This window comes from Streptomyces sp. NPDC056600, from assembly GCF_042792855.1.
Taxonomy (GTDB): domain Bacteria; phylum Actinomycetota; class Actinomycetes; order Streptomycetales; family Streptomycetaceae; genus Streptomyces.
Genome location: NZ_JBHTVQ010000030.1, coordinates 46,813 through 87,196, shown reverse-complemented (window position 1 = coordinate 87,196; position 40,384 = coordinate 46,813). Strand labels below are relative to the sequence as shown.

33 protein-coding genes are annotated in these 40,384 nt (G+C 74.5%); 3 read left to right on the top strand and 30 right to left on the bottom strand.

Going from position 1 to position 40,384, the window contains the following annotated elements:
- Positions 1-38: 38 nt before the first annotated feature.
- The 6 genes from ACFRAV_RS17090 to ACFRAV_RS17065 form a co-directional block, all read right to left on the bottom strand.
- Positions 39-1,280 carry a vanadium-dependent haloperoxidase gene (locus ACFRAV_RS17090; RefSeq protein ID WP_382556218.1) on the bottom strand — a complete coding sequence of 414 codons (1,242 nt, stop codon included), beginning with the start codon at positions 1,278-1,280 and terminating at the stop codon, positions 39-41.
- A complete protein-coding gene (locus tag ACFRAV_RS17085; protein ID WP_382556216.1) occupies positions 1,277-2,752 on the bottom strand; it encodes an LLM class flavin-dependent oxidoreductase in 1,476 nt (491 codons plus the stop codon). The genes ACFRAV_RS17090 and ACFRAV_RS17085 overlap by 4 nt, the downstream gene beginning before the upstream one ends.
- Positions 2,749-3,600: an ABC transporter ATP-binding protein gene (locus tag ACFRAV_RS17080; RefSeq protein WP_382556214.1), complete on the bottom strand. Its 852-nt coding sequence runs from the start codon at positions 3,598-3,600 to the stop codon at positions 2,749-2,751. Before ACFRAV_RS17080 ends, ACFRAV_RS17085 begins: the two co-directional genes overlap by 4 nt.
- Entirely contained in the window at positions 3,576-4,451 is an 876-nt protein-coding gene (locus ACFRAV_RS17075; protein ID WP_382556211.1) for an ABC transporter permease, read from the bottom strand. The genes ACFRAV_RS17080 and ACFRAV_RS17075 overlap by 25 nt, the downstream gene beginning before the upstream one ends.
- Complete coding sequence (locus ACFRAV_RS17070; protein ID WP_382556208.1) at positions 4,448-5,539, bottom strand: ABC transporter substrate-binding protein; 1,092 nt, start codon at positions 5,537-5,539, stop codon at positions 4,448-4,450. Before ACFRAV_RS17070 ends, ACFRAV_RS17075 begins: the two co-directional genes overlap by 4 nt.
- 776 nt (positions 5,540-6,315) lie before the next feature.
- Positions 6,316-6,390 carry a putative leader peptide gene (locus ACFRAV_RS17065; RefSeq protein ID WP_351115898.1) on the bottom strand — a complete coding sequence of 25 codons (75 nt, stop codon included), beginning with the start codon at positions 6,388-6,390 and terminating at the stop codon, positions 6,316-6,318.
- 230 nt (positions 6,391-6,620) lie between these two features.
- Between ACFRAV_RS17065 and ACFRAV_RS17060 the strand changes: the two genes are divergently transcribed.
- Complete coding sequence (locus ACFRAV_RS17060; RefSeq protein WP_382556232.1) at positions 6,621-7,427, top strand: class I SAM-dependent methyltransferase; 807 nt, start codon at positions 6,621-6,623, stop codon at positions 7,425-7,427.
- Between the two features lie 172 nt (positions 7,428-7,599).
- Positions 7,600-8,271, top strand: coding sequence for a DUF2278 family protein (locus ACFRAV_RS17055; protein WP_382556207.1), 672 nt, complete (start codon positions 7,600-7,602; stop codon positions 8,269-8,271).
- 118 nt (positions 8,272-8,389) lie between these two features.
- Here the strand turns inward: ACFRAV_RS17055 and ACFRAV_RS17050 are convergent, their stop codons facing one another.
- The 24 genes from ACFRAV_RS17050 to ACFRAV_RS16935 all read right to left on the bottom strand — a co-directional run bounded on the left by ACFRAV_RS17050 (position 8,390) and on the right by ACFRAV_RS16935 (position 39,115).
- Complete coding sequence (locus ACFRAV_RS17050) at positions 8,390-9,508, bottom strand: endonuclease/exonuclease/phosphatase family protein (RefSeq protein ID WP_382556205.1); 1,119 nt, start codon at positions 9,506-9,508, stop codon at positions 8,390-8,392.
- Positions 9,509-9,700: 192 nt separating this feature from the next.
- Positions 9,701-10,423 carry a glycoside hydrolase family 11 protein gene (locus tag ACFRAV_RS17045; RefSeq protein WP_382556204.1) on the bottom strand — a complete coding sequence of 241 codons (723 nt, stop codon included), beginning with the start codon at positions 10,421-10,423 and terminating at the stop codon, positions 9,701-9,703.
- Between the two features lie 406 nt (positions 10,424-10,829).
- Entirely contained in the window at positions 10,830-11,825 is a 996-nt protein-coding gene (locus ACFRAV_RS17040; protein ID WP_382556202.1) for a GNAT family N-acetyltransferase, read from the bottom strand.
- Positions 11,826-11,930: 105 nt separating this feature from the next.
- Positions 11,931-12,767: a hypothetical protein gene (locus ACFRAV_RS17035; RefSeq protein ID WP_382556200.1), complete on the bottom strand. Its 837-nt coding sequence runs from the start codon at positions 12,765-12,767 to the stop codon at positions 11,931-11,933.
- Positions 12,752-13,627, bottom strand: coding sequence for a 4'-phosphopantetheinyl transferase family protein (locus ACFRAV_RS17030; protein WP_382556197.1), 876 nt, complete (start codon positions 13,625-13,627; stop codon positions 12,752-12,754). The genes ACFRAV_RS17035 and ACFRAV_RS17030 overlap by 16 nt, the downstream gene beginning before the upstream one ends.
- Before the next feature lie 27 nt (positions 13,628-13,654).
- On the bottom strand, positions 13,655-14,818 hold the full coding sequence (locus ACFRAV_RS17025; protein ID WP_382556195.1) for a C45 family autoproteolytic acyltransferase/hydolase: 1,164 nt from the start codon (positions 14,816-14,818) through the stop codon (positions 13,655-13,657).
- Positions 14,815-15,429 carry a GNAT family N-acetyltransferase gene (locus tag ACFRAV_RS17020; protein WP_382556193.1) on the bottom strand — a complete coding sequence of 205 codons (615 nt, stop codon included), beginning with the start codon at positions 15,427-15,429 and terminating at the stop codon, positions 14,815-14,817. The genes ACFRAV_RS17025 and ACFRAV_RS17020 overlap by 4 nt, the downstream gene beginning before the upstream one ends.
- A gap of 1 nt (position 15,430) precedes the next feature.
- Positions 15,431-15,694, bottom strand: a complete 264-nt coding sequence (locus ACFRAV_RS17015; protein ID WP_382556191.1) for an acyl carrier protein — start codon at positions 15,692-15,694, stop codon at positions 15,431-15,433.
- Complete coding sequence (locus tag ACFRAV_RS17010; protein ID WP_382556188.1) at positions 15,684-17,243, bottom strand: AMP-binding protein; 1,560 nt, start codon at positions 17,241-17,243, stop codon at positions 15,684-15,686. The genes ACFRAV_RS17015 and ACFRAV_RS17010 overlap by 11 nt, the downstream gene beginning before the upstream one ends.
- On the bottom strand, positions 17,240-20,620 hold the full coding sequence (locus tag ACFRAV_RS17005; RefSeq protein ID WP_382556187.1) for an amino acid adenylation domain-containing protein: 3,381 nt from the start codon (positions 20,618-20,620) through the stop codon (positions 17,240-17,242). The genes ACFRAV_RS17010 and ACFRAV_RS17005 overlap by 4 nt, the downstream gene beginning before the upstream one ends.
- Positions 20,617-22,968 (bottom strand): class I tRNA ligase family protein, encoded by a 2,352-nt coding sequence (locus tag ACFRAV_RS17000; RefSeq protein ID WP_382556185.1) that lies wholly within the window; start codon positions 22,966-22,968, stop codon positions 20,617-20,619. The genes ACFRAV_RS17005 and ACFRAV_RS17000 overlap by 4 nt, the downstream gene beginning before the upstream one ends.
- Entirely contained in the window at positions 22,965-24,032 is a 1,068-nt protein-coding gene (locus tag ACFRAV_RS16995; RefSeq protein ID WP_382556182.1) for an NAD(P)/FAD-dependent oxidoreductase, read from the bottom strand. Before ACFRAV_RS16995 ends, ACFRAV_RS17000 begins: the two co-directional genes overlap by 4 nt.
- Before the next feature lie 2 nt (positions 24,033-24,034).
- Complete coding sequence (locus tag ACFRAV_RS16990) at positions 24,035-25,357, bottom strand: lysine N(6)-hydroxylase/L-ornithine N(5)-oxygenase family protein (protein WP_382556181.1); 1,323 nt, start codon at positions 25,355-25,357, stop codon at positions 24,035-24,037.
- Positions 25,358-25,836: 479 nt separating this feature from the next.
- A complete protein-coding gene (locus tag ACFRAV_RS16985) occupies positions 25,837-27,141 on the bottom strand; it encodes an MFS transporter (RefSeq protein ID WP_382556179.1) in 1,305 nt (434 codons plus the stop codon).
- Positions 27,131-28,462: an acetyl-CoA carboxylase biotin carboxylase subunit family protein gene (locus ACFRAV_RS16980; protein ID WP_382556177.1), complete on the bottom strand. Its 1,332-nt coding sequence runs from the start codon at positions 28,460-28,462 to the stop codon at positions 27,131-27,133. Before ACFRAV_RS16980 ends, ACFRAV_RS16985 begins: the two co-directional genes overlap by 11 nt.
- A complete protein-coding gene (locus ACFRAV_RS16975; protein WP_382556176.1) occupies positions 28,459-29,691 on the bottom strand; it encodes a saccharopine dehydrogenase family protein in 1,233 nt (410 codons plus the stop codon). The genes ACFRAV_RS16980 and ACFRAV_RS16975 overlap by 4 nt, the downstream gene beginning before the upstream one ends.
- Positions 29,681-30,766, bottom strand: coding sequence for a saccharopine dehydrogenase (locus tag ACFRAV_RS16970; protein WP_382556174.1), 1,086 nt, complete (start codon positions 30,764-30,766; stop codon positions 29,681-29,683). Before ACFRAV_RS16970 ends, ACFRAV_RS16975 begins: the two co-directional genes overlap by 11 nt.
- 74 nt (positions 30,767-30,840) lie before the next feature.
- Positions 30,841-31,971, bottom strand: a complete 1,131-nt coding sequence (locus ACFRAV_RS16965) for a cytochrome P450 (protein ID WP_382556172.1) — start codon at positions 31,969-31,971, stop codon at positions 30,841-30,843.
- 434 nt (positions 31,972-32,405) lie between these two features.
- A complete protein-coding gene (locus tag ACFRAV_RS16960) occupies positions 32,406-33,614 on the bottom strand; it encodes an acyl-CoA dehydrogenase family protein (RefSeq protein ID WP_382556170.1) in 1,209 nt (402 codons plus the stop codon).
- Between the two features lie 61 nt (positions 33,615-33,675).
- A complete protein-coding gene (locus tag ACFRAV_RS16955) occupies positions 33,676-35,886 on the bottom strand; it encodes an iron-containing redox enzyme family protein (RefSeq protein ID WP_382556168.1) in 2,211 nt (736 codons plus the stop codon).
- Complete coding sequence (locus ACFRAV_RS16950; protein WP_382556165.1) at positions 35,883-37,070, bottom strand: 3-oxoacyl-ACP synthase; 1,188 nt, start codon at positions 37,068-37,070, stop codon at positions 35,883-35,885. Before ACFRAV_RS16950 ends, ACFRAV_RS16955 begins: the two co-directional genes overlap by 4 nt.
- Complete coding sequence (locus tag ACFRAV_RS16945; RefSeq protein ID WP_382556164.1) at positions 37,067-37,942, bottom strand: isocitrate lyase/phosphoenolpyruvate mutase family protein; 876 nt, start codon at positions 37,940-37,942, stop codon at positions 37,067-37,069. Before ACFRAV_RS16945 ends, ACFRAV_RS16950 begins: the two co-directional genes overlap by 4 nt.
- 52 nt (positions 37,943-37,994) lie before the next feature.
- Complete coding sequence (locus ACFRAV_RS16940; protein WP_382556161.1) at positions 37,995-38,777, bottom strand: thioesterase II family protein; 783 nt, start codon at positions 38,775-38,777, stop codon at positions 37,995-37,997.
- 44 nt (positions 38,778-38,821) lie between these two features.
- Entirely contained in the window at positions 38,822-39,115 is a 294-nt protein-coding gene (locus ACFRAV_RS16935) for a hypothetical protein (protein WP_382556158.1), read from the bottom strand.
- A gap of 425 nt (positions 39,116-39,540) precedes the next feature.
- On the opposite strand from ACFRAV_RS16935, the gene ACFRAV_RS16930 reads away from it, so the two are divergent.
- On the top strand, positions 39,541-40,203 hold the full coding sequence (locus ACFRAV_RS16930) for a LuxR C-terminal-related transcriptional regulator (RefSeq protein WP_382556156.1): 663 nt from the start codon (positions 39,541-39,543) through the stop codon (positions 40,201-40,203).
- Positions 40,204-40,384 lie beyond the last annotated feature (181 nt).

Genomic DNA, 40,384 nt, shown 5'->3' with positions numbered 1-40,384 from the left:
CGGGGAACCGGTGCGCCGGGACCCCCTCACAGGTCCCGTCAGCGCGCCGCCAGCAGCTCTCCCTGCCGCTGGAGCACGTATCCCGCCACGGACCTGCCGAGGGTGATCCCCGCCTCGTCCGCGGAGCGCGTGTGGATCCCCGACCAGACGCGGGCGTCCACGTTCTCCCGCGACAGCCGCCGCCAGTCGGTGTACGTCCGGGTGACGCCCGGCGCGGTGGGGCTGGTCAGCTCGAACGGCGCGGTGCGCGCCCCGCTCAGCGCGGTCAGCACCCCCTCCGCCGAACCGGCGTAGGTGCCGTGCCCGCTCGGGTAGTCGGGGTGGGCCGGCGTGGCGTGCAGCGGCGACCAGGCCGGGTCGGGGGCGATCGCCCCGGTGCGGATCGCGGTCACCGGACGCCAGCGGGTGTAGGCGTACTTGCTGTCCGAGGTGGCGATCTGGGTGTCCACCGACGCGACGTGGAACAGGGCCACCAGCCGCGCCTGGCCCGCCAGGCCCTGCGGGGAGCGGGCGAGCGCCACCCGCAGCGGCTCGGTGTACAGGGTGAACGAGGACCCGAACCAGAACTGCGCGGTCTCCGTCTGCGCGGCCGTGCGCACGGTGCTGTCGGCCGCCCCGTAGGCGCGTACCTCGGCCAGGTCCGCGGCGTAGCGCGCGGAGTCCAGGGCGGGCGGAGGCGGCAGCCGGAACTGGCTCTGCGAGCGCAGCGCGAACGGCCGGGCGACGCGGTTGCCGTACTGGGTGGCCGGGGCGTAGGCGGGCGGCGTCGGCTGCCAGACGCCCGGCGCGGCGGCCGGCTGCGCGAAGGGCGCGTTGACCGAGGCCGGGTCCAGACCGTCCGCCGCCCGCTCGGCGAGCAGCAGTGCCGCCTGCCGCTCGCCGGCCGCGACGCCGCGGTCCTCGGACCGGCCGTCGGGTATCGCGTCCAGTGTGGCGGCGTACGCCTCGTCGACCTCTGTGGCCTGGGCGGGCGCCAGCTCGGTCAGCGCCCGGTGCACGGCGGAGGCGAGGGCGGCCCGCTGGTACTCGGCGCGGTCCACGCCGGCCGGCACGGCCCGGGTGGCGCGGGCGGCGGCCAGCCAGCCGATCGCCCAGGTCCGGCTGTTGGTGACCTGGGCGGCGGGGGCGGCGGCCACCGCCCGCGCGGTGACGTCGAACCACTCGACGGCGGTGGTGTCCGCGGCGCGGTGCTCGGCCGCGGCCTGCGGGGCGGCGAGACCGCCGGTGAGGACGGCCGCGGCGAGGACGGCCAGGGCGGTGCGGGATCTGCGGGTGCTCATGAGGGGACGTGCTCCTTCTGCCGGGCGGGGACCTCGGCGGGGGTGGGGACGGGGGTGGTGGGGACGGGGGCGGGGGCTGCGGCGGCGGCTCCGCTCGTTCCGGCGGCGGCGGGGGCTCCGGCGGCTCCGGTGGGTCCGGCGGCTCCCGTGGCGTAGACGCTCTCCGGGCGCGTCAGCCCGTAGTGGTCGCGCAGGGTGGCGCCCCGGTAGGCCTCGCGGAACAGGCCGCGGCGCCGCAGCAGCGGCACGACCTCGTCGGCGAAGACGTCGAACCCGCCGGGCAGCCAGGGCGGCATCACGTTGAAGCCGTCCGCGGCGCCCTGCTCGAACCAGAGCTGGAGGGTGTCGGCGACCTGCTCCGGCGTGCCGGCGACGACCCGGTGGCCGCGCGCCCCGGCGAGGCGGTGCAGCAGCTGCCGGACGGTGGGCTGCTCCCGCTCGACGATGTCGAGGACCAGCCGGAAGCGGCTGCCGTTGCCGCGTTCCCCGCCGGTCTCGATCAGGTGGCGCGGCACCGGCCCGTCGAGCTCCTCCTCGCTCAGCTCCAGGCCCAGCAGCCTGCGCAGCAGGTCCAGCGAGTACCCGGGCTGGGTAAGCTCGTTGAACTCCTCCTGCAGGGCCCGCGCCTCGGCCTCGGTGGAGCCGATGAACGGGCTGATGCCGGGCAGCACCAGCAGCCGCCCCGGGTCCCGGCCGAGCGCGGCGGCCCGGGCCTTGACGTCGGCGTAGTACTCCTGGGCGCTCGCCAGGGTCTGGTGCGCGGTGAACACGGCCTCCGCGTACCGGGCGGCGAAGGCCCGGCCGTCCTCGGAGGAGCCGGCCTGCACGTACACCGGGCGTCCCTGCGGGGTGCGTGGGGTGTTCAGCGGCCCGCGCACCTTCAGATGGCGTCCCTCGTGGTCGACGCGGTGCACCCGGCCGGTGTCCGCGAAGACGCCGGTGGCCGGGTCGGCGACCAGCGCCTCGTCCTCCCAGCTGTCCCACAGCTTCCCGACGACGTCCACGAACTCCCGTGCGCGTGCGTAGCGTTCGGCGTGCACGGGGTGCGCGTCCAGGCCGAAGTTGGCGGCCGCGTCGGGCGCCCCGGTGGTGACGATGTTCCAGCCGGCCCGCCCGTGGCTGAGGTGGTCGAGGGAGGCGAACAGCCGGGCGAGGTTGTAGGGCTCGCTGTAGGTGGTGGAGGCGGTGGCGATCAGGCCGATCCGCTCGGTGGCCGCCGCGATCGCGGACAGCCAGGTGAACGGCTCCAGCCGGAAACGGCTGGCGTAGCGGACGTTGTCCGGCAGCGACGGGCCGTCGGCGAAGAACACCGCGTCGAAGGTGGCCGCCTCGGCCCGGCGGGCCAGGTCCTGGTAGAAGCCGATGTCCAGCAGCCGGGCGGGGTCGGAGCCGTGGTACCGCCAGGCGGCCTCGTGGTGGCCGCCGGGGTAGACGAACAGGTTGAGGTGCAGCTGCCGCCGCGGGTCGCTCATGCGGGGATCTCCTCGGTGGCGCGTACGCGGTCGTGCGCGGACGCGGGCTCGGACGCGGACTCCTGCCCGGGGGCCTGTTCGCGGGGCTGCCCGGAGGCCTGCTCGTGGGCCTCCTCGTGGCCGGTGAGGTCCACGCCCAGGTGGGCGAGGAGCCGGCCGCGCAGGCGGGCGTGCCCCGGGCCGCCGGTCCGCTGGGACTCGGGCAGGTCCACCGTCAGGTCGGCGGCGATCCGGCCCTCCTCCAGCACCACCACCCGGTCGGCGAGCGCGATCGCCTCGTCGACGTCGTGGGTGACCAGCAGGACGGCGGGCCGGTGCCGGGCGCACAGGGTGCGCAGCAGGGCGTGCATCCGGATGCGGGTCAGGGCGTCCAGCGCCCCGAACGGCTCGTCCGCCAGCAGCAGGCGCGGCTCGCGCACCAGGGAGCGGGCCAGCGAGACGCGTTGCTGCTCGCCGCCGGACAGCTCCACCGGCCAGGCCCGCTCCCGCCCGGCGAGGCCCACCTCGGCGAGGGCGGCCCGGCCGCGTTCCTGGGCGTCCGGGGTACCGAGGCCGAGGACGACGTTCTCCAGCAGCCTCTTCCAGGGCAGCAGGCGGGCGTCCTGGAAGACCACCGACACGTTGTCGGGCGCGGTCAGCAGGCCGTCGCCCGTGACGTCGTGGTCGAGCCGGGCCAGCGCCCGCAGCAGGGTGCTCTTGCCGGAGCCGCTGCGGCCCAGCAGGGCGACGAACTCGCCGTCGTGGACGGTCAGGTGGAGTCCGTCGAGGACGCGGCGCCCGTCGAAGGAGCGGACCAGGTCCTCGATCCGGACGACGGCCGGGCTCAGCCGGCCAGGGTGCGACGCCATGTCAGCGTCCTCCTCTCGACGAGCCGCACCAGGCCGTCGGAGACCAGCCCCAGCAGGCCGTACACGACCAGGCCGACGAGGATCACGTCGGTCTGTCCGTACGTCCGGGCGAGTTCCATCATGTAGCCGATGCCGCTGGTGGCGTTGACCTGTTCGACGACGGCGAGCGCGAGCCAGGCCGCCGTCACCGCGAAGCGCATGCCGAGCAGGAAGCCCGGCAGGGCCCCCGGCAGCACGACCTGGCGGACGAAGGCGGTGCGGCCGAGGCGGACCGTCTCCGCGAGTTCGACGTAGCGGTTGTCGATGGCGCGCAGGCCGTTGTGGGTGTGGATGTAGACCGGCACGAAGACGCCGAGCGCGATGGTGATCACCTTCATGCTCTCGCCGATGCCGAACCAGAGGATCAGCAGCGGGATCAGCGCCAGGGACGGGATGGCCCGCTTGATCTGCACCGGACCGTCCACCAAAGCCTCGCCGACGCGGCTGAGGCCTGACACCAGGGCGAACAGCAGGCCGGCCGCGACGCCGAACAGCAGTCCGAGCAGGGCGCGTTGCGCCGAGGTCAGCAGGTGGTCCTGGAGGCGTCCGTCGGCGATCAGGTCGCCCGCCGTCGCGGCCACCGTCCAGGGCGCGGGCAGCGCCCGCGGGTCGAGCAGCCCGGCCGCGGACCCCGCCGCCCACAGGGCGAACAGGAGCACAGGGCCGATGGCCCAGCCGTGGCGCACCGGGCGGCCGGGACCGAGCCTGCGGCGGCCGGTGGCGCGCAGCGGCCTGGGCGGGGCGACGGGCCGGTCCTTCGTCAGGGCCGGCGGGGCCGCGACGGCGCTGCGGGCGGGGAGGTCGACGCTCATGACGCGCCCCCGGCCTCGGCCGCCGCCCGCGCGCCGACCTTCTCGAAACGCCGGTCGAAGAGGATCTTCACGTCGAACTTGTCGTGCTTCTGCTCCTTGGCGAGCAGGTCGACGGTCTGCTGCTGGCGGGCGATCGCCTTCGTCCAGTCGGCCGGGATGACCGGGTGGCCCGCCCGCTTCACCAGGTACTCGCCGTCCTCCTTGCTGAGGCCCTGGTCCTTGACGTACCAGCCCTCGACCCACTCGTCGGGGTGCCGGTCGATCCACACCTGCGCGCGGGCCCAGTACTTCACCAGTTCCCGGATGGCGGCGGCCTTCTCGGGGTCGGCGACGGAGTCGGTGAGCACCCACAGGTGCGCCGGGTCGTCGCGCAGGCCGTGCTTGAGGGTGGTGGCGCCCTGCTCGCCGTAGTTCTTCAGGTAGCGCTTGATGTTGACGTCGGCGATGGGCGCGGCGTCGACCTGCTTGTTGCCGAGCGCGGTCGGGTAGACGTCGCCGGTGCTGGCCAGCTCGACCAGTTCGACGTCGTCCTGGCTCAGGCCGGCCTTGTCGAGGATGCGCAGGACCAGTGCGCCCTGGGCCTGGCCGGGGCTGTAGGCGATCTTCTTGCCGCGCAGGTCGGCCAGGGACTTGATGCCGGCGCCCGGCGCGATGCCCAGCTCGTAGATCGGGTTGGCGTAGGGGTCCTTGCGGAACGCGGCGGCCACCAGCTTGGTGTCCAGACCGGTCCAGTGCGCGTTGATGGACGGGATGTCCGCGGAGGAGCAGACGTCGAGCGCGCCGGCCCGGAACGCCTCCGAGCACTGCGGGCCGCCGCTGATGTTCGCCCACTCGACCTTGAAGGGCAGCTTGTCGAGCTGTCCGGACAGCTGCAGCGCGACCTTGAGCGAGGGGTTGCCGACGACCAGTTCGGTGTCCGGGGACACCTCGGCCGGGATCTTCGTGTCGGCGAGGTCCTTGCCGCTCGCGGTGGTCTGCGCGTCCAGCGCGCAGGAGGCCAGCAGCAACGGCAGCGCGAGGGCCGCGGCCGGGAGCGCGAGGCGGCGCCGGCCGGACGGCGGACGGGGTATGCGGGTACGGAGGTTCATCGGACAGCCTTTGCGGAGGCGGCCACCCGCACGCGGATGCGGCGGCGGGGCGACCGGGAAGCGGAGTGAGCGGGACGAGGAGGGCGGGGCGCCCGGCCGGTCCTGCGGGGCCCGGCGCCGACCCGGCCTGCCCTGGCCCGGGGCGGCCTGGGCCTGGGCTGAGCCGGCCTGAGCGGGCCCGTCGGTACCGGCCGGGTCGGCCGATCCACCGGGTGAGCCAGGACGACCGGACCGGCGTTCCGGCGACCGACCCGGGCTCTCCACGCCGGCCATGCCGGCTGAACCAGCCGGGGTGCCCGCGCAGCCAGGCCGGCCGGGTTCGCCGGGTCGACCACGTCGGCAGGAGCAGCCGGGTCGGCCTGAACGGTTCGGCTGAGCAGGCACGTCGGGCCGGCGAGGCCGGGCGGTCCGGTCGGACTGCCCCGGTGACACGGGGCAACGGATCGACCGGACCTGCCGGCTCGGCAGCGCCGTTCGCCAGGTCGGCGGACCAGCCGGGCCGACCGGCCCGCCCAGGTGACCCCGGTCAACCGGAGCACCGGGTGAGCCGGACCAGCCGGGTCGGCCGGGTCGGCTGGAGCGCAAGGTCCAACCGCCGGACGAGGGCGCCGTGTGGTCCGTTGTCCCGGGCCGGGAGCGGTTGCCCTCCGGGCCGGGAGCCGGTGCCGTTCAGCCGAGGCCGCCCGAGCCGGAGGGCCGTGCCGTCCGGGCCGTGGGCCGCCAGGCCGAACGGCCGTGCCGTGGGCCAAGGGGCCGGGGGGGCCGGGGCGTCGGGCTCAGCGACAGACGGCGGTGGCGACGCGCATCAGGTCGACGGCGCGCCTCTTGGTGAGCCGCAGGTGTTTCCGCATGACCCCGACCCTAGGGAGCACGCCCGGAGCCCAGCAAGGTCTCCGGGCGGCCCGTAGCGCGACCGCCACGCCGTCTTCGTGTTCCGGCAACACGCGCGACAAGCGCGACAGACGGGGACGAGCGCCGCGTGCGCGAGCGTGCGCGTCAGCACGGTGCCACCGGTTCACCTGCCGGACACCCCGTCAGACGCCCATTTCACGCCGCGGGTTCGTAACATGCCCCGATGAACATGACTGCATTCGACGAAGCCGAGCGACGCATCTGGGACGGGCGCGCCGCCGCATACGCGCGCAGCTTCGCCGGTCTGTGCGCGCGGACCGTCCCCGCGCTGATCGACGCCGCGAAGGTCGGGCCCGGCGCACGTGTGCTGGACGTCGGCACCGGCACCGGCGCGGTGGCCGCGGCCGCCTGCCGGGCCCGGGCGATCGTGAGCGCCGTCGACGCGGAGCCGGACATGACCCAGTGGGCCGCCGAGGCGGTGCCCGAGGCCGACGTCCGGGTGGCCGCGCTGCCGGAACTGCCGTTCGTGGACGGTACGTTCGACGCGGTCCTGGCCAACTTCGTGCTGAACCACGTGGGCCGGCCGCGGACCGCGGCGGCGGAGCTGCGCCGGGTCACCGCGGACGGCGGCCGGGTCGCCCTCGCCCTGTGGGGCGAGGAGCGGGGCGCGGGCCAGAGCCTGGCGTACAAGGCCGTCGTCGCGGCGGGCCTGGACCTGCCCCCGGCGCTGCCGCCCCTCGCGCCGGAGGAGGACTTCCCGCGTACCGAGGAAGGCCTCGCCGCGCTGCTGGCCGAGGCCGGGTTCACCGGCGTGGTCTGCGAGACGGTGCGCTTCGACCATCGGGTGGACCCGGAGCACTGGTGGGCCGGGACGGCCGGGGGCGTCGCCCCGACCGGCGCGCTGATCGCCGCGCAGCCGCAGGACGTGATCGACGCGGTCCGCAAGGAGTTCGACGCCCTCACCCAGCCGTTCCTCGGCGACGACGGCATCCTCACGCTCCCGCACGTGGCGCTGCTGGCCTCCGGCTCGGCCTGACCGCCCCGCTCCCCTGCCCGCGCCCCACGACCGTCCGGGTGGCGCGGGCCGCGGCGCACCGGAACGCCCCGACGGCGAACGGCTCGGCGAACGGCTCGGCGCTCCAGGACGTCGATGCTCCGAACGGCGGACGGTCCCGGCCGCAGGCCCGGACGGCTGCTTGACTGACCGCATGCCTTTCGTCCACTACGGCGTGCTCCGCGGCACCTTGCACAGCCATCACCGCGACCGGCCCGACCACCAGGGGCGCTGGTTCCACGTGAACCTGGAGGTGGACGCCCCGGCCGGACGCCACCACTGCGCCGTCGACGTCGACAGCCACGCCTCCGCCGTGGGCGTGCGGTGGAAGACCTTCACGCTGCCCCCCGAGGCGCTCGGCCCGGTCCAGGACCTGCCGCCCGGCTACCACGAACTGGCCCGCATCCCGGGCTCGGGCGCCCTGGACCTCCTGCGTCACCCGGCTCTGGCGGACCGTTCCGGCATCCTGTTCCTGCGCCGCCCGCCGTCCTGGCTGGAGGACCTCCTCGACCTGGTCGGCTCCCACCCCTGGCAGGCGGGCTCCAACACCGACGCGGCGGAGGCCCTGGAGTCGGTGCTGGCGCCGGGCCGTGAGGTCCTGCTCTTCGGCGAGCCCTTCGACGACGACCCCGAGGGCGACCTGGGCATGCACAACATCCACCAGAACCAGGGCGACCCGGCGGGCTCCCAGTGGTGGGCGGAGAACGGGGCCTGGCAGGACGGAGCCGTCCTCACCCTGCGCCCGGACGGCGACCTCGACGTCTTCCTCGCCAAGTTCTCCACCCAGTCCGACCACACCGACGACGCCGGCCACCCCCTGAACTAAGCCCCGGACCGCCCCCTGCTGTGGATGCACCGTGAAGGTGAGCCCCAAATTGCTGCTCCCGCGCCAATTCCTGGGCTCACCCGCGGGCCGCACCCACCCGGCGGAGGGGGCGCCGCGGTCACCAGGTGAGGCGGGCGGCGACCGGCAGGTGGTCGCTGCCGGTGGCCGGGAGGACCCAGGAGTCCACCGGCCGCACGCCCTTCACCAGCACCTGGTCGATCCGCGCCACCGGGAACGCCGCCGGCCAGGTGAAGCCGAAGCCGTCGCCGGCCTCCTCCTGCGCCGACGTCAGGCCGGTGGTGACGCCCTCCAGCGCGCGGTCGTCGACCGTGCCGTTCAGGTCGCCGAGCAGCACCAGCCGCTCGCTCCGCTCCGCGGCGAGGGCCTCGGCGAGCGCCTGCGCGTTGCGGTCCCGGCTGTCCGTCCAGAAGCCGCCGCGCGGCATCAGGCGCACGGACCCCAGGTGGGCGACGTAGACCGTCAGCGGCCCCTGGTCGGTGGCCACCGTGGTGCGCAGGGCGCGGTTGTAGGCCAGCTTCTCGGCGGCGGGCTTGGCGGCGCCCAGCTGTCCGGCGTCCATCGCGATGTCGACCGCCCGGGTGTCCGACAGCGGCAGCCGGCTCCACAGCCCGACCGTTCCCTGCACCGAATGGTACGGGTAGGCCTCCGCCAGCTCCTTCTCGTACGTGCCCCGCGCCTTCGCGGCCAGCTCCACCAGCGCCAGCACGTCCGCGCCGGAGCCGGCCAGCTCACGGGCGGTGCCGGCCGGGTCGGGGTTGGCCTCGCCCACGTTGTGCTGGACCACGGTGAGGTCGCCGCCGGCCTGTGACCTGTCGGTGAGCAGGGGGCCGAACTGGCCGAGCCACGCCGTGACCGGCAGCAGCAGGGCGAGGACGGCGGAGGGGGAGCGCCGCCGCAGCGCGAGGAGCAGCAGCACCGGCACGAGGAGGCCGAACCAGGGGAGGAAGGTCTCCACCAGGCTGCCGAGGCCGCCGGCGTCGGTGATCCACGGGTGCAGCAGCAGGACCAGGCCGAGCAGCAGCGCCAGCGCGGTGAGCACCGGGCCGCGCCGCCACGTCCGCGGCCGGGAGGCGGCGCGGACCGTCCGCCGCAGCACCGCACGCGGGCCGCGCGCGGCGTCCGGTCCGGTGCCGTGGCCGCCCGAGCCGTCGGCGCCGCCCGCGCCGTCCTGCCCGGCCTCGGCCGCCGCCGGGTCCGCCGTCTTCGCCTGTGCCATCGTCCGTCCGTCGTTCGTGCTCGTGCCGTCGCTCGTGCTGGTGGCGGGGTCCGCCGCCGGCGGCGGACCCACGCCGCCTCCAGTCAAGCAGGCCCGGTGTCGCCGCCGCGTAAGCGGTGGCCGGCCGCACGACCGCGGCCGCGGGCCCCGTCACCTGGACGGGACCCGCAGCCGGTGGTGCACCGACGGGCGTCAGCCGCTGACGCTGATGGTCGAGCTGCCGCTGCTCTGGTAGCCCTCGGTCGCCATGATCATGTAGTACTTGAACTGGCCCATGTTCATGCCCACGCGGGCCCAGGCGTCGAAGTGGTTGCCCGTGGTGATGGTGCCCGAGCCGCTGGTCACCTTGGACTGCCGGACGCTCCAGTACTGCGTGAAGGTCTTGGTGCCCTCCACGGACGGGGCGTTGGTCCGCGTGGTCTTGTAGATGTCGTAGGTGCCGCCGTCGCTGGAGACGGTGCCCATGAAGGTGCCGGTGGGGCGGTAGCTGCCCCAGTTGTCGACGATGTAGTACTCGACCAGCGGGTTCGAGGTCCAGCCGTAGAGGCAGCCGTAGCCGTTGCCGGACGGGTTGAAGTAGCCGGTGTAGCGGACCGTCCGGCGTCCGCCGGTGCTCCAGCCCTTGCCGGCAACGAAGTTGCCGCAGTTGGTCCACTTGGTGCTGTAGCTGCCGCCGCCGTTGAGCGTCATGGACACCGAGCCGCCGCCGTCGGTCCAGAACGAGTAGTACAGGCCGTCGGTGCCGGTCTGGTTGGTGGTGATGGTGGTGGCGGCGTGGGCGGTGCCGGGCAGCACCAGCCCGGACGCGGTGGCGAGCGCGGCGGCGCCGGCGCCGCCGAGGAAGCCCCGGCGGCTCAGGCCGAAGGGGGCGGGGTTGTACGGGAGCTGGTCCTGCTGCGTGCCGTCCTGCTGCATGCTGCTTCCTTCCGATGAAGGCTGGCGGGGGGTCCGGGCGGCAGCTGCTGCCCGGCGGCCTTGCATGGAACACGGACATGGACGGGGTCGCCCGTGTCCGTGCGGTACCGACCCTGCGTCCGTCACGGTGCGTGGGGGGACGCAGGTTTCCTGTCGTTCGACGAGGCCGAAGTTTTCCGTAGCGCCCCATGATCCTGTCAACGCTTTCGACGTTCTTTCGGAAACATTTCCTTGCGCCGCGCGGCACTTGACTGCTCGTTAAGCACTGCTCACACTGCTGCCTGTACGGGCCAACGAGAGGGGTGGGACGGAATCGCGGGCATCCTGCGCGCAAGTCGGCGCGACTCCAGCGAAACTTTCGAAGGTTTTCGCACCGCTCCTGTCGGCACCGCACCGCACCGCCGCCCTACCTGACGGGCGGCGTGAGCTCGAGGGTGTGCACGACCTCGGTGCGGGCGACGGTGAAGCCGGCGCGCGCGAACAGGGCGTTCGCCGCGGTCGGCGCGTCGGTCTCGGCGTCGAGGCTGACCCGGTCGAAGCCGGCGTCCCGCGCGGCGCGCAGGGCGTGGCCGAGCAGCGCGGAGGCGACGCCGCGGCCGCGGTGGCCGGGGCGGGTGCCGATCCGCAGGACCTGGGCGTCGCGCACACCGGTCGCCTCGGTGTCCGCGTCCCAGGAGAAGACCAGCAGCATGCCGGCGGCCGCGCCCGCGGGGTCCCGCAGGAGGAAGCTGAGGTCCGGGCGGAAGGCCTGCCAGCCGAGCAGCTCGCGCCAGCGCTCCGGAGGCATCGGGACCCCGCCGCCCCGGCCTTCGAGGAAGGCCTCGTCGTTGGCCAGGGAGAAGTCGGCGTCGTTGCCGGCCGTGTAGGCCTCCACGGTGTACCCCTCGGGGACCGGGACGTCCGCGACGGCGGCGCCGAGCGGGTGCCGCAGGTGCGAGGAGGAACTGGACCGCGTCATGCCCGCGGCCCGGTAGCAGGCGAGGGCGCCGGCGTTGCGCGCGTTGTTCCGGACGTCGACGGCCAGCGGCAGGCCGGGGTGGTGGAGCGCGTGGAGCGTCTTCGCGCACGCGATCCCGGCGGCGAGCAGCCCTGTGCCGAGGCCGCGGCGCCGGTGGTCCGGGTGCACGCCGCCGCTCAGGGTCACCCGGTGCACGCCCTCGGCGAGCGGCTTGTGCGCGGCGGAGGAGTAGCCGACCATCAGGTCGCCGTCGAAGAGGCCGACCGTGCCGCGTTCGAGGTCGAGGAGCGGGGCGTTGATCTGCTCGGCCGCGTCCTCCTCGGAGTAGTACTCGCCGAACACGTCGACGGCCTCGATGGCGTTCAGCAGGGCGGACAGGGCCGCGGCGTCCGTCGGGACGATCGGGCGGGACGTGAGGTGCGCGAAGGCGGGGGTTGAGGACATGGGGCGACGGTAGGCGCGCCCTGACGTGGCGTCACCCGGATTTGTGGAGGCCTGCCCGCCCGCCTGCCGCGGCGAGCAGGCGGGCGGGCGGGCGGGCGGGCGGGCTCAGAGTGGGCCCAGGTCGCCGAACGACGGCAGGACCGGTGAGGGTGTGCCCGGCGGCAGCGGGCGGTCGCCGGGCGGACGGGCGGCCAGGGCCGCCCAGGCGCGGCGGAGGGCCGCGGCCCGGTCCCGTTCCTCCGGGCGGGCGGAGTACACGTGGGGCACCGGTCCGTCCTGCCCCGGACGCAGGGAGAAGTGGTGCAGGCCCGCCTGGTGGGCGGACCAGGAGTGCAGCAGCCAACCCGGCGGCATCGGCGGCGGACCGACGTGGTCGTGGACGAGGACCGGATCCCGCCCGCAGGTGGTGCGGAGGACGCCGGGGGCGACGACCTCGGCACACGTCCGGGGCGGGAGCCCGCAGAGCTCCGCGAGCTCCCGCCAGGCCCGGTACCAGGTGGTCCGGCGGCCGTCGGGCACCGGGAGGGAGGACGCGGCGGCCGTGCCGTCACGGTCCGCCTCCCCCAACCCCTCGTCCGGCGCGCGACCGGAGGGGCCGGACGGGCCGGCGATCCTCGTCAGCAGGGAGCCGTCCAGCTCCGGGCCCGTCGCCCCACCCGGCCGGGTGAGCGTGAGGACGGGGCCGTCCCAGCCTCCGGTCAGCCGGGCCGTCACCCCTGGGGCGGTCAGCTCCCGCACGCCGCCCCTGCGGGTCCAGGACCCCAGCGGCGTCCGCTCCCCCGTGAGGGCCTCGGCCACCGAGCGGGCCAGCGAGGCCCCGTCGGCCGCCGGCACCCCCACCCGCAGCTCGCACCGTCCGGCACGCTCCCGGACGGCCGCCGGGGCGTCGGCCGTCCCCGCGGCAGCGTGCACCGCCGCGGCCGGTGTCAGATCGTCAGGCATGTGACCGCCTCCTCGTCATGGCTCCAGCCGTTCCACGCCCCGGCGGCGCCCGGCGATCCGGGCACCACGAACGGTTCGGGCACCGTGAACGACTCGGGCACCACGAACGGTTCGGGCGCGCCCGGCGGCCAGGGCAGCAGGTCGGAGGCCGGGAAGCGGACGACGGAGAGGCGCGCCGGGAGCAGCCGGTCGGTCACCACGGCGGCGACCGCGGCCGGCCGGCCGTCGGTGGCGGGCCACCGCAGGGTCCTCCCGTGCCACCGGTCGGGCGGATGCCCCCCGACCCGGCCGAGGCGGACGTCCTCCCCGTCGCCCGGCAGGAGTTCCACGTCCTTCCCGCCGCACGCCAGCCCCACCCCCGTCGCCTTGACGGCCGCCTCCAGCATCGTCCAGGCGGGCCAGAAGCCCGCGTCGGACAGGGGACGGGGGAAGGTGTCGCACACGGTCTCCAGCACGTCCTCGGGCGTGGGCAGGAAGCGCGGGCTCTCCACGTCCACGCCGATCGGCCCCCGGTCGTCCACGCCGACCAGCAGCAGTCCGTCCGACCGCGACCAGCTGACGTGGACCCCCGGATGTTCCGGCAGGTAGGGCTTGCCCCCGGGCAGGCGGGCCAGTCGCGGCCCGTCCGCTCCGGTCGCGAGGCGCCGGCCCAGCAGGGCCCGGATCGCGAGCCGGGAGTGCAGGAACCGGCGGGCGGTGAGCGGACTCCTGAACGCCGCCGCGCGCCGTCGTTCCTCCTCGGTCGCCAGGCCCCGGCAGGCGTCGGCCGGGTGGTCGGCGGCCGGGTCCGGGCCGGTCCTGGCCGGCTCCGCCGTGTCGAGGTCGACGAGCCAGAACTGCGCCGCCGCGTCCCCGTTCATCTCCGTGCTCCCTCCACGTCGCCCTCCTCATGTGCGCCCCTCTCCCCCGGCCGTCGACACCGCCGCACCCGCCGCGGCCGACCCGACCGCGACACCCGCCGCCCCGCCCACCGCCGCGCCGACGGGCGCCGGAGGCGGCTCGTCCTGGAGGCGGAAGACCTGGGTCGCGGTCAGCGCGGGGTCCCCGCGACGGACGTGCAGCTCGCCCCGGCCGGGGAAGGCCACCACGGCGGCCACGGTGCGTTCGGCCCTGATGTCGCCCCGGTCGGGCACCCGGATCGGGGGCCGGGAGAGCAGGGAGAAGTACTCCTCGGCCCCGGCGCCGGCCGGGATGCTCCCGAGCCCGGTCCGGGCCGCGTCGAGCCTGCGGACCGAGGAGTTGCGGGCGAAGACGTTGATCTCGTCCCGCGGGGCGAAGTCGGGGTGCAGGAAGTGGTTGGCGTGCGCCACCTCCGTCCCGCCGACGACCCGTGTCTCGTTCTCCAGGATCTCGACGTACACGGTCCGCCGCCGGTCGCACAGCACCAGGGTCCGGGAGCTGGCGAGCGGCAGGCCGGCCAGCACCTCCAGCGCCTCGGTGACGCTGCCCGCGGTGTCCAGCAGGTGGCGGATGGCCAGGTACGGCGGGACGCCCGGGCGCCACTCGCCGCCCAGCACGAGGTTGAGCCCGACCGCGAGACCGCGGCTGTTGAGCCCCAGGTAGCCGAGCAGCCCCGCGAAGCTGAGCACCAGGGAGCGGTGCCCTCCGGCGGGTGGGGAGAGGTCGAGGACCGCGAGGTGGTCGTCCAGGTCGCCGTTGAGGTCGACGGTCTGGGCCAGCACCGGGCGGGTGCCGTCGGTGCGCGCGAAGGTGGTGCAGTCGCCGGCGGGCCGGATCTTCCGGTACCCCATGATCTCCCTGCGCAGCTGCAGCAGCCAGGCGTCCTCCTCGGTGATCCCGGCGCCCGCCGCCAGCCCGGCCACCTCCTCCGCCAGGTCCGGCAAGGCCGCCGCGACCGCCGCCCGGTGGGCGGCGATGCGCGGCCGCAGGTCCTCCCGGGTGACCGGCTCGGGCATCACCTTGCCGAGGCGGCACACCGAGTCGTCGAGGAAGGAGCGCAGGGGGCCGGCGAGGGCCTCGCCGTGGGCGTGTCCGAGGTCGAAGGGCGAACCCGACGCCCGGACGAGGGGGATGCCCCCGCCGGGGGTCATCCGACGGTGTCCAGCCGGGAGACCTTCGGCCGCGCGGCGAGCTGCGCCTTCACGCCGGGCCACTCGCCGCCGAGCACGCTGTAGTAGACGGCGTCACGGCGGCGCCCTCCCGGCATGTAGTTGAAGCTCCGCAGCACCCCTTCCTCCACCGCCCCGATGTTGCGCAGGCCCCGGCGGGCCTGCTCGTTCAGCACGTCGGTCTTGAACTCGACCCGCTGTGCGCCGAGTCGCTCGAAGGCGTGCTCGAGCAGCAGGTACTTGGCCCACCGGTTGACGCCGCGTCCGCGGAAGTCGCGTCCCAGCCAGGACCAGCCGATCTCCAGCCGGGCGTCGGCCTCGGCCATGTTCCCGTAGCTCATGCTGCCGGCGACGCGGCCGCTCTCCTTGTCGACGATGACGAACACGACGCGCCGTCCGGCCGCCTGGTCGGCGAGGCAGGCCGCGAAGAACGTCTCGAAGTCGGCGTCGGTCTCCACCAGGGAGACGAAGTACCGCCAGATGTCCTGGTCCATGGCGACGGCCCGCACGCCCTCGCGGTCCGCCTCGGTGACGGGCCTCAGCAGCACGTGCTCGTTCTCCAGGACCGCGGGCGCCACAGCGCTCCAGCTCATGTCAGACCGCCTTTCCGCTGTGCAGGGTGAGCGACTCGGCGACGACGCGCAGGGTGCGCATGTCGGCGAGGTCGTCCTCGGTGAAATGGCCGAGGTCCACGTCAGCGGCCTCGCACACCTCGGTGAGGAAGAGGACCTTGTTGAGCGAGGTGAGCCCGTAGACGCCGGCCAGGTCGGCGTCGGGGTCGATCGCCTCGGGGGCGACGGGCGGGTTGAGCACGGCGGAGAGGTGGTCCCTGGCCGTCAGCTCGATGTCAGAGCGCATGGATGCCTTCTTTCGGGTCGTGGACGCGTGCCCGGTAGGCGTCGAGGATGTGACTCCTGCGGGGCTTGAACTGGGAGGTGAGCAGGCCGTTTCCCTCGCTGAACGGCTCGTCGGCGACGATCGCCCGGCCGATGCGTTCGTCGGGGGCGGCCGCGGCGTTGACGCGGGCGAGCTGCTCGGCGACGGCGGCGTGGTCGGCCGGCAGCGAGGCCGGGGACACCACGGCGACCAGTTCGGTCTGGGTGGGGCAGAACAGCACGCACTCGGCGACGGCCGCGCCCGAGCGCATGCTCTCCTCGATCGGCCTGACCACGATCTTCTTGCCGTTGTCGAGGACGATCACGTCGTCGGCCCGGCCCCTGACGAACAGGAAGCCGTCCTCGTCGAGGTACCCGACGTCCCCGGTCCGCACGGTCCCTCCGGGGCCGAACACGCGATCGCTGTCGCCGGGAGCGGCGTAGGCGTAGGCGCGGTTGACGGGGTGGTCGCTGCGGACGGAGATGACCCCGTCCTCGTCGAACAGGACCTCCTTGCCGGGGAGCACCCGGCCGACGCTGCCCTCCCGTTCGGCGCCGGGATGGTTCTTGGCGACGATGCAGGTCTCGTTGAGCCCGTACCCCTCGTAGATCGGCAGGCCCGCCTCGCCGAAGAAGCGCAGCATCGCCGGGGCGGCCGGGGCGGATCCGGTCCACAGGTAGCGGATCCGGTCGCCGAAGACCCGGCGGGCCGCGGCCTGGAGGGTGTCCTCGCCGCCCGGCCTGCGCAGCCGGGCCTCGATCTGGCGTTTCGCCGTCTCGAAGAAGGCCGGCACGCCCATCACCACGGTCGGCCGGGTGCGGCGCAGGGCCGCGAAGGCGGCCTCGTAGGTGCTGACGGTGACGTCGTGTCCGTGGGCCAGAGCCGAGTACACCCAGTAGCGCTGCTGGAGCAGCGAGAGGGACAGGAAGACGAACAGGTCGTCGCCGGGCTTGTGCTCGAAGATGCCCTGCACGGCGGCGAGGGAGGCGTCGACGCTGCCCGCGGTCGCGCCCAGGCCCTTGGGCGCGCCGGTGCTGCCGGAGGTGAACTTGACCGTGGTCACGTCGTCGGGCTCCCACACCACCCGGGGCAGGGGCGGCTCGTCCGGGTCGTCCTCCTCGGCGAGGAGTTCGCCCACCAGGGTGAGCGGAACGGTCCGGGGGGCCCGGGCCGGCCGGTCGGTGAACAGGAGGGTGAGGTCGTAGCGTCCGGCGAGGTCGTCGTCGGGGTCGAACTTGCCGGGGTCGAAGCCCGCCGTCTCGGCCTTCAGCCGCAGCGCCGCGAGATCCAGGAGCACCCACTCGGGGCAGTTGGCGGCGAGGACGCCGATCCGGTCGCCGGCCCCGATGCCGCGGGCGCGCAGCCTCCTGGCCAGGCGGCCGGAGAGTTCGTACAGCTCGCTCAGCGGCATGCTGCGGGCGCCGTCGAGGCGGGCGAAGGTGATCGTCCCGCCGTTCGGCGGGAGGGAGACGACGTCGTTGAGGACGGAGCCGCCGGGCGACGGCAGGACGCGGGGCCGGTCGGCGGTCATGAGGCGCCGTCCTCGGAAGCAGCGGGGGCCTCGGGGGCCTCGGGGGCCTCGGGGGCGAGGGTGGCGGCCATGGCGCGGACGGTGTCCATCTCGGCGAACATGTCGAGCGGGATGGTGACCCCGAACCGCTTGCGGACCGCGGTGAGGATCCGCGCGGCGGCGATGGAGTCGCCGCCCAGGTCGGCCAGCCGGTCGTTCACGCCGACCGCGGCCTGCCGCAGCACCGAACTCCAGATCTCCGTGAGGACCTTCTCCGTAGCGGTCACGGGCGTGCCGTCGTCCTGGCCTGCGGCCGGGGCGGTGGCGCGGTCCGGCTCCTCCACGGGCAGGGCGGCCAGGCGCGCGCGGTCGACCTTGCGGTTGCGGGTGAGCGGGAGTTCGTCGTGCCAGACCACCATGGCGGGGACCATGTAGTCGGGCAGCGTCCGGCGCAGGGGTTCGCGCAGGTCGGCCGCCGAGGGCCGCGCGTCGCCGGCGGGGACCAGGTGGGCGACCAGCCTGCTGCCCCGTGCCCCCTCGCCGGGGGTGACCACGGCCTGCGCCACCGCGTCCAGGGCGACCAGGCGGGTCTCGACCTCGCCTGCCTCGATGCGGTAGCCGTTGACCTTGATCTGGAAGTCGCCGCGGCCCATGATCGCGATCTCGCCGTTCGGCAGGTACCGGCCGAGGTCTCCGGTGCGGTAGAGCCGCTCGCGGCGGTCCGCGTCGTGGAAGAACCGCTGGGCGGTGCGTTCCTCGTCCCTCCAGTAGCCGCGGGCCAGGCCGGTTCCGGCGGCGCAGATCTCGCCGGTCACCCAGTCGGGGCAGTCCAGGCCGTCCCTGTCGAGGACGTAGGCCCGGTTGTTGGAGTTGGGCCGGCCGTACGGGATGGACTCGCTGCCGTCCTCGTGCGGGAGGACCGGGTGCAGGATGTTCCAGATGGTGGTCTCGGTGGGTCCGCCGAGCGAGACGACGTCCAGATCCGGCTTGAGGCGGCGCAGCGCGGCCGGCAGGGCCGGCGGGACGCGGTCGCCGCTCATCATCACCAGGCGCAGGGCGGGCGGCACGGTGTTCTCGGCGAGGGCCTGTTCGTGCAGCAGGCCGACGATGGCCGGCACCGAGTTCCACACCGTCACTCCGGCGTCGGCGCACAGCTCCAGCCAGTGGGAGGGGTCGGCGGCCCGGTCGCGGTCCGGCAGGACCAGGGCGGCTCCGGCGGTCAGCGCGCCGAAGACGTCCCACACCGAGAGGTCGAAGTTGAAGGCGCTGATCGCGAAGAACCGGTCGTCGGCCGTGATGCCGAACCGCTCCCGGCAGTCCTCCACCACGTTGACGACACTGCGGTGGCTGACCATGACGCCCTTGGGGGCCCCGGTGGTGCCGGAGGTGTAGAGGACGTAGGCGAGGTCGTCGGGGCCGGCTCCGGGCAGCGGCGCCGGCAACGCGCCGGTGGGGCCCGCGGGTTCGGTCAGGTCCAGGTGTCGCGTGCGGATCCGGCCGGTCGGGTCCTGCCATCCGGTGCCGGTCAGGACGTGGGTGACCCTGCCGTCCCGCAGCATGTACTCCCGCCGTTCGGCCGGCAGCACGGCGTCGATCGGCAGGTAGGCCGCTCCGGCGAGCACGGTGGCGAGGATGCCCACGATCTGCTCGGGTCCCCGGTGCGTCACCAGGCCGACCAGTTCGTCGCGGCCGACGCCGCCCGCGCGCAGCCAGCGCGCGGCGTCCGCGGCGCGGGCCAGGAGCTCGCCGTAGGACAGGCTCCCGCCGGCGGTGACGACGGCCGGGGCGTCGGGCGTGCGGGCGGCCCGGGCGGCGATCGCCTCGCCCGGCATGGTCCAGGCGCGTGCGACGGCGGTGTCGTTGGCCCGGCGGCGGCGCTCGCGCTGGGCGGCGGGCAGCAGGTCGAAGGTCCTGCGCCGCCAGGCCTCCTCGTCGGCGAGGGTGGTCAGCAGTGTCCGGTAGCCGTCGGCGAGGTCGTCGAGGAAGCCCTCGTGGAACAGCTCGTCGACGCCGTCGAGCTGGACGACGAGACCGCCGTGCTGCTCCATCGCGAAGGCGTTGAGCCACACCTGGGGCGTCTGGCTGACGGTGAAGGTCTCGCGGCCGAACAGCTCCAGGGTGGAGCCGTCGACGCCGTCGGCGTGCCCGATGGCGCTGTTGAAGGTGAACGGCATCCTGGCGGCGCCCACCGAGCCGCGGTGGCGGGCGATCTCCTGCATGACGTCGGCGCCGGAGAAGTGGTGGTGGTCCAGGTCGCGCCGGAGCCTGGTCTGCAGGGCGCGGGCGCGCTTCTCGAAGGAGACGCCGCGGTCGATCTCGACCTCGACCAGCAGGGTGTCGGAGAACTGGCCGACGGCCTGGAAGATCCGCGGGTGCACGGGCGGCCGGACGGCCACCGTGGTGTTGAGGGTGAAGGCCGGCCCGGCGCCCCAGACGGAGAGCGTCTCGGCATAGGCGCTCAGCAGCAGGGCCGACGGCGTCAGCCCGGCCTCCGAGGCCCGTTCCTTGACCCGTGCCCAGGTCGCCGCGTCGAGGCACACCTGCCGCTGGGAGAAGCGCGACCGGCTCAGTGCCGAGGGGCTGGTGCGCAGCGGGAGGTCCGGGTGCGGGGCGAGGTTCTCGGCCCGGTCGAGCCAGTACGCGCGGGAGCGGTGGGCCGGGGCCCGGTCGCGTCCGGAGCGCAGGGCGGCCAGGTAGTCCTCGTAGACCAGTTCGTCGGGGCCGCCGGCCGCCGCGGCGCCGCCGTCCCGCTGCGCCTGGTAGGCCTCGTGCCAGGCGCGGAAGAACAGGAACATGCTGATGCCGTCCATGACGAGGCCGTCGTGGCTGACGTGGAGCACCATCCGGTCGTCGGCGAGCAGGGTCACGTCGACGGCCAGCAGGGGCGTGCGGTCGGCCGGCAGGACCCGGTGCGAGCGCTGCTCGCGCAGGTCGGCGAGGATCCGGTCCTGTTCCTCGGCGCTCTCGCGCCGCAGGTCGAGGCGGCCGATCTCCGGCCCGTTCCCGCGGGCCTGCGTGGTCTGCCGGTCGTCGCCGGGGAAGCGGGAGCGCAGCGCGCTGTGCGCGTCCACCACGCCGCGCAGCGCCGTCTGGAGACGGTCGACGTCCCAGCAGCCCTCGATCTCGTGGTAGACGTGGCTGGCCACGTCCCCGATCTGGAAGATGCCGTCGCGGCCGAGCAGGTAGGAGCGCTGGAGGCTGGTGAGGGGGAAGCCGGGGCCGCCGCTCCTCGCCTCCTGGGAGAGGTGGGCGACCAGTTCCTGCTTGGCGTTCCTGACGCGGGAGATGAACCCGGGGTCCATCCGTTCACGCCCGCCCTGGAGCCTGAGGTCGTCACCGTCCACGGTGACGGAGAGCCCCCGGCTCTCGATCTCGCGGAGGACCTCGAAGAGGCTCATCGGTTTCCTCCGGCGGCGAGGCGGGCGGGCTCCTGGGATCCGGCGCGTCCCTCGACGGTCCGGGCGAGGTCGTCCAGGCTCGTCGAGCCGAGCAGCTCGTCGAGGGTGAGGTCGACGTCGAACTCGTCGAGGATCTGGTACTGGAGGGTCACGGCCTGCAGGGAGCTGAGTCCCGCGCCGACCAGGTCCGCGTCGCCGGAGAGCTCGGTCCCGGAAGGCTGGAGCAGGTCGCGGACGGCGCCGGCGAGCCACTCCCGCACGACCGGCGAGCCGCCTGCGGCCGCGGGGACCGCGGCTGCCCCGGCCTCGGCCTCGGGTGCCCCGGCCGTCTCCTCGGCCGGCGTCCGCGCGCCGGTGACGGCGGTGCCGGCGGCGGTGGGCCGGAAGAACACCGCGTCGGTGAGGGTGATCTTCGAGCCGGGGGTGACGAGTTCGACGGTGTCGGGCCAGGCGGAGGGTTCCGGCAGGCCGAGCGCCTCGGCCAGTCGCGCGGCGAAGCGGGGCATGACGGGGGCGGCGGCGTGCGCGAGGAGCCGGGCGGCGGCCAGTTCCAGGGCGAGGGCGGTGCGGGCCTCGCTGTGCCATGCGGTGTCGCGGGCGAGGAGTTCCTCCTGGCGGGAGAAGCGCAGGGTGTCGGCGACGATGCCGTCGAGTTCCGCGGCGGCCTGGCTCAGGGAGAACCCGTCGGACGCCAGGGCGCCGGTCGCGGCGGCGAGCCGGCTGCCGAGCCTGGCCAGGAACGCCGACTGCTCGGGCGTCCAGGTGCCGGCATCGGGGGCCAGACCGTCGTGGCGTTCCCCGACGCGGGAGCCGAGGTCGTTGAGCCAGCCCTGCCAGGAGCCGATGAGCGTGCCGTTCAGGGTCGCCTCGTAGGCCGCGCGCCGGAAGTCGGTGCGGGAGCCCTCCGGGCGGGTGGCGGAGAGGAAGTAGCGGACGGCGTCGACGGTGTCGGGGTTGAGGATCTCCTTGCCCCAGATGGCGTGGCGCCGGCTGGTGGAGAACTTGGCGCCCTCGAGCAGGTAGAACTCGTTGACGTGGTAGTCGATGTCGGGCGTCCACTCCGGGAACGCCAGCCGGTACAGGGCCGGGTAGAGGACGGCGTGGTAGAAGCTGTTGTCGTAGCCGAAGAAGTGGACGATCTTCCAGTCCTGCTCCGGCCGGGCGGCGCGCCAGTCCTCCCCGAGGCGCCGGCCGAGTTCCTGGATGCCGTGCAGGAAGCCGTACGACATCTCCGGCCACACCCAGATGACCTGGCCGTCCACGTCGGTCTGGGCCGGCGGCACGCCCCAGGTGGAGGGGTGGCTGACCGGGATGTCGAGGGAGGGGCGGGCGAACAGGCGGGCGGCGAGTTCGCGCAGCCGGGCCGGGACCCGTCCCAGGCGGTGGTGGGCGGCGGTCGCGTCGGCGAACTCGTGCAGGGGCAGCGTCCAGCGGGCGACCGTGCCGCGCCGGGGCGGGCGGGTGGAGCCGGCGGAGACGGGGTCGACCAGGTCGGTGACCACGTTGGGCTCGCCGCACTCCTCGCAGATGTTGCCGCCGGTGCCCGAACCGCAGGCGGGGCAGCGGCCCTTGACGTCGACCTCGTACAGGTACTGCCCGCTGTCCGCGTCGAGGAGGGCGTCGGACTCCGTGACCTTCACGGTGCCGTCGGCGACCACGCGGCCGAAGAAGTCCCGCAGGCCCTCGCGGTAGGCGGGGTCCGCGTCGGTGACCGTGTACTGGTCCGGCCGGATGTCCATCAGGGCCAGGGTCGCGGCGATCTCGGCGCTGTAGTGCGCCGCCGTCACGGCGGGCTCGTTCCCCTCGGCGCGGGCGGCGGCCACCACGTAGCTCTGGTAGTCGTCGCTGCCGGTCAGGTGCCAGGCGTTGGTCCCCTGCATCCGCTGGGCGCGGACGAAGACGTCCGCTCCCAGGTAGGGGCCGGAGAGGTGGCCGAGGTGGAGGTCGCCGTTGGGGGTGGGCGGGGTGGAGAAGACGAACACCGGACGCTCGCCGAAGTTCTTGCGCTCCGTGTTCCCGGCGGACTCCAGGGCGCGGCGGGAGTCGCGCCAGTACTGGGTGAGGAAGACCAGGTCGCCGTCGCCGGTGTTGCGCAGCACGTGCGACTCGAAGGGGTCGAAGACCACGACCGTGCCCGGCTCGACCGGGTGCGGTCGTCCGTCGACGACGATCTCGCCGTGGCCGGCGACGATGACGAACATCTCCGTCTCGTCGTGCTGGTGGCTGTCCGAGGCGGCGCCGGGGACGACGCGGCCCCAGCCGGCGCCGGTGCCCAGCCCCTCGACGTCGCTCATGTCGATGCCGAATGCCTCGCAGAGCACGTTCTCGTCGTACCTGTGGATGATCACGACATGACCTTTCGGGGGGAGGGAAGCGGAAGGAGATCGGCGGTGAGCGCCGCCAGCGCGGGGGCCAGCCGGTAGCCGGAGCCGTTCGCGGCGCCGGCGAAGACGACCCGGCCGTCCTCGGTGAGCGGCCGCACCACCGGCTCCCGCGCCGGGGAGTAGGCGTCGCAGAAGACCCGGCCGGAGCGGCAGTCCTGGACCAGGCCGGGCGCGTACCGGCCGAGGATCTCCAGGGCCTCGCGCCGGTTCTCCGGGGAGAGCGTGGAGGGGACGGTGTCGGGGTCGACGTCCCATTCCTGGCAGGTGTAGCTGAACAGCCAGTGGCCGCGGTCGTGGTACGGCAGCAGGAAGGCGTCCTCCTCGTGGAGGACCACCGCTCCGTCGCCGGGGGCGGGGGGCCGCTCGATGTGCAGGGCGACGATCTTCTTCACCCTGACGCCGAGCGGCCCGGTCAGCTCCCGCCAGGCGGGGGCGGCCACCCAGGGGCCGGGGGCGAGGACCACGTGTCCCGCCTCGATCACGTCGCCCGTGCTGAGCCGCAGCCGTACCTCGCCGGCGGCCGGTTCCAGCGCGTCGACCCGAACGCCCTCGCGGAACCGGACCGCGGGACGCAGCCCGGCCGCCAGCGCCTGGGTGAGGGAATGGACGTCCGCGTACTGGCAGCCGTCGGCCTCCCAGACGTCCATGCCCTCGGGGACGCCGCCGAGGATCGCGGGGGCCGCCGTCGCCGGCCGCAGCCCGGCGTCCGGCACGTACACCTCGCGCAGTTCCGCCTCCCGGCCGGGCGGGGCGATCACCGTCATGGGCAGGCTGTGGATGGGCAGGCCGGGCTGTTCCGCCCTCAGCCGCGCGTACCGCCGCTGGCTGTCGTCGGCCATGGCCCGTACCCGGGGCGTCCCGCCCCGGGGGAAGTGCAGGCCGGCCGAGCGGCGGCTCGCGCCGCCCGCGACCGCCTCGCGCTCCAGCACGGTCACCGTGGCGTACGCGTCACGCCGGACGATCTCCCGGGCGATCAGGCAGCCCAGCACCCCGGCGCCGACGACGGCGTAGTCGGTCCTCTCCGTCATGGTCAGGCCTCCCACTGGCCGACGGCGGCCGCCTTGGTCGACCACTCGACGAAGGAGGGCAGCTGTTCGTCGGCGCGGACGCCGCACAGCCGGTCGGCGATGCGCCGGCTGCGCCAGGCGTTGAGGCTCAGGTTGGGGTCGGCGAGGCCGCGCTGGCCGCGCACGGCGTTCTGCACGAAGAGGCTGCGGTCGGCGGGCCCGTCCCAGTGGACGGCGTAGTCCTCGTCGACCCGCAGTTCCTCCCCCGACCGCTCGAGGCGGTGGGCGATCGGCGCGAGGAACTCCGTCGCGGCCGGCCGGAACCCGGTGGCCCAGACGACCACGTCCGCCTCGAAGTGGTCGGCGGCGCCGGGCTCGTCGGCGTGCCGGACGGTGAGGTCCCAGCCGCCGCCCGGGGCGCGGCTGACCTCGGTGACCTCCCGGCAGGGGTGCAGACCGATCAGGTCCTGCCGGCCGTCGATGAAGCGGTGGACGTAGATGCGCTGGTAGATCTCCCGCAGTGTCGACCCGGAGATGCCGTCGCTGGTGAGGATGTGCTCGACGTTGAGCTTGAGCCGGGTCTCCTGCTGCAGCCGGTAGAAGTGGTCGGCGTAGTCCGGCATGTAGTAGTCGTTGGTGAACGGCGTGTCGTCGATCGGGAAGTAGTTCCTGCGCCGCGAGATCCACGAGACCCGGCGGGGCAGGTCGGCGCCGGACCGGGAGATCAGGTTGCTGACGGCCTCCGCCCCGGACTGCCCGCCGCCCACCACCACGACGCGCTTGCCGCCGAGGTCGTGGGCCCAGGTCAGGAACTCGTTGACGTGGAACTGCGTGGGGCCCAGGTGCGGGCGGGCCGGCGCGGGAACCCAGGACTTGCTGCCGACGCCCACGACCACGTTGTCCGCGGTCACCTCCGCGCGGTCGGTGCGCACGACGAACCGCCCGCCCCGGAAGTCGACCTCCTGGACCGACTCGCCGAAGCGGATGTTCGGGTTGCGGGAGCTGGCCCAGGCCAGGTAGTTGCGCCACTCGCGGCGCGGAATCTCGTCGAACTGCGCGTTGAGGAAGTGGTACACGCGCCCCTGCTCGTGCAGGTAGGACATGAACGAGAACGGGGACCGGGGGTCCGCCAGACTCACCAGGTCCTTGAACATGGACACCTGGAGGGTGGTGCCGGGTATCTGCTGGTCGTCGTGCCAGCCGAAGGCCGCCCTGCGGTCCAGGAACAGGTTGGGCATGTCCGGGAGTTCGTGCAGCAGGGACGCCAGGCTGAGGTTCGCGGGTCCTACCCCGACCCCCACGCACCGGTAGTGCGCCGGGCCGGTCGCGCTCTTGTCTTGCCCCATGGTCGAGCCTCTCCTTCGATACGGGTGCGGTGATGAACCGGGGGTGGTGCGGCGGATGGTGACGAACCGGAGTTCCGGTGACGGAACGGGCCGGGCGTGCCGGGTGTGCGGGCAGGCCGAGGCCGCCGCCGGGCCCGCCGGCCCGGTGGCCGGCGGTGACGGGTGAGGTGGTGCGGGGAGGGGTGGGTGCGGCGGCGGGGGGGGTGGTGCGGTGCGGTGGTCCAGTGCCGCCGGGGGTGCGGCGCGGCGGTGGTCCAGTGCCGCTGGAGGGTGCGGCGCGGCGGTGGTCCAGTGCCGCTGGAGGGTGCGGCGCGGCGGTGGTCCAGTGCCGCCGGGGGGTGCGGTGCCGCGGTGGTCCGGTGCCGCCGGGGGGTGCGGTGCCGCGGTGGAACGGTGTCGCGGTGCGGTGTCGCGGGGGTCCGGTGGTCGTCGCGGGACCGGGCTGCGGGCCGGTGGCCCGGGTGACCGGGCCGGGGGCGTCAGCCCACCGCGGCCGGCGTCGGCGCCGTGGCCTCCTTCACGGTCTCCCGCGCGACGGCGGGGCGGCGGACGGCGGCCAGTCCGCAGACGGTGGCGGCCACCGATCCCAGGGCGACGACCGGCCACAGGATCCCGCCGTCCAGCCGCAGCAGCAGCCAGCCGCCGATGACGGGGCCGAGCGCGGTGCCCAGGCCGAACATGAAGTGGAAGCCGCCGATGTAGCGCGACCTCAGGTGCAGGGGTCCGGCACCCGAGGGGTAGGCGAACACCGAGGGGCCGCCGATGATCTCGCCGAGCGACCACACCAGCGTGCCGATGACCACGGCGGCCGGCCCGATCGGCAGCCCGTACAGCGCGACCCCCGCGCCGACCACCGCGAAGCCCAGGCCGATGGTGACCTTCAGCGGCCAGGTCTGCGCGTACTTGGTGACCAGGAGCTCGAAGGCGACGACCACGAAGCCGTTCAGGGCGACGGCGAAGGTGTACCAGAACATCGCCATGCCCACGTCCTGCATGTAGAGCGGCAGGGTCGAGGTGTACTGGACGTAGACGGCCGCGTGGCAGAAGGCGGCGACCAGGTAGAGCAGGAACCGCCGGTCCCGCAGGACGGCCGCGTAACTGCCGCGCCCGGACTCCTCGCCGTCGTCCGGCGCCCGTCCTGCCTGACCGGCCTGACCGGCCCGGGCGGGGAGCGTGGCCCGCGCGGCGACGGCGTACAGCAGCGCGAGCAGCGCCTCGCCCCAGAAGAGCAGGACGTACCCCTGTCCGCCGGCGTGGTAGAGGCCGTAGCCGACCAGCGGCGCGGCGGTCGCGCCGACGTTCAGACCGAACCGGTACATCGCGAAGATCATCACGTGGCGGTCGGGCGGCGTCAGCTCGGAGAGCAGGGTCGCCGAGGCGGGCCGGAAGAGCTGGGCGGACAGGCCGGCCAGCGCGACCGCCGTCAGCAGCAGGGGCAGACCGGGCAGGTAGAGCAGGGAGGCCGTCAGGACGGCGGTGCCGGCCATGGACACCACGGTCGCCGCGCGTACCCCGAGCCGGTCGACGGCCGTACCGCCGACGAGCGACCCCAGGACGGCTCCCGCGCCGTAGAAGCCGAGCGCCGTCACCGCGTCGCCGGGCGAGTGGCCCTCCGCGGTCAGGAACAGGACGAGGAAGATGTTGAGGAACCCGCTGAGCCGGTTGACCAGGACGCCGGCCAGCACGGTCTTCACCGCGAGCGGAGCCTCCCGCAGGGTGCCCCAGACGGTGGCCGGGGCCTTCGCGGGGCCGCCGGGTTCGCTCAGTTTCCGGTCAGACGCCACCGGTGGCCTCCTCGCGTATGGTCAGGCGCACCGCGGCCCGCACCTGCTCCTCCAGCGCGTCGAGCTCCTCGGGGGTGGGCGCGTCGATCAGGAAGGTGACCGCGCGGTCGTCGGAGCTCTCCAGCGGGCCGAGGCGGGCGCCCCGGTCCTTGAGGACCAGGACCGCGCGCAGGGTGGGCGGCGCGTCGACCGGGCCGGCCTCCGTCTCGGGCCACATGCCGCCGTCACCGACCCACGCGGCGCTCACCCCGGGCCAGTCGACCAGGACGTCCTCGAGGACGCCCTCCTCGTGCTCCAGGTAGATCTGGCGGGCCCACCGTCGCGGCTGCGGGTACGAGGCCGTCTCCCCCAGCGCGATACGAACGATCTCCGGCTCCAGCGGGGCGCCGGTGGCCAGCTGGTACAGGGCCAGCAGGCCGTCGCCGGGAGTGCGCGCGGCGACCTCCATGAGGTGGGGCCGGCCGCCCGGCGCCAGCCGCCACTCGGCGTGCGCGATGCCGTCGCGGAAGTCCAGGGCCTCCAGCATCGCCCGGTTGGCGTCGAGCAGTTCCTGGTCCCGTCCGGGGCCGACCCCGGGGACGGAGTGGGAGAGTTCCACGAAGGTCCGGGCGGCCGACTCGGTGGTCTCCTTCCGGGTGACCGCCGCGAAGATCACCTTGCCGTCCTGGACCAGGCTCTCCACCGAGTACTCCTGGCCGGGCGCCTTCTGCTCGACCAGGACCGTCTCGTGGCCGGGGTAGGCGGCGACCACCTCGCGCAGCGCGGCGGCGTCGGCGACGGTCACCACGCCCGAACTCGAGTGCCGGGTCGCCGGCTTGGCCACCACGGGGTACTCCAGGGCGTCCGCGTCCAGCGAGCCCCGTTCACCCGGCGGCACCACCGTGGAGGCGGGGGAGAACTCCTCCAGGTACCAGCGCTGAAGGTACTTGCTGCGGCAGACCTTGGTGGCCCGCAGTCCCGGTCCGCGCAGGCCGAGGACGTCGCCGAGCAGGCCGGTGGGCTCCACCAGCGTCTCGCCCACGGCGTACGCGCCGACGATCGTGTACCGGTGGCTCCAGTCGCGGGCCCGCGCCACGAAGCCCGCGGTGAACGAGCCCTCGTGGTCCAGGGACCCGTCGACGAAGGCGATCTCGTCGACGAGCGACGCGGGGTGGCCGGGGTCGGCCATGCAGCGGCCGGCGTGCTCGCGGTAGCTCTCGGGGGTGATCAGCAGGACCTTGAGTCCGCGGTCGGCGAGCTCCCGGAGGTAGCGGGTGTTGCGGCAGACGACCCAGAAGGCCCCGGTGAGGACGAACGCCTCGGGTCGGTCGGTGCGGTTCATGCCAGGGTTCCTTCCCTGTCGTCGGCGAGCTCGGGAGCGGTCTCGTGGAACACGGCGGGCAGCCCCGCCGCCGCCAGGGAGTCCAGCCAGGAGGCGGCGTCCTCGGGCGGGGCGGGCCGGTTGGCCCCGGCCCGCAGGGTCCCGTCCAGCAGCCGGGTCACCCCGAACGCCAGGGGCAGCGAGACGCACCGGGCCATCGCGCTCTCGTCGGCCTCGCCGGTGACGTCCAGCAGGTAGGAGCCCTGCCAGCGGGCGCCGGAGGCGGCCCGGACGTCCAGCGCGACGGTGAGCACCACCCGGTCGCGGTCGGTCGCGGTGGTGGGGTGACGGGCGGCCAGCTCGGCGGCCAGCTCCCGCAGGCGCCGCTCGTCGCCGCCTCGCACGGTGGCGAACACGCCCTTCCAGGCGTCGTGCCAGCCGGCGTTGCGCAGGGTTCCGCGGACGAAGGTGCGCAGCCGCCAGCCCTCGGGTATCCCGTACTGGCCGACGAAGGGCACGCTGTCGCGGTTGGGGTAGACCTCGAACTCCTCCCCGTCCAGCCGGTGGACGCGGGTGGCCTCCCAGGGACGCTCGACGGTGCGGACCTCGCCGCCGTGCACGTGGCGGGCGGGCGTGCCCAGCGCCGCGAGCACCCCGTACGGCGCCCAGCTGAAGCGGTAGCGGAAGTCGTTGGGGACGGCGGGGACCCCGCCGCAGTAGGAGACGAGGTCGGCGCTCTCGGCGGTGTCGCCGACCGCCTCGCGGGCGAGCTCCACCAGCCGGTGGGCCATCAGGTGGTCCACCCCCGGGTCGATCCCCGCCTCGGCGAGCACCGCCAGGCCCTGGGCGCCCGCCTCGGCGGCCAGGCCGGCGAGTTCGTCCGACAGGTAGCTGGTGCAGGCGAAGTGGGCGCGCGCGGCCAACGCGGTCCGCAGCAGCCGCGGGTGCTCGCCCGCGGGCAGCATCGACACGACGACGTCCCCGGGGCCCAGCGCGGCGGCGAGCGCCTCGTCGGTGAGGGCACGGGTCTCCGCGCGGCCGGCGAGGCCCAGCGCGTCGAGGCGGGCGGCGGCCCGCTCGGCGGTCCTGTCCCACAGGACGACCCGGGCGGCCCGGTCGCAGACCAGCCGCAGTCCGGACGCCCCGGTGGACAGCCCGGTGCCGATCCAGTGCACGACGCCGCTCGCCGGCGCCGCCTCCGGCCCGGGCTCCTGCGCGGGCCTCGTCTGCGGGGTGCGGTCAGCGGACATGGCTCTCCCTCTCGTTGTGGTCGTCGGCGGTGGTGGTGACGACGGAGGCGACGGCGGTCTCGAACGTGCGCAGGGCGCGCCGCCACGCCGGGCCGCTCCCACCGAGCAGGGCCAGCTGCGGGGTCAGCTCCGCCGAGAAGGCGCGGCTGCTCTCGGCGGGCAGGAGCGACGGCAGGTTGTCGATGGCGACGATCTCGGCGGGCGGGCCGTCGCAGGCCAGCGGACGCACCGGGCTGTCCCAGTCGGTGACCTGGTCGTAGACCGGCAGGACGTTGCACTCGGAGGTCACGTCGCAGGTGACGTCGGAGACCAGGGAGAGCCGGCGTCCCGGTGCGTCCAGGTCCTCGCGGCGCAGGAAGGGCGGCACCGGCCGGGTGGTCAGCACGGTGTTCACCAGGAGGTCGTGGCCGAGCAGTGCCCGGCGGTCCAGGTCGCGGGTCTCCTCGACGTCCCACCGGGTGGCGTCCACCCCGCCGGCCGCCAGCGCGTCGCAGGCGCCCCGGCCGCAGCGGCCGAGCGCCCCGATCACCAGGGCCCGGCAGTCCTGGTCCGCTCCCTCGCGCAGCAGGGCGTCCAGCTCCTCCTTGGCGAGCGGCCGCAGCGGCGGCTTGAGCATGCCCCGGCGGTGCAGCAGGGCGAGCGCCGCGCCGACGTAGCCGGCCCAGTAGCCGAAGGCCGCGAGACGGCGGCCGTCCTCGTCGACCAGGTACTCCAGGTCGAGCAGCGCGCCCCCGCCGGCGGCGAACCGCCCCAGCAGTTCGCCCGCGCCCTCCTGCCCCTTGTAGGCGTGGCCGAAGAAGATGTGACGGTGCTCCAGACGGGCCGGTGCGGCGGGGAGTTCCTTGAGGCCCAGGACGTAGGCGTCGCGCGGGGCGTCGGTCCAGCTTCCGGCGGGGGCGGTGCGGCAGCCGGCGGCGGCGTACTCCTCCAGGGGGAAGACGCGCCGGTCGGACTCCTCGACGGTGATCGCGACGCCCTGGCGGACCAGTCGTCCGGCGTCCTCGGGGACGAGCGGGGCGCGTCGCTCGCTGGCGCGGGTCTCGTGCCGCATCCACAGGTGCGGGGTCTCCGGCATGGTCGCGGAACCTTCTCTCTCGGCGGTGACGTGCGAAGGGCGGTCGGAGGGGCGGTCGGAGGACCGGTCGGTGGTCACAGGACGGGGATGCGGGCGTTGGCCAGCGGGCGGTAGGCGGGTGCGGCGGGCAGCGTGGCCGGGTCGAAGCCGGCTGCCAGGAGCTCCTGGACGACGGCCCGGGCGACGGTGACGGCGAGCGTCCGGCCGGGGCAGGCGTGGGCCCCGGCGCCGAAGGTCAGCACCACCGGGTTCGTCCGGTCGGGCCGGAAGCGGGCGGGGTCGGGGTTGACGGCGGGGTCGCGGTTGGCGGCGGCGAGGACCACCAGGACCTGCTGGCCGGGGAGGATCTCGGCGTCGCCGTGACGGAAGGGGGCGGCGGCGAAGCGGCGGGTGTTCTGGATGGGGGCGTCGTGCCGGGCGACCTCGGCGACGAACGCGTCCGCGCCGTCCGGTCCTTCCGGCATGCGTTCTCCCCGGGCGAGGGCGAGCAGGGTGTTCCCGACGAGTCCGGCCGTGGCGTCGTAGGTCTGGGACAGGAAGCCGACGGCGTTGGCCAGCAGCGGGGCGGTCCTGGTCCAGGAGTGGCTGCGGGCCGCGGCCACCAGGGCGGCGAGGAGTCCTCCCTCCTCCTTCTCCAGGGCGGGACCGAGGAGGTCCTGGAGCCGGGCGGCCGCGGTGGCCGCGGCGGCCTGCTGCGGCGGTGTCGCGGAGGCCGGGACGCACTGGACGAAGTCGCCGACGAGGCGGGCGGCCTCCGCGCTCCGTCCCTGGTCGAGGCCGCACAGGGAGGCGACCGTGCGGGCCGGCACGGAGAACATCAGGTCCTCGAGCAGGGCCGCGTCGAAGCCCTCCGCCAGGCGGGCCCGGGTGTGCCCGGCAGCGGTCCGTGCGGCGGCCTGCGCGTCCGCCTCGCCGAGCGCCTGGGCCACCACCTGCTTGAGGCGGTGCTGGAGTCCGCCGTCGGTCATCCGCACCAGGTCGCCGAAGACCTCGCCGGCCGCGGTGCCGCGGATCCCGGTCGGGACCGGCTCCTGGGGCGGGCGCACCCTCAGCTGCCCGGCCCGCAGCACCGCGCCCACCGCGGCGGCGTCGTACGCCACCCACGCGCCGACTCTCTCGTCGTACGCCAGGGGGCGTTCGGCCACCAGGGCGGCGTAGTAGGGGTAGGGGTCGGTCGTCCGGACGGCTTCGACGGGGGTGGTCACCGGGGTTCTCCTCGGTCGGCGGCGCGGTGGCGGTCGGACCACGGCGCGGTCGGCGGTACGGCGCGGTCGGCGGTACGGCGCGGTCGGCGGTACGGCGCGGTCGGCGGGCGGATCGGCTCGGCCCGCCTGGGCGGGGGGATCGGGGACGGGCGGGGCGCTCGGCCTCAGGGCGGGGACATCGGGTGCTGCTGGGCGAACCGGCCCGGCTGGGCGGCGAGTTCGGACGCAGGGCGGGTCTGTTGCGCCCGCCTGGGCGGGGGGCGGGTGGCGAGCGGGTCGCTCGGGCCGTCAGGGCGGATGGGGGTCGGAGGGCGGAGGGCTCGGCTCCGCCCGTGAGGGCGGGGGCCACGGGCGGTCTCGGGGTGGCCGGCGGCGGTTCGGGCCGTGTGGCGGCGGCGTCAAGTGGGCCACCGGCCACGGCGGCGGGCCCGCCGTCAGGGGGTCAGGTCCGCCGCGGCGCGGTCCGCCCGGCGTGTGTCGAGCGCCCCGGCTATGGCCAGCCGCAGCACCTCCGAGGTCCCCTCGTAGACCCGCAGCGAGCGGATCTGCCGGTACAGCCGCTCGGTGACGCTGTCCCGGACCAGCCCGGACGCGCCCAGCAGCTGCACCGCGGAGTCGACGACACGCTGCGCCTCCTCGGTCGCGTGCAGCTTGGCGATGTTGGAGTGGTGGGCGAAGCGGCGGTTGCCGCGGTCGGCCTCCCAGGCGGCGCGGGCCACCAGCAGCGCGGCCGCGTCGAGTGAGACCTCCATGTCCGCCAGGACCGCCTTCGTCAGCTGCTGGTCGGCGAGGAGCCCGCCGGCCACCCGTCGGGTCCGGGCCCGCGCCAGCGCGGTGTCGGCCGCCCGCCGGGCGAAGCCGAGCGCCGCCGCCCCCACGGTCATCCGGAACCGCTCCAGCAGGTCCATGGCGACGACGAATCCCCGTCCCGGCCTGCCCAGTACGGCGTCCGCGGGCAGCCGGCAGCCGGTGAACGAGAGGTGGGCGAACGATCTCGGGGCGAGCGGCTCCAGGGGCAGGACCTCGAGGCCGGGCGTGGACCGCGGGACCAGGAAGGTGGTCAGCCCGAGCGCGCCGGGCGCTGTGCCGGTGCGTGCCACGACCACGAAGACGTCGGCGATCGTGCCGTTGGCGATCCACGCCTTGCGGCCGTCGAGCACGTAGCCGCCGTCCTCGTCGGGCGCGGCCCGCAGTTCCACGGCCGCCACGTCGCTCCCCGCCTGTTCCTCGGAGACGGCGAAGGCTCCGACCAGTTCCCCGGTGGCCATCCGGGGCAGGTACGTCCTCTTCTGTTCGTCGCTGCCGAAGCGGATCACCGGCGTCGCGGACAGCGCCTGGATGGAGAAGGCGAAGTCGGCCAGGTCCTCGGCGTAGGCGAGGGCCTCCCGCGTCAGGCAGAGGGCACGCAGGTCCCCGGGGTGCGTCCGGCCGGCGGCCGGGTCGAGGAAGGAGAGCAGGCCGGCCTCGCCGAGCCGGCGCACCAGCGTCAGCCCGGCCTTGTCGGGGTCCTCCTCCCGGACCGAGCGCCACAACGGGGCGTTGTCGTCGCACCAGACGCCGACGGCCCGGGCGAGGTCGCGGTGGCTGTCGTCGTAGAAGGGAAGCGCGAGGACTTCCGGGTCGAAGCTCGTGGCGGGTTCCATGATCCTGGTCCTTCTCCGGTGGTCGGTCCGGGAACGGTCGGCCCGGTGGCCGGGCGGCGGGTCAGATGAGCAGCTCGGCCTCCTCCTGCTGCTCCTGCTCCTGCTCCCGTGCCTGCCGGACCAGGTGGTGCTCGACGAAGTAGGCGAAGGAGGCGTAGCCGCGCCACACCCGGCGCCACTCGCGCTGGACGGCCTCCTCGCCGGAGCGGCGTCGCACGTCCTCCAGGTAGGAGACGACGATGTCCGCGGACTGACGGGCGTGCCCCGCCGAGAAGTTGTCGATCGACAGGTGCGCCTCCTCGTAGGAGACGTCGAAGTTGTGGCGGCGCAGTTTCTGTATCTCGTGCAGCCGCATCTCGCCGAGACCGAACATCTCGATGCCCAGGTTGTAGCCGAGGATCTCGTTGTAGAGGCTGTCCGGGAACAGCGACAGGCACAGCTGGTGGAGCGAGAAGCCGTAGAGGTGGTCGGGCAGGTCGCCCTGGTCCAGGAACTCGGCCTCGCGGATGTGCGGCAGGTGGATGTCCATGCTGGCCAGCACCTGGTGGATCAGGGTGATGTGGTTCTTGGCCAGGTCGCCGCGGCCCATCTCGTCGGCGTAGATGGAGAAGAGCATCGCGTCGCTGCGCCGGTCGCTGCGCCCGAGGTTGCCGATGCGGTGGGCCCAGGCGCCGTCGACCAGGCTGCCGAGGGCGTAGGTGGTCTGCTGGAAGACGACCTCGTCGCGGTCGGGGATCTCGGTGAGCGGCCGGTAGGGGTCGACCAGCTTGTCCCAGTAGACGCGGTCGACGCGCTCCATGAGCGCCTCGGGGGTGTAGTCGAAGTACGAGGCGTCGGTCAGCTTGCCGCCGCTGCCGTGCCGGAAGAGGATCTCGGCGTCCCGCAGCCCGGACTCGGCCAGCCGCCTGGCCACCGGGAGGATGTGCGGGTACTGCTCGACGTTGACGACGCGGTGCAGCAGGTGCCGGTCGTCGAGGCCGACCGGGGCGTCCTCCAGCACCAGCCGCGCCGGCCGGAGCGCGCGGAGCGCCGCGGCCCGCTCCTCGAACCGGGCGTCGCCCGCCGTCTCGGGCGCGAAGTCGAGACCGGGGCTCTCCCCGGCGGCGATGGCCCGGCTCCACTCGGTGAAGACGGCGGCCTCACGCTCGTCGAAGATCCCGAACATCGGGCCGCCGAACTTGATCGACTTCAGGAAGCGGCACGATCCGTCGGCGTCGGTCCTCATCTGCCGGGACTCGCGGAACTGGGCGACGAACTCCCGCAGGTCGAGGTCCGGGTCGCCGAGCCAGTCCGCCAGCCGCCGCTTGCCCACCCGCACGCCGCGGTGCTGCCGCCCGGCGAACGCCGCGTGCCGCTCCACGATGCGGGCCACCCTCCCCTCCAGGGAGAGTCCGTCGTGCCGGTCGGCGAGTTCGGTCAGGGTCCGGACGTGTTCCCGCTCGAGGTCGTGGACGAGGGCGACGGCGCGGAGCATCCGGGCCCGGTCGTCCTCGCCGGTGGGCGACTTCCCGGCGAGCAGCAGGTACTCCTCCACCAGCGGCCGGACGTCCTCCTCCGCCAGCAGCGGCTCGTCGCCCAGGAGCAGGGAGTCGGTCCCGAGGGCGGCCATGGCGTAGTGCACGCCGACCACTTCGGGGAGGAAGGAGGCCGGGAGCCGGGAGAGGGCGAGGTGGAAGGCGGCGATCAGGGCGGTGAGCGGCCGGGCCTCGGTCTCCCGGAGGAAGCCGGCGGACTCGACCGCCGGCACGTGGACGTGCTGCTGCGCCAGGGAGCGACGGCTGCGGGCGAGCTGTCCGCGTGCGAACTCGCCCTCGCCCTGCAGGACCCAGTGGTGTCCGAAGAGCCGGTTGACGACGACCGCGGGCTGGGTGGCGGCCTGGGAGACGGTGTCGAGCCAGCAGGCGCCGAGCAGGGTGAGGGGCGTGCGCTGCCGCAGGACCAGCTCGCGGGTCTCCCGGGGCCTGTCCCGCAGGGCGCGCACGGCGGGAGCGATCTCGCGCCGGACGCCTGCCGTCCAGGCCGCGACGTCCGCCGCGTCCAGGGGCTGCGGCGCGGGCGCCTCGGCGGAGGCAAGGAAGGACTCCACCACGTGGAGGGCGAGCAGCAGGGTGGTCTCGCTCTCCTGGTCCGCGAGCAGCCGGCCGAAGAGGGCCTCGGGCGGGCCGGCGACGATCTTCGCGGCCTCCTCGGCGGCCTTCGGCCCGAAGTGGCGGGGGCCCCGGGGCAGCGAGGTCATGCCGTCGGGCAGGGCGAATGCGGTGCTGGCGTTCATCGTGACTCCCCGGTCTCGTCCGCCTGGGTGGCGGGTCGCCGAGCCGTGTCCCCGGCCGACCCCTGGGTCTGGTGTTCCTGCGGGCCGGGCGCGGGGGCGGCCGGCCGCCTGCGCAGCAGCAGTCCGATCCGGACCCCGGGCACGCTCGCCGCGAGCAGGTAGCTGCCGCCGTCCTTGACCTGGCCCGCGCGGGCCCGGTCGACGAGGTTGATGAGCGGATCGGCGGCGAAGCAGTGGCCGAACCTCGGTATGTTCTCCAGCCAGAGCTGGTCCTTGGTGAACCCGGCCTGCCGCTCCTTCAGGACCACCAGCGGCTTGAAGAGGTTCAGGTGCAGGACCCCGTCGATGTCACCGGTCTTCATCTCGGCGGCGTGCAGGATCCGTTCGTTGACCGTGCGGGAGAGCACGGAGCTGACCTCGTTGGTCCACTCCAGCTCGCGGCGGTCCTGGGCGGAGGCGCCGGCGACCATCTCGTAGGCGTCCGGCCCCAGCGGGTCGGCGCTCACCAGGGCGGAGGCCGCCCCGTCGCTGAAGAGCGCGAACTTCTCCAGCCGCCGCGACTCGTCCGTCACCCGGTCGGTGGTGACCACCAGCACCGTGCGGTGCTGGCCCGAGGCCACCAGCGCCTGGGCCAGGCGCAGGCCGGCCAGCAGGTTGGTGCACCGGTTGAGCGTGACGCCGGTGAACGCGGCGTTCTCCAGGCCGAGGCCGTCCAGGATCTCCTGGACGAACCGGCCGTGGGTACGGGGGCCGCCCGGGAAGCGGGTGGAGCACAGGACGAGGCAGTCGACGTCCGACGGGTCCGTCCCGCTCGCCCGCAGCGTCTCCAGGCCGGCGCGCACGGCGAGACCCTGCAAGGTCTCGGCGGTCCGCCGCACCGTGCCCCACCCCCACAGCGCGGCCCGCGGCGGCATGCCGAACTCCCGGGCCCGGTCGGCGAGATCCTCGACCACGGTGTGGTCGAGCTCCTTCTCGCCCAGGACGTAGGAGGGGGCGGACAGGTGTAAGGAGGCGGTCCCGCCCCGGCCGGCGCCGTCCGGCGCGCCGGCGGGTGCGGTGCTTCCGGCCGGGACACCGGCGGGCGGGGCGCTCGCGGCGCGGGGGCTCGCGGTGCGGGGGGCGGGCGTTCGGGGGCTACGGGTCGGCGTGTTCGGGCTTCGCTCGCCCGGGGTTCGCGTGCTCACGGCGTTCGGTCCTCCTGAGGGCCGGGCGGGAGCTCGGCCGCCATCATCGTGTTGACCTCGGCGTACGGGAGTGCGTCGGCTCCGAAGGTGAAGGAGCCGTGGGTCCTGATCTCCTGCGCGGCGCGGACGAGCGCGCCGATCGCGGCCCGGGCCATGGCGGAGCCGACGCTGATGCGACGGACCCCCAGCGCGCCCAGTTCCTCGACGGTGAGCGCGAGGGCGGGCGCCCCCAGCAGCACGTTGACCGGCCGGTCGACCGCGGCGCAGACGGTGCGGATCGCCTCCGCGTCCGGCAGCCCGGGGGCGTAGAGGACGTCCGCGCCGGCCTCCTGGTAGGCCCGCAACCGGCGGACGGTGTCGGGCAGGTCGGGCCTGCCCTGGAAGAAGTTCTCGGCACGGGCGGTGACGGTGAAGGGGAAGTCGAGCGCCCGCGCGGCCTCCACCGCCGCGGCGACCCGTTCGACCGCCTCCTCCAGCGGCCTGACCGGGTCGTCCGGCCGGCCCGTGGAGTCCTCGACGGAGCCGCCGACCAGCCCTGCGGCGGCGGCCCGGCGGACGGTCTCGGCCACCTCCTGCGGGGTCTCGCCGAAGCCGCTCTCCAGGTCGGCGGTGACCGGCAGCGAGGTCGCCTCGACGATGCTCCGGGCGTTCTCCAGGATCTCCTCCCGGCCGAGCCGTCCCTCGCCGTCCGGCACTCCCCGGCTGTAGGCGAGGCCGGCGCCGGTGGTCGCGAGCGCGGAGAATCCGAGGGCGCCCAGGATGCGCGCGGTGCCCGCGTCCCACGGGTTGGGGACGACGAACGGCACGTCCGCCTCGTGGAGTCGGCGGAAGGCCGCGGCTCGTCGCTGCTGGTCGGTGGAGGCCGGGTTCACGGCGGGTCCTCTCTGCGCTTCTCGCGCCGGTGCTGGTGGAGGCGTGCGGGGCTCAGACAACCTCCACATGCTCCCCGCAGGGGGCCGTTCGGTGATCAACCGCCCGGACGAGTGGCCGCAGGACGTCGGTGACGAGGGCGGGGGCGTCCTCGAAGTAGAAGTGGCCGCCGGGCACCTGGTGCGCCACCGGGGGGTGGACGCTCTCGCGCGCCCACGGCTCGAGGGCGGCGGCGTCGACGTGCGGGTCGTCCGTTCCGTTGATCAGGGTCACCGGCGCGGTGAGAGGGGCCGACGGCCGGTACGTGTACCGGGCGACCGTGCGGAAGTCGGAGCGCAGGTGGGGCAGCAGCAGTTCCTGCAATGCCTCGTCGGCGACGACCTCGGGGGGCAGTCCGCCGAAGAAGCCGACCGCCTCGGTGAAGGCGGGGCCGTCCAGCCGCGCGGTCTCCACCACGCGCCGGGTCGGCAGCAGGGCCGGGGCGGAGCATCCGGAGGCGACGAGGTGGCACGGTCCGGCCGAGGGCCCGAGGCGTCGGGCCACCTCGAAGGCGAGGACGGCGCCGAAGCTGTGTCCGAAGAGGAGGAAGGGTCCGCCGGTGCCGGCGATGGCCTCGGCCGCGCCGTCGGCGAGGTCCGCCACGCTCTCGAGCGGGGTCTCGCGGAAGCGGTGTCCGCGGCCGGGATGGCAGACGCCGACGATCTCGGCATCGCCCGCCAGGTCCGGCTGCCAGCGGAGGAAGGACTTCGCGTTGCCGCCCGCGTGGGGGAAGCAGTAGACGCGCACGGCCGGCCTGGGGGCGTCCGGTCGAGTCACGAACCAGGGGGAGGTGGTCATCGCGGGCTGTCCTTCGCTCTCTCGTGGCGGGGAGGGGTGAGTGCTCAGGGGGAGGGGACGGGGCTGGGGGCCGGGCTGGGCCCGTTCCAGCCGACGTCGTCGAGGGAGCCGGCCGTGACGGTGCCCTTCCGGTTCCAGCCGACGTCCCCGAGGGGCTCGCCGTCGGCCAGGACCGTGGAGAGCGCCGGGGTGACCGCGGCGAGGGCCGACGCGGCGAGCAGCGCGGCCGCGGCGAGGGTCCTGCGCACCGTGAAGGTGCGGGTGGGGGACGCGGGAGTGGCGGACGTGGTGGACGTGCGGTTCGACTGTGTCCGGAAGGCGCTCTTGTTTTCGGGCATGGCGGTCCGATCTCCTCTTTGAAAACTGAACGAATAAAGGCCGACGAGGGCGACGCGAATGCGAATCGATTACGGAATCGGCTGCTCCAGGTCCGCTCCGATCCCGCACCGCTCACTCTTCCTTGCCGCAGCCGCGAATCGGAGCCCTAAGATGTCTCAGGTATCGGCACTGCTGGAACCCGAGGCATCCAAAGCATGAGAAAACAGGCAATCCGGGCACCCCGCGAGAGGAGCGCGAAGTGACGGAAGGTGCAGATCGGGACTTACCGACACGCAGCGGCCCCGACCCGTCCGCCGGCCGGGAGGACCTCGAGTCCGCGATGCGGTCCATCACGGAGCAGTTGGGCGTTCTGTCCCGGCTTGCCGAGGCACGGTCGGCCGGCGACCCGGTGTCGCCGCCACCCCCTCCGGAACCCGCCCGGACCGTGCCCGCCATCGCGTACCTGCACGGCCTCGACGCCATCAACGAGGCGATCGGGGCGGCCCTGGCGGGCGCCCGCACGGAGATCCTCACTGCTCAGCCGGACGGTCCGCGCCCCGGACCGGTCCTGGACAAGGCGCTGGAGTCGGTCCGCAGACACATCGAGGCGGGCGTCTGCATGCGGACCCTGTACCAGCACACGACGCGTTTCGACGAAACGACCAAGCAATACGTCAGGGCGGTGACGCAGTTCGGGGTTCGCGTGCGAACTCTCGCCGAATTCTTCGACCGTCTCATCATCGTCGACGACGCCGTGGCATTCATTTCGGCGAACGAGAGCCGCACCACCGGTCTCGCCATTCGGGAAACCGCGATTGTGCGGTTCCTGAGGGACACCTTCGAGCGCTCCTGGGACCGGGCCAAGGATTTCCCCTTCGTCCCGCTGCACGCCTCCGAGGCCGCCAAGGAGGTCATCCCGTCACTGCGCGACTCGATCAGCAGCCTGCTGGTGGCCGGCTACTCGGACAAACGCATCGCCCGCCGCCTGGGCATCAGCGAGCGGTCCCTCCAGGGCCACATCGCCGCGCTGAAAACCCAGCTGGGGGCGGACACCCGGGTCCAGCTCGGCTATCTGCTGGGCCGCAACGAGACCGAGATCGTCGTCTGACCCCGCCGCCGGGCGGTCCTGTCGCACGGCGGTCCTGTCGCACGGCGGTCCTGTCACACGGCGGGCCCCCCGCACGGCGGGCCTCGCGCATACGGAAGGCGCGACCCCCAAACCGTGCCGGGGCGCGCCCTACCTGCAGGGGGGGAGGGGGGCGCGGCGGGCGCCGCCCGGTCCGGGCGCG

Coding starts and splice junctions, on each gene's coding strand:
- ACFRAV_RS16935 (WP_382556158.1), bottom strand. CDS start 39,115: ATGCCCGAAAACAAGAGCGCCTTCCGGACACAGTCGAACCGCACGTCC.
- ACFRAV_RS17080 (WP_382556214.1), bottom strand. CDS start 3,600: ATGGCGTCGCACCCTGGCCGGCTGAGCCCGGCCGTCGTCCGGATCGAG.
- ACFRAV_RS17035 (WP_382556200.1), bottom strand. CDS start 12,767: ATGCCTGACGATCTGACACCGGCCGCGGCGGTGCACGCTGCCGCGGGG.
- ACFRAV_RS17010 (WP_382556188.1), bottom strand. CDS start 17,243: ATGACCGCCGACCGGCCCCGCGTCCTGCCGTCGCCCGGCGGCTCCGTC.
- ACFRAV_RS17040 (WP_382556202.1), bottom strand. CDS start 11,825: ATGTCCTCAACCCCCGCCTTCGCGCACCTCACGTCCCGCCCGATCGTC.
- ACFRAV_RS16970 (WP_382556174.1), bottom strand. CDS start 30,766: ATGCCGGAGACCCCGCACCTGTGGATGCGGCACGAGACCCGCGCCAGC.
- ACFRAV_RS17005 (WP_382556187.1), bottom strand. CDS start 20,620: ATGAGCCTCTTCGAGGTCCTCCGCGAGATCGAGAGCCGGGGGCTCTCC.
- ACFRAV_RS16955 (WP_382556168.1), bottom strand. CDS start 35,886: ATGAACGCCAGCACCGCATTCGCCCTGCCCGACGGCATGACCTCGCTG.
- ACFRAV_RS17060 (WP_382556232.1), top strand. CDS start 6,621: ATGACTGCATTCGACGAAGCCGAGCGACGCATCTGGGACGGGCGCGCC.
- ACFRAV_RS17045 (WP_382556204.1), bottom strand. CDS start 10,423: ATGCAGCAGGACGGCACGCAGCAGGACCAGCTCCCGTACAACCCCGCC.
- ACFRAV_RS17075 (WP_382556211.1), bottom strand. CDS start 4,451: ATGAGCGTCGACCTCCCCGCCCGCAGCGCCGTCGCGGCCCCGCCGGCC.
- ACFRAV_RS17055 (WP_382556207.1), top strand. CDS start 7,600: ATGCCTTTCGTCCACTACGGCGTGCTCCGCGGCACCTTGCACAGCCAT.
- ACFRAV_RS17070 (WP_382556208.1), bottom strand. CDS start 5,539: ATGAACCTCCGTACCCGCATACCCCGTCCGCCGTCCGGCCGGCGCCGC.
- ACFRAV_RS17030 (WP_382556197.1), bottom strand. CDS start 13,627: ATGAACGGGGACGCGGCGGCGCAGTTCTGGCTCGTCGACCTCGACACG.
- ACFRAV_RS17015 (WP_382556191.1), bottom strand. CDS start 15,694: ATGCGCTCTGACATCGAGCTGACGGCCAGGGACCACCTCTCCGCCGTG.
- ACFRAV_RS17020 (WP_382556193.1), bottom strand. CDS start 15,429: ATGAGCTGGAGCGCTGTGGCGCCCGCGGTCCTGGAGAACGAGCACGTG.
- ACFRAV_RS17025 (WP_382556195.1), bottom strand. CDS start 14,818: ATGACCCCCGGCGGGGGCATCCCCCTCGTCCGGGCGTCGGGTTCGCCC.
- ACFRAV_RS16995 (WP_382556182.1), bottom strand. CDS start 24,032: ATGACGGAGAGGACCGACTACGCCGTCGTCGGCGCCGGGGTGCTGGGC.
- ACFRAV_RS17085 (WP_382556216.1), bottom strand. CDS start 2,752: ATGAGCGACCCGCGGCGGCAGCTGCACCTCAACCTGTTCGTCTACCCC.
- ACFRAV_RS16960 (WP_382556170.1), bottom strand. CDS start 33,614: ATGGAACCCGCCACGAGCTTCGACCCGGAAGTCCTCGCGCTTCCCTTC.
- ACFRAV_RS16940 (WP_382556161.1), bottom strand. CDS start 38,777: ATGACCACCTCCCCCTGGTTCGTGACTCGACCGGACGCCCCCAGGCCG.
- ACFRAV_RS16975 (WP_382556176.1), bottom strand. CDS start 29,691: ATGTCCGCTGACCGCACCCCGCAGACGAGGCCCGCGCAGGAGCCCGGG.
- ACFRAV_RS17090 (WP_382556218.1), bottom strand. CDS start 1,280: ATGAGCACCCGCAGATCCCGCACCGCCCTGGCCGTCCTCGCCGCGGCC.
- ACFRAV_RS16980 (WP_382556177.1), bottom strand. CDS start 28,462: ATGAACCGCACCGACCGACCCGAGGCGTTCGTCCTCACCGGGGCCTTC.
- ACFRAV_RS16990 (WP_382556181.1), bottom strand. CDS start 25,357: ATGGGGCAAGACAAGAGCGCGACCGGCCCGGCGCACTACCGGTGCGTG.
- ACFRAV_RS17050 (WP_382556205.1), bottom strand. CDS start 9,508: ATGGCACAGGCGAAGACGGCGGACCCGGCGGCGGCCGAGGCCGGGCAG.